60 protein-coding genes and 1 tRNA gene (2 of these 61 running past the window's edge) are annotated in these 55,424 nt (G+C 70.9%); 11 read left to right on the top strand and 50 right to left on the bottom strand.

Annotated features, from left to right (window positions below; all coding sequences use genetic code 11):
- The 18 genes from IF64_RS0104425 to IF64_RS0104510 all read right to left on the bottom strand — a co-directional run.
- On the bottom strand, positions 1–585 hold the 5' portion of the coding sequence (locus tag IF64_RS0104425; RefSeq protein ID WP_051757462.1) for an ABC transporter ATP-binding protein. It extends 228 nt beyond the left edge of the window; 585 of the gene's 813 nt are visible here — the first part of the coding sequence; the start codon lies at positions 583–585; its stop codon lies beyond the left edge, outside the window.
- Positions 585–1,502, bottom strand: coding sequence for a branched-chain amino acid ABC transporter permease (locus tag IF64_RS0104430; RefSeq protein WP_030530704.1), 918 nt, complete (start codon positions 1,500–1,502; stop codon positions 585–587). Before IF64_RS0104430 ends, IF64_RS0104425 begins: the two co-directional genes overlap by 1 nt.
- Positions 1,499–2,389, bottom strand: a complete 891-nt coding sequence (locus IF64_RS0104435) for a branched-chain amino acid ABC transporter permease (protein ID WP_030530705.1) — start codon at positions 2,387–2,389, stop codon at positions 1,499–1,501. The genes IF64_RS0104430 and IF64_RS0104435 overlap by 4 nt, the downstream gene beginning before the upstream one ends.
- 100 nt (positions 2,390–2,489) lie before the next feature.
- Positions 2,490–3,674: an ABC transporter substrate-binding protein gene (locus IF64_RS0104440; protein WP_036875707.1), complete on the bottom strand. Its 1,185-nt coding sequence runs from the start codon at positions 3,672–3,674 to the stop codon at positions 2,490–2,492.
- A gap of 90 nt (positions 3,675–3,764) precedes the next feature.
- A complete protein-coding gene (locus tag IF64_RS0104445) occupies positions 3,765–5,444 on the bottom strand; it encodes an FAD-dependent oxidoreductase (protein WP_030530707.1) in 1,680 nt (559 codons plus the stop codon).
- A gap of 49 nt (positions 5,445–5,493) precedes the next feature.
- Positions 5,494–6,954 carry an aldehyde dehydrogenase gene (locus IF64_RS0104450; protein ID WP_030530708.1) on the bottom strand — a complete coding sequence of 487 codons (1,461 nt, stop codon included), beginning with the start codon at positions 6,952–6,954 and terminating at the stop codon, positions 5,494–5,496.
- A gap of 266 nt (positions 6,955–7,220) precedes the next feature.
- The gene (locus IF64_RS0104455; protein WP_030530709.1) at positions 7,221–7,646 is read right to left on the bottom strand and encodes an acyl-CoA thioesterase; all 426 of its coding nucleotides are present in this window, start codon (positions 7,644–7,646) and stop codon (positions 7,221–7,223) included.
- A complete protein-coding gene (locus tag IF64_RS0104460) occupies positions 7,633–8,100 on the bottom strand; it encodes a MaoC family dehydratase (RefSeq protein WP_246134724.1) in 468 nt (155 codons plus the stop codon). Before IF64_RS0104460 ends, IF64_RS0104455 begins: the two co-directional genes overlap by 14 nt.
- Positions 8,097–8,582 carry a hypothetical protein gene (locus IF64_RS0104465; RefSeq protein ID WP_030530711.1) on the bottom strand — a complete coding sequence of 162 codons (486 nt, stop codon included), beginning with the start codon at positions 8,580–8,582 and terminating at the stop codon, positions 8,097–8,099. The genes IF64_RS0104460 and IF64_RS0104465 overlap by 4 nt, the downstream gene beginning before the upstream one ends.
- Positions 8,575–10,170 carry an AMP-binding protein gene (locus IF64_RS0104470; RefSeq protein WP_030530712.1) on the bottom strand — a complete coding sequence of 532 codons (1,596 nt, stop codon included), beginning with the start codon at positions 10,168–10,170 and terminating at the stop codon, positions 8,575–8,577. Before IF64_RS0104470 ends, IF64_RS0104465 begins: the two co-directional genes overlap by 8 nt.
- A gap of 100 nt (positions 10,171–10,270) precedes the next feature.
- Positions 10,271–10,687, bottom strand: coding sequence for a nuclear transport factor 2 family protein (locus IF64_RS0104475; protein ID WP_030530713.1), 417 nt, complete (start codon positions 10,685–10,687; stop codon positions 10,271–10,273).
- 12 nt (positions 10,688–10,699) lie between these two features.
- A complete protein-coding gene (locus IF64_RS0104480) occupies positions 10,700–11,146 on the bottom strand; it encodes a nuclear transport factor 2 family protein (protein WP_030530714.1) in 447 nt (148 codons plus the stop codon).
- Positions 11,143–11,571, bottom strand: a complete 429-nt coding sequence (locus IF64_RS0104485; RefSeq protein WP_030530715.1) for a nuclear transport factor 2 family protein — start codon at positions 11,569–11,571, stop codon at positions 11,143–11,145. The genes IF64_RS0104480 and IF64_RS0104485 overlap by 4 nt, the downstream gene beginning before the upstream one ends.
- Before the next feature lie 14 nt (positions 11,572–11,585).
- Positions 11,586–12,704 carry an NDMA-dependent alcohol dehydrogenase gene (locus tag IF64_RS0104490; protein WP_030530716.1) on the bottom strand — a complete coding sequence of 373 codons (1,119 nt, stop codon included), beginning with the start codon at positions 12,702–12,704 and terminating at the stop codon, positions 11,586–11,588.
- 113 nt (positions 12,705–12,817) lie between these two features.
- The gene (locus IF64_RS0104495) at positions 12,818–13,273 is read right to left on the bottom strand and encodes a nuclear transport factor 2 family protein (protein WP_051757463.1); all 456 of its coding nucleotides are present in this window, start codon (positions 13,271–13,273) and stop codon (positions 12,818–12,820) included.
- 1 nt (position 13,274) lies between these two features.
- The gene (locus IF64_RS0104500; RefSeq protein ID WP_030530718.1) at positions 13,275–13,598 is read right to left on the bottom strand and encodes an EthD family reductase; all 324 of its coding nucleotides are present in this window, start codon (positions 13,596–13,598) and stop codon (positions 13,275–13,277) included.
- A gap of 16 nt (positions 13,599–13,614) precedes the next feature.
- Entirely contained in the window at positions 13,615–15,231 is a 1,617-nt protein-coding gene (locus tag IF64_RS0104505) for a flavin-containing monooxygenase (protein ID WP_030530719.1), read from the bottom strand.
- A gap of 122 nt (positions 15,232–15,353) precedes the next feature.
- Positions 15,354–16,286, bottom strand: a complete 933-nt coding sequence (locus IF64_RS0104510; RefSeq protein ID WP_030530720.1) for an alpha/beta hydrolase — start codon at positions 16,284–16,286, stop codon at positions 15,354–15,356.
- A gap of 302 nt (positions 16,287–16,588) precedes the next feature.
- On the opposite strand from IF64_RS0104510, the gene IF64_RS0104515 reads away from it, so the two are divergent.
- From IF64_RS0104515 to IF64_RS0104530, 4 genes are all read left to right on the top strand, one after another.
- On the top strand, positions 16,589–17,338 hold the full coding sequence (locus IF64_RS0104515; RefSeq protein WP_048807910.1) for a FadR/GntR family transcriptional regulator: 750 nt from the start codon (positions 16,589–16,591) through the stop codon (positions 17,336–17,338).
- A gap of 50 nt (positions 17,339–17,388) precedes the next feature.
- Positions 17,389–17,922, top strand: coding sequence for a hypothetical protein (locus tag IF64_RS25170; RefSeq protein WP_084705642.1), 534 nt, complete (start codon positions 17,389–17,391; stop codon positions 17,920–17,922).
- 114 nt (positions 17,923–18,036) lie between these two features.
- Positions 18,037–19,488: a PepSY-associated TM helix domain-containing protein gene (locus IF64_RS0104525; RefSeq protein WP_036875708.1), complete on the top strand. Its 1,452-nt coding sequence runs from the start codon at positions 18,037–18,039 to the stop codon at positions 19,486–19,488.
- A 61-nt stretch (positions 19,489–19,549) separates the two neighbouring features.
- Entirely contained in the window at positions 19,550–20,344 is a 795-nt protein-coding gene (locus tag IF64_RS0104530; RefSeq protein ID WP_030530724.1) for an alpha/beta fold hydrolase, read from the top strand.
- Positions 20,345–20,420: 76 nt separating this feature from the next.
- Here IF64_RS0104530 and IF64_RS27605 read toward each other — a convergent pair whose 3' ends face one another.
- Together IF64_RS27605 and IF64_RS25175 are read right to left on the bottom strand one after the other, a co-directional pair.
- Positions 20,421–20,732 carry an NAD-binding protein gene (locus IF64_RS27605; RefSeq protein ID WP_211252523.1) on the bottom strand — a complete coding sequence of 104 codons (312 nt, stop codon included), beginning with the start codon at positions 20,730–20,732 and terminating at the stop codon, positions 20,421–20,423.
- A gap of 9 nt (positions 20,733–20,741) precedes the next feature.
- Positions 20,742–22,031, bottom strand: coding sequence for a cation:proton antiporter domain-containing protein (locus tag IF64_RS25175; RefSeq protein ID WP_211252524.1), 1,290 nt, complete (start codon positions 22,029–22,031; stop codon positions 20,742–20,744).
- A gap of 208 nt (positions 22,032–22,239) precedes the next feature.
- On the opposite strand from IF64_RS25175, the gene IF64_RS0104540 reads away from it, so the two are divergent.
- On the top strand, positions 22,240–23,232 hold the full coding sequence (locus tag IF64_RS0104540; protein ID WP_030530725.1) for an FAD binding domain-containing protein: 993 nt from the start codon (positions 22,240–22,242) through the stop codon (positions 23,230–23,232).
- Positions 23,233–23,369: 137 nt separating this feature from the next.
- Here IF64_RS0104540 and IF64_RS0104545 read toward each other — a convergent pair whose 3' ends face one another.
- Positions 23,370–25,463: a xanthine dehydrogenase family protein molybdopterin-binding subunit gene (locus tag IF64_RS0104545; RefSeq protein ID WP_030530726.1), complete on the bottom strand. Its 2,094-nt coding sequence runs from the start codon at positions 25,461–25,463 to the stop codon at positions 23,370–23,372.
- The gene (locus tag IF64_RS0104550) at positions 25,460–25,996 is read right to left on the bottom strand and encodes a 2Fe-2S iron-sulfur cluster-binding protein (RefSeq protein ID WP_030530727.1); all 537 of its coding nucleotides are present in this window, start codon (positions 25,994–25,996) and stop codon (positions 25,460–25,462) included. Before IF64_RS0104550 ends, IF64_RS0104545 begins: the two co-directional genes overlap by 4 nt.
- A gap of 182 nt (positions 25,997–26,178) precedes the next feature.
- Here IF64_RS0104550 and IF64_RS0104555 point away from each other — a divergent pair, with 182 nt between their 5' ends.
- A complete protein-coding gene (locus IF64_RS0104555) occupies positions 26,179–26,460 on the top strand; it encodes a hypothetical protein (RefSeq protein ID WP_030530728.1) in 282 nt (93 codons plus the stop codon).
- Here IF64_RS0104555 and IF64_RS0104560 read toward each other — a convergent pair.
- Positions 26,447–26,902, bottom strand: a complete 456-nt coding sequence (locus tag IF64_RS0104560) for a hypothetical protein (protein ID WP_051757464.1) — start codon at positions 26,900–26,902, stop codon at positions 26,447–26,449. The two genes, IF64_RS0104555 and IF64_RS0104560, sit on opposite strands and share 14 nt — an antisense overlap.
- Positions 26,903–27,025: 123 nt before the next feature.
- Here IF64_RS0104560 and IF64_RS0104565 point away from each other — a divergent pair, with 123 nt between their 5' ends.
- Complete coding sequence (locus tag IF64_RS0104565) at positions 27,026–27,592, top strand: hypothetical protein (RefSeq protein WP_030530730.1); 567 nt, start codon at positions 27,026–27,028, stop codon at positions 27,590–27,592.
- A 163-nt stretch (positions 27,593–27,755) separates the two neighbouring features.
- Here the strand turns inward: IF64_RS0104565 and IF64_RS0104570 are convergent.
- A tRNA-Asn gene (locus tag IF64_RS0104570) sits at positions 27,756–27,828 on the bottom strand.
- A 199-nt stretch (positions 27,829–28,027) separates the two neighbouring features.
- On the opposite strand from IF64_RS0104570, the gene IF64_RS0104575 reads away from it, so the two are divergent.
- A complete protein-coding gene (locus tag IF64_RS0104575; protein WP_036875709.1) occupies positions 28,028–28,228 on the top strand; it encodes a hypothetical protein in 201 nt (66 codons plus the stop codon).
- Positions 28,229–28,235: 7 nt separating this feature from the next.
- Here the strand turns inward: IF64_RS0104575 and IF64_RS0104580 are convergent, their stop codons facing one another.
- From IF64_RS0104580 to dnaG, 3 genes are all read right to left on the bottom strand, one after another.
- Complete coding sequence (locus tag IF64_RS0104580) at positions 28,236–29,015, bottom strand: trans-aconitate 2-methyltransferase (protein WP_030530732.1); 780 nt, start codon at positions 29,013–29,015, stop codon at positions 28,236–28,238.
- A gap of 92 nt (positions 29,016–29,107) precedes the next feature.
- The gene (locus tag IF64_RS0104585; protein ID WP_145600738.1) at positions 29,108–29,626 is read right to left on the bottom strand and encodes a hypothetical protein; all 519 of its coding nucleotides are present in this window, start codon (positions 29,624–29,626) and stop codon (positions 29,108–29,110) included.
- 5 nt (positions 29,627–29,631) lie between these two features.
- Entirely contained in the window at positions 29,632–31,542 is a 1,911-nt protein-coding gene (dnaG, locus tag IF64_RS0104590; protein WP_030530734.1) for a DNA primase, read from the bottom strand.
- A 52-nt stretch (positions 31,543–31,594) separates the two neighbouring features.
- On the opposite strand from dnaG, the gene IF64_RS0104595 reads away from it, so the two are divergent.
- Entirely contained in the window at positions 31,595–32,584 is a 990-nt protein-coding gene (locus IF64_RS0104595) for a sigma-70 family RNA polymerase sigma factor (protein WP_084705643.1), read from the top strand.
- A gap of 40 nt (positions 32,585–32,624) precedes the next feature.
- Here the strand turns inward: IF64_RS0104595 and IF64_RS0104600 are convergent, their stop codons facing one another.
- Genes IF64_RS0104600 through IF64_RS0104620 form a run of 5 tightly spaced genes read right to left on the bottom strand, consistent with a single transcriptional unit; the run spans position 32,625 to position 38,880 of the window.
- Entirely contained in the window at positions 32,625–34,406 is a 1,782-nt protein-coding gene (locus IF64_RS0104600; protein WP_051757465.1) for a hypothetical protein, read from the bottom strand.
- Entirely contained in the window at positions 34,403–35,521 is a 1,119-nt protein-coding gene (locus IF64_RS0104605) for a serpin family protein (protein WP_030530737.1), read from the bottom strand. Before IF64_RS0104605 ends, IF64_RS0104600 begins: the two co-directional genes overlap by 4 nt.
- A 28-nt stretch (positions 35,522–35,549) precedes the next feature.
- Positions 35,550–36,848, bottom strand: a complete 1,299-nt coding sequence (locus IF64_RS0104610) for a deoxyguanosinetriphosphate triphosphohydrolase (protein ID WP_030530738.1) — start codon at positions 36,846–36,848, stop codon at positions 35,550–35,552.
- A 22-nt stretch (positions 36,849–36,870) separates the two neighbouring features.
- Complete coding sequence (locus tag IF64_RS0104615) at positions 36,871–37,476, bottom strand: YdcF family protein (RefSeq protein ID WP_030530739.1); 606 nt, start codon at positions 37,474–37,476, stop codon at positions 36,871–36,873.
- A gap of 18 nt (positions 37,477–37,494) precedes the next feature.
- On the bottom strand, positions 37,495–38,880 hold the full coding sequence (locus IF64_RS0104620; protein WP_030530740.1) for a glycine--tRNA ligase: 1,386 nt from the start codon (positions 38,878–38,880) through the stop codon (positions 37,495–37,497).
- A gap of 325 nt (positions 38,881–39,205) precedes the next feature.
- Here IF64_RS0104620 and IF64_RS0104625 point away from each other — a divergent pair, with 325 nt between their 5' ends.
- Positions 39,206–39,667 (top strand): ArsR/SmtB family transcription factor, encoded by a 462-nt coding sequence (locus IF64_RS0104625; RefSeq protein ID WP_084705644.1) that lies wholly within the window; start codon positions 39,206–39,208, stop codon positions 39,665–39,667.
- Entirely contained in the window at positions 39,664–40,143 is a 480-nt protein-coding gene (locus IF64_RS0104630; protein WP_048807903.1) for a Fur family transcriptional regulator, read from the top strand. Before IF64_RS0104625 ends, IF64_RS0104630 begins: the two co-directional genes overlap by 4 nt.
- 21 nt (positions 40,144–40,164) lie before the next feature.
- Here the strand turns inward: IF64_RS0104630 and IF64_RS0104635 are convergent, their stop codons facing one another.
- From IF64_RS0104635 to hrcA, 18 genes are all read right to left on the bottom strand, one after another.
- Entirely contained in the window at positions 40,165–40,974 is an 810-nt protein-coding gene (locus IF64_RS0104635; protein ID WP_030530743.1) for a TIGR03943 family putative permease subunit, read from the bottom strand.
- Positions 40,971–41,981: a permease gene (locus tag IF64_RS0104640; RefSeq protein WP_030530744.1), complete on the bottom strand. Its 1,011-nt coding sequence runs from the start codon at positions 41,979–41,981 to the stop codon at positions 40,971–40,973. Before IF64_RS0104640 ends, IF64_RS0104635 begins: the two co-directional genes overlap by 4 nt.
- Positions 41,982–42,045: 64 nt before the next feature.
- A complete protein-coding gene (locus tag IF64_RS0104645; RefSeq protein WP_030530745.1) occupies positions 42,046–42,456 on the bottom strand; it encodes a YbjN domain-containing protein in 411 nt (136 codons plus the stop codon).
- A complete protein-coding gene (locus tag IF64_RS0104650) occupies positions 42,453–43,304 on the bottom strand; it encodes an isoprenyl transferase (RefSeq protein ID WP_036875711.1) in 852 nt (283 codons plus the stop codon). Before IF64_RS0104650 ends, IF64_RS0104645 begins: the two co-directional genes overlap by 4 nt.
- On the bottom strand, positions 43,252–44,208 hold the full coding sequence (gene recO / locus IF64_RS0104655) for a DNA repair protein RecO (protein ID WP_030530747.1): 957 nt from the start codon (positions 44,206–44,208) through the stop codon (positions 43,252–43,254). Before recO ends, IF64_RS0104650 begins: the two co-directional genes overlap by 53 nt.
- Positions 44,209–44,256: 48 nt before the next feature.
- Positions 44,257–45,141 (bottom strand): RDD family protein, encoded by an 885-nt coding sequence (locus IF64_RS0104660; protein WP_145600373.1) that lies wholly within the window; start codon positions 45,139–45,141, stop codon positions 44,257–44,259.
- A 61-nt stretch (positions 45,142–45,202) separates the two neighbouring features.
- Entirely contained in the window at positions 45,203–45,619 is a 417-nt protein-coding gene (locus tag IF64_RS0104665; RefSeq protein ID WP_030530749.1) for a DUF2752 domain-containing protein, read from the bottom strand.
- A 1-nt stretch (position 45,620) separates the two neighbouring features.
- Positions 45,621–46,505: an RDD family protein gene (locus IF64_RS25180; RefSeq protein WP_030530750.1), complete on the bottom strand. Its 885-nt coding sequence runs from the start codon at positions 46,503–46,505 to the stop codon at positions 45,621–45,623.
- Between the two features lie 101 nt (positions 46,506–46,606).
- Positions 46,607–47,146, bottom strand: a complete 540-nt coding sequence (locus IF64_RS0104675; protein WP_030530751.1) for an RDD family protein — start codon at positions 47,144–47,146, stop codon at positions 46,607–46,609.
- 15 nt (positions 47,147–47,161) lie between these two features.
- Positions 47,162–48,085, bottom strand: coding sequence for a GTPase Era (gene era, locus IF64_RS0104680; protein ID WP_030530752.1), 924 nt, complete (start codon positions 48,083–48,085; stop codon positions 47,162–47,164).
- A gap of 128 nt (positions 48,086–48,213) precedes the next feature.
- A complete protein-coding gene (locus tag IF64_RS0104685; RefSeq protein ID WP_030530753.1) occupies positions 48,214–48,549 on the bottom strand; it encodes a hypothetical protein in 336 nt (111 codons plus the stop codon).
- A complete protein-coding gene (locus IF64_RS0104690) occupies positions 48,542–49,975 on the bottom strand; it encodes a hemolysin family protein (RefSeq protein ID WP_084705646.1) in 1,434 nt (477 codons plus the stop codon). The genes IF64_RS0104685 and IF64_RS0104690 overlap by 8 nt, the downstream gene beginning before the upstream one ends.
- Positions 49,972–50,523 (bottom strand): rRNA maturation RNase YbeY, encoded by a 552-nt coding sequence (ybeY, locus tag IF64_RS0104695; RefSeq protein WP_030530755.1) that lies wholly within the window; start codon positions 50,521–50,523, stop codon positions 49,972–49,974. The genes IF64_RS0104690 and ybeY overlap by 4 nt, the downstream gene beginning before the upstream one ends.
- Positions 50,520–51,611 (bottom strand): PhoH family protein, encoded by a 1,092-nt coding sequence (locus tag IF64_RS0104700; RefSeq protein ID WP_051757466.1) that lies wholly within the window; start codon positions 51,609–51,611, stop codon positions 50,520–50,522. The genes ybeY and IF64_RS0104700 overlap by 4 nt, the downstream gene beginning before the upstream one ends.
- Before the next feature lie 179 nt (positions 51,612–51,790).
- Positions 51,791–52,159 carry a histidine triad nucleotide-binding protein gene (locus IF64_RS0104705; RefSeq protein ID WP_030530757.1) on the bottom strand — a complete coding sequence of 123 codons (369 nt, stop codon included), beginning with the start codon at positions 52,157–52,159 and terminating at the stop codon, positions 51,791–51,793.
- A 394-nt stretch (positions 52,160–52,553) separates the two neighbouring features.
- On the bottom strand, positions 52,554–53,339 hold the full coding sequence (locus tag IF64_RS0104710) for a 16S rRNA (uracil(1498)-N(3))-methyltransferase (protein WP_051757467.1): 786 nt from the start codon (positions 53,337–53,339) through the stop codon (positions 52,554–52,556).
- Between the two features lie 2 nt (positions 53,340–53,341).
- Entirely contained in the window at positions 53,342–54,508 is a 1,167-nt protein-coding gene (dnaJ, locus tag IF64_RS0104715; protein ID WP_030530759.1) for a molecular chaperone DnaJ, read from the bottom strand.
- Between the two features lie 39 nt (positions 54,509–54,547).
- Positions 54,548–55,424: the 3' portion of a heat-inducible transcriptional repressor HrcA gene (gene hrcA, locus IF64_RS0104720; RefSeq protein WP_030530760.1), read on the bottom strand. 149 nt of this gene lie beyond the right edge of the window; the window shows 877 of its 1,026 coding nt (coding positions 150–1,026); the start codon falls outside the window, past its right edge; its stop codon occupies positions 54,548–54,550.

Consider the following 55,424-nt stretch of genomic DNA (forward strand, 5'->3'; position numbering starts at 1 on the left):
CATCCCCGCGGTGGGTTCGTCGAGCAGCAGCAGTGTCGGCTCGCTCGCGATCGCCCGCGCGATCTCCACCCGCCGCTGGTAGCCGTACGACAGCTCGTCCGGGCGGTGCCGCTCCTTGCCGCTCAACCCGGTGCGCTCGATCGCCGTCCGCACCCGCTGCCGCACCCGGCCTCGCTCTGCCTTGCCCGCCCTGCCGATCGAGCCCGGCCTGCCCGCCGATTCGGCGCCGAGCGCGACGTTGTCGAACACCGTCCGCCCCGGCAGGATCCGCACGGTCTGGAACGTCCGTGCCACGCCGCGCGCGGCGATCGTGTGCGGCCGCACCGTGTCATAGGGCTTGCCCTGGAACTCCAGCCGTCCTCTGGTGAGGGGCACGAGGCGGGTCAGGGCCGCCAGCAACGTGCTCTTGCCCGAACCGTTGGGGCCGAGCACGCCGAAGATGCGCCCCGCCGTCAGGGTGATCGACACCCCGTCGACCGCCTTCACTCCTCCGAAGTGGACCGCGACGTCGTCGGCCCGCAGCACGGTCGCCTCGGGTTCGGCCCGCCGCTCGTCCCCGGTCGTCGCCGCTGTGCTCGCAGCCATCACCGATCACCTCCCGCGGCGGCCGCCGCCGGTTGCGGCGGCGGTGCGTCCGGTGAGGACTGCGCCTCCCGCCGTTTCCTGCGGTACCTCCGGTAACCGTCCATCGCCGCACCCGTCACCCCACCGGGCAGGTACACGGCCGCCGCGGCGACGAGCACGCCGTACACGACGTCCTCCCATTCGCCCACGAACGCCAGAACCTCCGGCATCCACACGAAGATCACGGTGCCCACGAACGCGCCGATCCACGATCGGGACCCGCCGACGATGATGATCGTCAACGCCAGCACGACCAGGTGGAAGTTGATGTCGTCCGGGGTGACCGTCGACCGCAGCAGAACCGTCATCGACCCGGACAGACCGCCCAGCACGCCGCTGACGGCGAACGTGGCCCGCCGGTAGCGAGCGACGTCGATGCCCATGGCCGAGGCCAGTTCGGGATCCTCGCGGACGGCCTCCACGCGGCGGCCCAACGGACCGATCTCGGTGAACGTCAGTGCCACCACCACGACCGCGACGACGGCCAGCAGGTGCCCCGTGTCGAGGGTGCCGAGCGCGCCGAACAGACCGGCCGCGCTGCCGGTCAGGTCGCCGCCGTTGACCACCACCACCGCGATGATCAGCGTGAACGCGACCGTGGCCATCGCCAGGTACAGGCCGGTGAGCCGTTGGATCAGCAGGCCGAGCGCGTAGGCCGCGATGCCGCCCGCCGCGGCGGCCAGCAGGATCGCCGACGCCGTCGACAGTCCGTAGTGGACCATGCCGATCGCGGCGAGGTAGCCGCCGATGCCGTAGCAGCCGACCCCGGCGAACGAGAACACCCCGGCGCGCAACGGAACCTGCACGCTCAACGCCAGCAACAGGGTCGTCAGGGTGCTCTGGACGAGCACGATGTGGGAGAAGTACCAGTCGGTCATGTCCGGCGCACCTCCTGCCTGCCGAACAGGCCCTGCGGCCGCAGCAGCAGCACCAGGAAGATCAGTCCGAACGAGACGGCGTCGACCCACGTGCCCTGGTTCATGGCCAGCACCAGCGTCTCGGCGCCGGCGAGGACGAAGGCACCGACGATGACGCCGCCCATGCTGCCGAGCCCGCCGAGCACGACGATCGCGAACGCCTTGATGAGCAGTTGGTCACCGCTCTCCGGGGCGATCGCGCCCAGCTGGAACGTCAACAGCGCCCCGGCCAGACCCGCGAGCGCACCGGAGGTCGCCATCGTGCCGAGCGCCAGGGTCGAACGGTCGACGCCCATCAGCGACGCCGTCTCCGCGTCGACGCCGATCGCCCGCAGCGCGAGGCCCTGCCGCGACCGCGCCAGCCAGCGCCACACGCCGACCCCGATGCCGATGCCGGCGAGCACGATCACCAGCACGGTCGTCGTCATGCGCAGACCGAACACCTCGAACACCTGCGCCTGATAGGTGCTGCCGCGGAACCCGAAGGGCGCACTCGCCGTCTCCCGTTCCGCGATGGCCAACGGGATGGCCGCGACGCCGATACCGCCGATGAGAATGCGCAGCTCCGCCGCACGGTGATCGGCCACCCTGCGCATGATCGGGCCGAAGGCGAGCACCTGCGTCAGCGTCGCGATCAACGCGCCGGCCGCGACGGCGACCAGCACCACCGCCGGCATCGGAAGCGCCACCTGCTGGGTCACCACGTGCGCGGTGAAGGCCGAGAACATGAACGTGGCGCCGTGGGCGAAGTTGAGGATGCCGATCGTGCTCCACGCCAGGGCCATGCCGAGCGCGAACACGAGGTACACCGAGCCGAGGGCGACGGCGTTCAGGATGTGCTGTGCCACGCCGATCGCCTCCTTCCGGCACGCGAATCGGCGCCCGAGGGCACCAGGACCGTCCGGGGCAGCGGGTCCGTCCGGGGCGGCGGGGGTTTCGGGTGTCCGGTCACGACGCACCCCCGGAGACGAGCTCCTCGCGCGTGCCGTTCCAGCGGACGAGGACACCGGGCACCCGCATGTCGCCCCCGGCGAACGTGAGCTCGCCCATCGCGCCCTCGAAGCCGTCCTTCGCGACCTCCTGCAGGCCCCGTTTGATGCCGTCCCGGCTCGCCGACCCCGACGCCTTGATCGCCCGCGCCAGCCACCACATGCCGTCGTAGCCCTCGGCCGCGTAGACGTCCGGCAGCTGCCCGAACCGCTTCTCGAAGGCCGCCACGAAGTCGCGGGCCTTCCGGCTCGTCAGCGCGGGCGAGAAGTCGGTCGGGTAGATCACGCCCTTCCCGTGCCTGCCCGCCTCCTTCAGGTTTCCGCCGCCCTGCACCGATGTCGCGATCACCTGGCCGTCGTAGCCCGCCTGCCGCAGTTGGGTCAGCGCCGTCACCGACTGCGGTTCGGTCAGCAGCATCACGACCGCGTCCGGGTCCTTGCCCGCGATCGAGCGGACCGGCGTCGTGAAGTCCTGGGTCGTCATCTGCACCGGGGTGCTGGAGACGATGTTCAGTCCCCGAGCAGCGGCCTGCTTCGGCAGCGGTCCGTCGCCGATCTCCGCGAACGTCGGGAACGTCGCGTTGTACAGCACGCTGACGTCCCGGAGCCGTTTCTCGGCGAGGTAGTCGGTGGCCAGGTGGTAGTACGACTCCATCGGCGCGGTCGCCCGGTAGGTGTAGTCGTTGATCACGACCCCGTCGGACCCCGCCTGGGTGAAGATGGTCGGCACCTGGGCGCGTTCGACCATGGGTGCGACGGTGGCGGCCTGCTGCCCCTGGGTGGGGCCCATGATCGCGTGCACGGTGCGGTCGGCGGTCGCCTGCGCCATCTCGGCCGAGGCCGTCTCGATCGACCCCGCGGTGTCGACCTCCTCGATGGTGAGCTTCACACCCTTACCGAGGTAACCGGAGCGGTTGATCTCGGAGATCGCCAGCTCCCCGCCACGGGCGCCGCCGATCCCCGCGTAGGCCACGGGCCCGGTGTGATCGCGCACCCCGAGCAGTCTGATCTCCTTCGGAATGCCCTCCTGGGTCGCGATCCCGCCCTGCGCCGCGCCGCAGCCGGTCACGACCGCCGCGACCACGACGGCGAGGGCGCATGCGGTGGCGCGCCGCGCTCGGCGCCACCGGTGGGGACTCCGCATGCTCGTCCTCCTGCCTGTGTCAGTAGTTCTCCGGGTGCGTGTTCTCCGGGTGCGATCGGGCCGGTTCGTCCGGACGCGCACGGAATGCGCTCACGGGACCGGCGCGCCGCCGAGTTCGGCGGACACGAGGTAGGCCAGCGTGATGCCGCGGCCGAGGGCGAAACCGCTGTTGTACCCGGTGCCGGTCGTGGTCAGCGCGGCGCAGGACCCGACGGCGTAGAGCCCGTCGATGGTCGCGCCGTCCCCGTCGAGCACGTGTCCGTCGCCGTCGATGTGCACGCCGCTGGAACCGATACCCGTGCCCACGAACTTCAGCCGCAATCCGTGGAACGGCGCCCTGGTCAACTCCCCCAGCACGGGGCACGGGGTGTGCGCCGGGTCGCCGGCGAACCTGTTGACGTACGTGACCGTGCCGCGCCCGAAGTCCGGGTCCTGTCCGCGGGCGGCGTGGTGGTTGAACCGCTCGGCCGTCCTGGTCAGCTGCTCGCCGTCGATGCCGAGTTTCGCGCCGAGTTCGGCCAGCGTCGGGGCGGAGGTCACCCAGCCCTCCGGGTACTCGCCGCCGGGCGGGGTCGCGGCGAGACCGTACTTCTGCCGGTGCTGGTCGTCCCACACGAGGAAGAACGGCAGGTGTTTGTCGCCGGGCGCCAGGGTCTTGGCCACGATGTCGACCCAGTAGGAGTCGTTGCAGAACCGCCGGCCCGCCGCGTCGACGATCATCGTGTGCGGCATCGCGTACTCCGGGCCGTAGCCGTACCCGGTGCCGACCTGCGAACGCCAGCCGGGAAGCATCGGCACGCTCGTGGCGGGGATCTTGGCGATGGCAGCGCCGACCTCGCGGGCCAGCTTGATGCCGTCCCCGCGCAACGATTCCGGTGCCACACTGCCGAAATCCTCCGGCTCGAGCTCGACCATCTCGCGCACCAGGTCCGGATCCCAGTCGTAGGTGCTCGTCGCCAGCACCACGGGCCCCCGGACCTCCACCGGACCCTCCGGCCCGTCGGCGCGCACACCCACGACGCGGCCGTGCTCGCTGAGCAGCGCCGTCACCGGGTGCGAGGGCCGGATGTCGATCCGCTCCTCCTGCAACACCCGCCGCAGGAAGCTCGCCACCACACCCGTGCCGAACGTCAGCGGGTCGGCGCCCGCGGCCTGCTCGTACTCGCGACCGTCGGCGATACCGAACGCGGGCACGCCCGCGTGGTCGGCCTTCTCGGCCTTCTCCTCCTCCGAGTCCACATAGGAGGCTCGGCGACCCTTCTCCATGAGTTCGTCGTACGTCGTTCCGACCGGGAAGTACGGGCTGACCCGGAGCTTGTCCCGCCACGGACCGAGCACCGCGCCGTCGAGGACCTCGTTCGTCAGGTACCTGCCCACGGGCAGCGCACCGTCGGCCTCGTTGTGGTAGTCCGCCAGACCGGGGATGACCTTCCACCGGATCGCACCGAGGTCCTCCCAGTACCGCACCGCGTCCGGTCCCGTGTGGATCCAGCGCAGCATCGCCTTCTCGTCGAGCACCTCGGGGTCGTCGTGGGCGATCGCGCGGACGTAGGTCTCGGTGCGACCGAGCGAGTCCTCGATCCCCTCCCGCTCCGCCACGGGATTGGCGCCGATCCACACCTGCCCGCCCGAGTAGGCCGCCGCGCCTCCGACGAGGTCCGCCGCCTCGAACACGATCACGTCCCTGCCCCGGACCGCCGCGCCCAACGCGGTCGCCAGTCCCGACAGTCCCGCTCCCACGACGATCACCGGCTCACGCGCTTCCACCATGGACGTTTCCTTTCCTCTCCGGACGGGCGGTGGTCCACTTCGGACGGCGTCAGGGGCGCTGGATGAGCTTGGTCTCCAGGTAGGCGCCGAGGCCCTCCACGTTGCCCTCGCGGCCCAGTCCGGACTGCTTGTAGCCGCCGAAGGGCTGCACCACACACATGTCCCAGCCGTTGACCGACACCTGTCCGGTCCGGATGCGCCGGGCGATCCGCTCGGCCTCGGCGGCGTCCCGGGCGTACACCGCGCCCGACAGCCCGTAGTCCGAGTCGTTGGCCAGCGCCACGGCCTCCTCGACGTCGTCGAACGGGATGACGCAGATGACCGGACCGAAGATCTCCTCCTGGGCGATGCGCATGTCGTTGCGCACGTCGGCGAACACGGTCGGCTCGACGAACCATCCGCGATCGAGACCCGCGGGCCTGCCTCCGCCGGTCACGAGCCGTGCACCCTCGTCCAGGCCGAGCCGGATGTAGCTCTCCACCCGGTCCCGCTGGCGTGCGGCGGCCAGCGGGCCGAGCACCGTGTCGTCCGCGGCCGGATCACCGACCGTGAGCCCCTCGAACATCGGCACCAGCGCCGACAACAACTCCTCCTGACGCGCCCGCGGCACGAGGATGCGGGTCAGGGCGGCACACACCTGCCCGGAGTGCCCGATCCCGGCGAACGCGAGCGTCGGCAGGACGTCCTCGAACGGGATGTCGTCGGCGATGACGGCCGCGGACTTGCCGCCCAGTTCGAGCGTGACCCGGGTGATCCGCTCGCCGCACAGGCTCATGATCCGCCTGCCCGCGGCCGTGCTGCCGGTGAAGGCGACCTTGTCCACGCCGGGGTGCGTCACGAGGTGTTCGCCGACCTCCCTGCCGCCGGGCAGCACGCTGACGACACCTTCGGGCAGGCCTGCCGCCTCGAGTGCCTCGGCGAGCAGGTACGTGCTCACCGGGCCTTCGGGAGCGGGCTTGAGCACGACCGTGCAGCCCGCGGCGAGCGCGGGCCCGATCTTCAACGACGCGGTGGCCACGGGCCCGTTCCAGGGAATGATCGTCGCGACCACGCCGACCGGCTCCCGCACCAGCACGCCGTGCCCGCCCTCCCACGAGCGCTCCTCCTCGAACGCGAACCGCTCGTGCAGACTCGCCGCGTCGGCCCACATCTTCAGCGCGTTCCGGTGGAACGCCTCGCTCACCGCCGACGGGGCGCCGATCTCGGCGGTGAACGAGGCAGCCATGTCGCCGAAGCGCTTCTCGACCTCGGCGCCGACCCTGCGCAGCACCGCGGCGCGCTCCGCGGGCGTCATGCGGGGCCAGGGCCCGTGGTCGAACGCCCGTCGAGCCGCGGCCACGGCGGCGTCGATGTCGGCGGTCGTGGGGTCCGGCACGGTCGCGAGGCGCTCCTCGGTCACCGGCGACACGACGTCGATGACCCCGTCGCCCGCGGGCTCGACCCAGCGGCCGCCGATGAACAACGTCGAGAAGCTCCGCACGGTCCGGGGTGCTTGCACGGTCGAGGTCATGGACGCGCTCCTTTGCGTGTACCGAACCTGGCCGTCACCGGCAACGGTGCGCGGTGACGTCGCTATCAACCTTGGCTGGCGACCACGGGCAAGTCAATGGTTTTCATAGGATTTATTGTCATGAATTAGGCGCGTGTTCGGACCACGGGACATATGGCCGCCGCACCGTGGGATGCCCACGAAAACGCCGCCGTGGAAGGAGGAAACTCCCTCCACGGCGGCGCTTACGGTGTCCGTACGCCTCGGCCGTGTTCGCGGGGATGGTGTCAGCCGGTGGCGAAGCGCGGTGCGGGCAACGTCCGCAGGACCTCCGCCAGCCGCTCCGGCACGGGCGCCTTCGCGAACGCCCCGTCCCGGCACGCGTAGGTCATCTGCCCTCGGGTGACCAGCTCGCCGTCGGAGGTGAACTCGTAGCCGACCGTGTAGGAGGTCGTGCCGATGCGGTCGAGCACCGCCTGGCACACGAGTTCGTCGAACACCTTCGCCGTCCGGTGGTAGGTCGCCCCCGAACTCACCCCGACCGTCACGATGCCGAGGTCGGGTTCCAGATCCCCGCTGCGCAGGCCGTGCGAGTGCAGCCACGCCGTGTAGGTGCGTTCCATCCAGGGGTAGTAGATGGCGAAGTACGCGATGCCCATCGCATCGCAGTCGCCGTAGCTGAGCTGGAACGCCAGCCGGTCACGGTCGCTCATCGGTCGTTCCCTCCCCGGGCAGCGCCACGGTGGCGGTGCCCGTCAGTACCGTCTCGCCCGCGGCGTCACCGTCGAGAACGGACAGTGTGACGTCGCAGTCGCAGAGTCTGTCGGCGCCGCTGCCGTCCGCCTGCCCGGTGCGCACCGCGGTGACGACACCACCCGCGCGCAGGTGATCGCCCGCACGCACGGTGCCGCGGAACCGGACGCGCAGCCTGCGTACCCGGCCGTGTCCGCCCGCGAACGCCGCGAGCATGTTCATCACGTAGGCCATGTTGAGCGGCCCCTGGTTGATCGGCCGCTCCCCCATGCCGAGTCCGCGCAGCACCGCCGGGTCCCAGTGGATCGGCGTGGGATCCCGCAGCAGCGCCGCGGTCGTCTTCATTCGCCCGGCATCCACCGCGGGCACGTCCCAGTCGGGCAGCCGCGTCCCCGGCTCGATCCCGCCGCTCACGAGGACCTCCTCGGCAGGATCAACGAGTTCCAGCAGTCCGCCACCGCGGCGCCACCCGTCTTCTCGTGCAGCCGGAGCGAATACCCGACGACGTCGAAGACCCCGCTGCGGCCGGACTTGCGTTCGGCGGAGGTGATGCTCCCGGACACAAGGTAGGTACGGCCGATCCGCATCGGCGCGTGCCACACCGTTTCGTGCTCGCCGAACATCGGCCCGTCGTCGGCACTCGATCCGAACCAGGCGAACAGCTCGTCCCACGTCACGCCCATCGCCTGGGTGGCAACCGTCCAGGCCAGCACCGGGTGGGCGATCTCGCCGCCGGCCTCCTGCGGGGCTGCCTCGGGCTGGGCGAGCGTGGCATCGGCCAGCAGCCACGCGAACCACCGCTCGACCGTGAACTCTCCTCCCGGAAACGTCCGGCCCACCTGTGCGGCGACGTCCTCGGCGGAGATTCCCGCCGTCGCCCCGGTCACCTCAGACATCCCGCTCCCGGTCGGCCCAGTACGGCTCACGCAGGGCACGCTTGAGGATCTTGCCGGTGGGAGCCTTCGGCAGTTCGGCGACGAAGTCGACCGACTTGGGTTTCTGGTATCCGGCCAGATGCTTGCGGGCCTGCGCGATGATGTCCTCCTCGGTGACCGTCTGCCCCGACTTCAGCACCACCACGGCCTTCACCGACTCGCCCCACTCGTCGTCCGGCACACCGATGACCGCACATTCCAGCACCGCCGGATGCCGCGCGATCGCCTCCTCGACCTGGACGCTGAAGATGTTCTCGCCGCCCGAGATGATCATGTCCTTCGCGCGGTCGACGATGTAGACGTAGCGCTCGTCGTCCCACGTGGCGATGTCGCCGGTCCACATCCACCCGCCGCCGGCCGTGACGCCCCGGCTGTCGGGAGTTCCCGCACCCCGCAGTGTGTCCGAGGTCAGGTCCGGCCGGTTCCAGTAGCCGAGCATGTTCGCCTCGGACCGCACGATGATCTGGCCCGGCGTGCGGTTGTCCTGCGGTACGTCGCGGCCGGACTCGTCGACGACACGGACCTGGGTGCCGAATCCCTCGCGCCCGCAGGACTGCAACCGCTCCGGGCGCACGCCCGCGAGCGCCGACGTGTGGTCCTCCTGCGACAGGAAGCACATCGTCGAGCCCTCGGTCTGCCCGTAGCCCTGGATGAGCGTGCACGGGAAGGCGTCCAGCGCCTGACGCACGATCGCCGACGGCATGGGGCCTCCGCCGTACTGGATGTTGCGCAGACTCGACAGGTCGTACCGCTCGAACCCCTCGACGGCCATCATCCAGTTCAGCATCGTCGTGATGCCGAGGAACGCCGACACCCGCTCGGCCTCGATCACCTCGAGCGCCTGTGTGGCCTCGAAGTTCATCATCACGAGCGGGCATCCGTGCTTCAAGTAGTTCATGGCCAGCACGACGGGGATGTGGAACAGCTGGCCCGTCAGCAGGTAGACGTCCGAGGGCACGATGCGTTCGGCCACCGTCTGGTTGAGCATGCCCGCCGCCGCACTCCGGTGGGAGTGCAGTGCCCCCTTGGCCTGCCCGGTCGTGCCTCCGGTGTAGAGGATGAAGAACGGGTCGTCGTCCCCGATCATCGCCGACGGTGCGGGCTCCTCCGCCGAGGCGGCCTCGACGAGCGCTTCCAGCCCGCCGTCGCCGTCCGGGCCGAACTGCAGCACGGCCGGAACGTCGACGGCCCGGCACACCTCGTCGACGGTCCCCGACCACTCGGCCTCGGCGATGAGGACCTTCGGGGAGGCGTCCCGGATGATCGCCGCCAGTTCGGGAGCCGCCAGTCGCCAGTTGAGCGGCTGGAGCACCAGACCCGCACGGCCCGCCGCGAAGTACAGTGCCTGGTACTCGGCGCAGTTGCGGGACAACACCGCCACCCGGTCGCCGGGCACGCAGCCCCGGTCGAGCAGGCCGTTGGCCAGCCTGCGCACCAGCTCGTCGAACCGGCGCCAGGTGAGCCTGCGTTCGGCGGGCACGTCGTAGATCGCATGCCCGTTCGGGGTCAACGCCGCCCACTTGGCGGGGATGAGTCCCTGATTCGCCATGTCTCCTCCGCCACCTCGTCCCGGTGACCCGCTGCCGGTAGGGCTTGTTCAGTAGGGCTGCTCAGTAGGGCTGCTCAGTAGGCCGGTCAGGAGGGCCCGGTCAGTAGGGCAGGTCGAGCTGCACGTGCCTGCGGGAGAACCGCCACGCCCCGTTCTCGCGGGTGAGCTCGTCCTCGTAGCGCGCCGTCGACAGCACCGTCAACCGCTCGTCGGCGATCGAGATGAGCGTCAGGTAGGACGACACCGTGGCCGTGCCGTCGGCCACGTCCCGCACGACCACATTGGACACCAGGTGCCTGCGCTGGTCGTTCTGCGAGGCCAGCGACTTCTCCATCAGGCCGACGATCGCGTCCCGTCCCTCGAACGGACCGATCAGGTCGCCGTCGGTGATCCGCATCGTCATCACGGCGTCGGCGGTGAAGCACTCGGCCATGGCATCCATGTCGTTCTCGTCGTAGGCGAACGTGTAGGAACCGAGCACGTTCTCGATCTCGGCACGTTCGTCAGCGAGTCCCATCACGTAACCTCCTCATGCGCCCGGGGGTGTGACCGTGCCGCCGAGCGCGACGACCAGGGGGATCGGGTCGAAGAACTCGGCGAAGCGGGCGATCCGGTCGCCGCGCACCGTGACGCGGGCGATGTAGTCGTTGCGGTACGGCAGTGCGGTGGCCCGCACCGACGAGTCCGACGTGTACTCCGCCACGTACTCACCGTCGGTGTCCAGCGCGTTGATCCGGTAGTCGGCGAAGTTCATCGGTGTCACCATCTCCGGTAGACCCGCGTAGAACTCGGCGATCGCGTCCCGGCCGCGGAGGGTGCGCGGAATGCCCTCGGGTGCGTACGGGATGTCGAGCACACCGTCCGGGTGGAACAGCTCCGGGATCGCCGCGACGTCCAGCGATCCCACGGCGTCCAGATAGGACACGATGAGCGCGCGTCCGACGTCGGTCTCGTGCACGGTGGTGCTTCCGGTCATGCGTCGAATCCCTCCAGCTCGGGCGGGGTCAGCGGCGAGATCACCCTGGAGGCGATCCGCCATCCCGACGGCGTGCGCACGTAGGTGTCGGCATTCAGCGCCGCCGCGCGGAACTTCGCCCCGGTCGTGGCGTGGCCTTCGGAGAACACGTAGTTCGTGCCGTGGGCCGTGTCCGGGCCGTCGAACTCGACGATGTGGTTGGTGATGATGTGGAACTGGTCGGCCACCGATGCCGCGTCGCGTTCGAAGAACTCGCGGATCTTCGCCCTGCCCTCGAACCGCTCCAGCCCCACGGCGGTCGCGTCCCACACCGCGTCGTCGCTGAACGCCGACAACGCCTCCTCCGGGTCGAACCGGTCGAGGCCGCGGGCGTACAGATGCGACAGTTGCATGATGTCTTGCCGCTCGGCGGCCCGGTCCTGCATGAGGGTTCCTCGCTTCAGTCGTAGACGATGACGCCGCGGATGTTCTTGCCCTCCCGCAGGTCCTGGAACGCGGTGTTGATGTCCTCCAGCGCGTAGGTGCGGGTGACGAGCTCGTCGAGCTTCATCTCTCCGCGCCGGTACAGATCCGCGATCAACGGGATGTCGTTGCGGGCGTTGGTCGATCCGTAGAGCGTGCCCTGCAGCCTCTTGCCCGACATGGCGAACGTGAACATGTCGAATTGGACGTCCCGTTGCAGAACGGGCGCGGCCGCGGTCAGCACCAGCACGCCGCCACGGCGGGTCATCGCCTGGGCCGGTTCGAGGATCGAACCGTGTGCCACGCCGACGGTGATGACGACCCGGTCGGCGCCCTGGCCGTTGGTCATGTGCTCGACGAGCTGCGCCGCCTCGGCCGCCGTCGCGGCGGTGTGCGTGGCGCCGAACTCGGGCGCCCGCTCACGCTTGTAGTCGACCGGGTCGACGGCGATGATCGCCTTCGCCCCGCGGTGCCGCGCGCCCTGGACGGCGTTCATCCCCACGCCGCCGACGCCGAACACAACCACGACGTCACCGAGCTGCAGGTCCGCGGCGTACATCGTGGACCCCCACCCGGTCGGCACGCCGCAGCCGATGAGCGCGGCCTTGTCGAGCGGGATGTCCTTGTCGATCTTCACCAGGGCGTCGGTGGGCACCGTGACGTAGGGCGCGAACGTGCCGAGGTAGGACATCGCGCCCACCCCCTGCCCGCGGGCACGGATGCGGTGGGTGCCGTCGGGCGAGGTGCCCGCCAGTACGCCCGCACCGAGCGTGCACATGTTGGCCTTACCGGCCACGCACATCGAGCACTTGCCGCACGAGGGCAGGAACGAACACACGACGTGGTCGCCCACCTCGAGGTCGGCCACGTGCGTGCCCACCTCCGTGACGACGCCCGCACCCTCGTGCCCGCCGAGGATCGGCGCCCAGTCCAACGGGATGTCCCCGGTGTCGAGGTGATCGTCACTGTGGCAGATGCCCGACGCCGCGAGCTTCACGGTCGCCTCGGTGGCCTTGGGTGGGTCGAGTTCGATCTCCTCGACCGACCAGCCCGACTGCGTACCCGGCTCCCACAGGAGCGCGCCCTTGGTTTTCATCGACAGTGCCTTTCGTCTGGAACGAACGGGTGGAAGGAAGGTCTCAGGGTGTCCGGGATGTTCGGGTGTCCGGGATGTTCGGGATGTTCGGGATGTTCGGGTGACCCGGGGATTCAGCCCGCCGGGTCGGCGACCGGGATCGTGCGATGGATGTCGGTCTCGCGTTTGGCCAGCCGCCAGCGCCCGTCGACCCTGCGCAGCGTGTCGCGATAGGTCGCGGCCGTGTGCGCCCACCCCTCGGCCGACCCGGCCATGGCGTGCACGTCGGTGACGGCCGTGGCTGCTCCGCCGACGACGTCGACGTCGATCACCGAGTTCACCGACCAGTGGTGCGAGGCCGTGACCGTGTCCCACAGCCCCGCGGTCAGCTGCCGGATGGCGTCGCGGCCCCGCACGAGGGTGTCCGGCCCCGGCGACCACTCGGCGTCATCGGTCCACAGGGACAGGAACCAGGGCAGATCGCGCTTGTCGAAGGCATGGCCGTACCCGTGCAGCACGCGCCGGATCTCCTCGATCGCCTCCACCCGGTCGAGGCGGACGGCGAGGTCGTCGTCGATGGCGGCCGCCATCTCAGGCACCGCCCGCCGGGGTCACCTGCACGACCTCATGCATGTTCACGGAGGCGCCGCCGTCGGCGAAGTTGGCCATGTCGGCCTGAGCCGCCTGCCCCTCCGGCGAGGCCAGCGCCGCGGCGGCCTCCTCGCGGGTGTCCCATTCCAGGATCGCCACCAGGAAGTGCGGAGGCTCGGTATCGTCCAACGAGGTCGTCGCACCCCAGCCGAAGTGGCGCAGGCCGGGCAGTTTCGACGCCAGCGGCGCGTGGGTTCCGCGGTAGTGCGCCAGGAACCGCTCGGGATCGGCAGGGTGGTTGTAGTTCACGGTGACGCGGAACATGGTGTCCTCCTCGTGTTCACGCCTGCAGCGCGAAGCCCTCGTAGCCGTCGGCGGCGACCTGCTGGCACTTCTCCCAGTACGGCCCCACCCCGCCGAGGTAGGCCATCAGCAGCCGCGGTTTGCCGGGCACGTTCGCGCCCATGTACCAGGAGTCGGTCTTCGGGTAGAGGGTCATGTCACCGACCTCGCGCACGTGGTCGGTCCATTCCTTCTCCGCAGTCTCGGTGGCCTCGACGACGCGCAGTTCGTTGCGGCGCATGTACTCCAGCAGGTCGCTGAGCCACTCCACGTGCTGTTCGATCGACACGATCATGTTGGACAGCACCGACGGACTTCCCGGCCCCGTGATGGTGAACATGTTGGGGAACCCCGCGGCGTTCAGCCCGAGGTACAGCGCGGGACCGTCGGACCACTTGTCCTTCAGCGTGCGCCCCTGCCTGCCCCGGATGTCGATGTTGAGCAGCGCGCCGGTCATCGCGTCGAACCCCGTGGCCAGCACGAGACTGTCGACCTCGTACTCCCCCGCGCTGGTGCGCACGCCGCGTTCGGTGATCTCGACCAACGGTGTCTCGCGAAGGTCGACCAGCTGGACGTGGTCGTTGTTGAACGTCTCGTAGTAGCCGGTGTCCAGGCACGGCCGCTTCGTGCCGAAGGCGTACCCCTTCGGACACAGCTTCTCGGCCGTCTCCGGGTCGTCGACGATCTCGCGGATCTTGCCGCGGACGAACTCCGCGGCCGTGTCGTTGGCGCGCTCGTCGGCCAGCAGATCGGTGTAGGCCTGGAGCACACCGGTGAGATTGCCGCGCTGCCACCGTTCCTCGTAGCTGCGCAGGCGTTCCTCCGGATCGACCTCGAGGGCCGAGCGCGTCGGCGGTTCGATCGCGACGCCGAAACCCGACCGCCTGCTCTCCTCGCGGATCTCGCGGTAGCGGGACTTGATGTCGGCGACGAGGTCCTGATCGATGGGCCCGTTGAACGTCGGCAGGCTGAAGTTGGGCGTGCGCTGGAACACCGTCAGCTCGGCGGCCTGTTTCGCGATGATCGGAATGGCCTGGATCCCCGACGATCCGGTGCCGATGACCGCGACACGCTGACCGGTGAAGTCCACACCGGACTCCGGCCAGTCACAGGTGTGGTACCAGTCGCCGCGGAACCGTTCCAGTCCGGGGACCTCGGGCTTCTTCGGCACCGACAGACAGCCGACGGCCATGATGCAGTACCGGGCCCTGACCTGTTCGCCGTCGTCGGTGGTCACCGTCCACGTCGCACTGTCGTCGTCGTAGTGGGCAGAGGTGACCGTGGTGTCGAGCACGACATCCCTGCGCAGGTCGTGCCGGTCGGCGACGTGGTGGATGTAGGAGAGGATCTCGGGCTGGCTCGGATACTTCTCCGTCCACTCCCACTCCTGTTCGAGTTCCGGGTCGAACGAGTAGGAGTAGTGCATGCTCTCGACGTCGCACCGGGCACCGGGATAGCGGTTCCAGAACCAGGTGCCGCCGATGTCGGAGCCGGCCTCCACGACCTTCACGGTCATATTGAGCCGGCGCAGCTTGTAGAGCATGTAGAGGCCGGAGAATCCGGCGCCCACGACGACGACGTCCAATTCGGTCGGGAGTTTCCTGGCAGCAGACATGCGAGACGTCCTCACAATCGGATGGAGGGGACGGCGGTGCGGTCCCGCGCCGCGGGGCGCGGACGGGTCTCGGACGGGAGCACCGGCGACGGACGCCGGGCACGTTCGCAGGGCGGCCGGGCTCAGCCGGTGCGTGCGGTCAGCTGTCTGTCGATCTCGGCGGCGACGTGGTCGACCGCCTCGGCACTGCCGGGCAGCAGGTTCACCATGGTGAAGAAGCCGTGCATCTGGCCCGGGAAACGGCGCAGCGACACGGGCACGCCCGCGGCCTGCAGGGCCTTGGCGTACGACTCGCCCTCCTCGCGCAACACGTCGTGCTCGGCGGTGAGGACGACGGCGGGCGGCAACCCCGTCAGGTCGTCGGCCCTGGCCGGGCAGACACCGGCATCCTCGCGCTGGTCGGCATCGGCGTAGTGGTTCCAGAACCAGATCATCGTGTCGCGGCTGAGCATCAACTGGTTCTCGGGATCCACATAGGACGAGTTGTCGAAGTCGCAGTCGGTGACCGGATAGACGAGCACCTGCTGGGCGAGTGCGGGCCCCGCGGAGCGGGCCTTCTGGGCGACGACCGCCGCGAGGTTGGCACCCGCACTGTCGCCGGCCACGATCAGCGGCACCCTGGATCCGGCGATCTCGGTCAACTGCCGATCGACCCACACCAGCGAGTCCCACGCGTCCTCGTGGGCGGCCGGGTAGCGGTGTTCGGGCGCCAGCCGGTAGTCGACGAGGACGACGGCACATCCGGTCTTCGCGGCGAGCTGCCTCCCGAGGGTCTCGAACTCGTCGATCCGGCCGATGACCCAGCCACCACCGTGGTAGTAGACGACGACACCGCGCGGCGCCTCGTCGGGCACGAGGATCTGCACCGGCACGGATCGGCCGGGCAGGTCGAGCGAACGCGTCTCGACCCGTGCCATCTCGGGCCCGGGCCCGTACATCTCCTTGAGCGACGCCGTCAGCTCGCGCGCCTCGTCGGGCTCCATCTCGTGCATCGGAGGCCGACCGGACTCGGCGAGCTGGGCCAGCAGCGCGGTGGTTGCTTCGTCCAAAGCCATTGGGCACCTCTTTGTGCGACCGGCGGATCCGTGACCGCAGTCCTGTCGGAGACCTGCGTCACATACCGGGAAGTATGGTGCTCCGGCTAATTCATGTCAAGGATTAGCATAGACTCGAGGTCCCGATCCGACCTTCACCACGAGGACCGTCCACGGAGGAGCGCGCACGCGGAACCCGCCCGGCCGACCCCCACCCACGGAGCGTGAAACATGCTCATAGAAACAGTCAGACGGCCGTCGCGACACGTCCGGGAAACCGGTCCGACGCGGGGATTCAGGATCATCATCGGTATCGTCACGCCATGGACCGAGACTCGCTGGAACCCCGCCAGCGGCCGTACAAGCGCGGCGACAAGGTCGCACAGGCCGTGGCGCGCAGCATCATGCGGAAGATCCGCACGGAAGGCCTCGAACCGGGCGCCCACCTGCCGTCCGAGGCGCACATGCTGAAGGAGTACGGCATCGGCCGCGGATCGCTGCGGGAGGCGCTGCGCATCCTCGAGGTCAACGGGCTGATCTGGCTCAAACCCGGCCCCGGCGGCGGGCCCATCGTCAGCGGCGCCCAGCCGGACCACTTCGGCCAGATGGCGACGCTGTACCTGCAGGCCCAGGGCACGACGTTCCGGGAACTCATCGAAGCCCGCCTCGCCCTCGAACCGCTCATGGCACGGCTGGCGGCCGAACGCCAGGACCCGGAGTACATGGACGCCCTGCGTCAGGTCAGCGGCTCGCTCAAGGTCGACGACGACTCCGCCTACCTCGAGTACACCGGCGACTTCCACCGGCTGATCGCCGAGATGTCGGGCAACGGCATCCTGAGCCTGATGGGCCAGGCCCTGTCGGACATCTTCCGCGACCGGGTCAGCGGCATCGTGTTCCCCAAGTCGCGCCGCAAGGAGGTCTCCGACGCGCACACGGCGATCGCCACGGCCATCGAGAACGGCGAGCCCGACCAGGCCCACGACCTGATGTACGAGCACATGGCCAAGTACGTCAACTACGTCAAGCGCGGCCACCCCACGCTGATCAACGAGGTCGTCGACTGGCGATGACCGTCCACGGTGGACGACGGCACCGACTCGGCAGGCGATAGGCTGCCGCCGTGCGCACGCAAGGCAGCGATCTGACGGCGGGTGCGCCGCGCCTGGCGCGGGGCGCCACCGCGGGCCTGTCCACGGGTCTGCTCGCGGTGATCGCGCACGGCACCGCGGGCGGCGCGCTGCCGGACTGGCCGGTGACGGCCGGACCCGTCGTCGCGATCGCTCTGCTCGCGACCGGCCTGGCCCGCGTGCGGCTGCGGCCGTCGGTGCTGTTGGCGCTGCTCGCCCTCGGGCAGCTGGCCGTGCACGTCGTGCTCTCGCTCGCCGCCGGGCACGCGCTCCACACCGGCGACGCCGGCGGCCTGCCGATGACGGCCGCACACGCCCTGGCCACCCTCGTCGTGTTCGCCGGCCTGAGCGGTGCCGAACAGACGCTGTTCGCACTGTTCTACGCACTGGCGGCACGCCTTCCCCTGCGCATCGCTCCGCTCACCGTGACCGGCCCCTGGGCGGCACCCTGCCCGGCGGACCCGCCGCAGCGCGCACCGCTCGACGTGCTGCGGCGACGGGTGCACGGCCGGCGCGGCCCGCCCTGACGCGACGGCCCCGCCACACCCTTTTCCCTCACCCTGTGACGCCCGCGGCCACCGGCCGGCGGGCCGCGTTCGCGCGCGTCCACGGGGTCCACGCCGTCCCAGGAGCGACCTGTCATGTCCGACACCGCCGCGCATCCCCGCGCGGAATCCGATCCCACCGCGGCGCCGCGCGCCCGGCACCCGTGGCGCGGTCTCGTGCTGCGCCTGCACTTCTACGCCGGCGTCCTCGTCGGCCCGTTTCTGCTCGTTGCCGCACTGACGGGCACCGCGTACGCACTGACCCCACAACTCGAGTCGTGGCTGTACCACGACGAGCTCACCGCCACCTCGACCGCGCCTCCACTCCCCCTCGCCGACCAGGTTCGCGCCGCCGAACAGGCGGCACCGGAGGGCACGTTCCACGCCGTCCGTCCCGCACCCGAGGCAGGCGAGACGACCCGCGTGCTGTTCACCGACCCCGGCCTCGGCGACTCGGAATGGCACACCGTGTTCGTCGACCCTGGCGATGCGTCCGTCACCGGCGAGCTGACGACCTACGGCACGAGCGGCGTACTGCCCCTGCGGATGACGCTCGACCAGTTGCATCGCAACCTGCTGCTGGGCGAGCCCGGCCGGATGTACAGCGAGCTGGCCGCCTCGTGGCTGGCCGTGATCGCCCTCGGCGGACTCGCACTGTGGGCCGTCCGCAGGCGCTCCCGCGCGCGCACCGGCCGGGCGCGCACCGCCGGAAGGCACGGCAGGCTCGGCGTGTGGGTGCTCGCCGGAGCGCTGGTGCTCTCGGCGACGGGCCTGACGTGGTCGGCCCACGCCGGGGCCAACGTCACCGAGCTGCGCGCCGCACTCGGGTGGAGCACCCCGGAGCTCGACGCGTCCGGGGGCGGCCATGCGGGCCACGGTCCCCACGGCGAGCACGCCGGCGGACCGGGCGGCCATGCCGAACACGGCCGGGCGAGCGGGCACGGCGTGGGCGGCGACGCCGGTCCGGCCGATCCGTCCGCAGTGGACGACGTCCTGCGCATCGCCCGTACCGCGGGCATCGACGCCACGAAGATCGAGATCACGCCGCCGGCCGAGGTCGGCGGGGCGTGGTCGGTCACCGAGATCGACCGTGGATGGCCCACGCAGGTCGACGCCGTCGCCGTCGACCCGGTCCTCGACCGCGTGACCGACGAGGTGCGTTTCAGCGACTATCCGCTGGCCGCCAAGCTCGCCCGATGGGGCATCGACGCCCACATGGGCAGCCTGTTCGGCTGGCCCAACCAGGTCGCCCTCGCCGCACTCGGCATCGGTCTGGCGGTGCTGACCGTGCTCGGCTATCGCCTGTGGTGGCTGCGCGGCGCGCGCGGCGCGTTCGGCACGCCCGTACCGCGTGGACAGTGGCGGCGGCTGCCGCGGTGGACCGTGGTGGCCGCAGCGGCCGTCGTGGTCGGCATCGGATGGTTCGTCCCGTTGCTGGGCGTCAGCCTGGTGGCGTTCCTGGCGGTGGACGCGGTGGTCGGACGGTTCCGGCGACGACGCGCCGCCGCACCGGACGAGCCCGGGACGACCGCCGACCGGCGCGGATGATGCGCGAGCGGTGCGGCCTGCGGGGCCACGGCAGGCAGGCCGCACCGCTTAGGATCGCCGGGTGCCTTACGCGTCCGCGGCCGACGGCGCCGCGCTGTACTACACCGTCCAGGGCCGCGACGACGGCGAGCCCCTCGTGCTGATCGCGGGCCAGTCGAACGGACACCGGTGGTGGGATGCGGCGCTCGAGGACTTCACCTCGACGTTCCGGGTGATCACGATGGACCACCGCGGGATCGGCGGGAGCGACAAGCCCGACGACGACTCCTACAGCACGCGGAACTTCGCCGCCGACGTCGTGGCGGTGCTCGACGCGGCCGGTGCCGGGCGCGCGCACGTGTACGGCACCTCCATGGGCGGGCGCGTCGCGCAATGGGTCGCGGCCGATCATCCCCACCGCGTCGACCGGCTGGTGCTGGGCTGCACCTCGCCCGGCGGTCCGCACGCCGTTCGACGGGCCGAGTCGGTGAGCCGCAGTCTCACGCAGTACTCCGCGCGTGCCGTTCGCCAGGCGTTGCTGGACCTGATGTACACGCCCGCCTGGTTGGCCGAGCATCCCGGCCCGTATCGCACGATCGGCGAACGCGGCACGCCGCCGCACGTCCTGCGCAAGCACCGCATCGCCAGTGCCCGGCACGACGCCTGGGACGTCCTGCCCACCATCACCGCGCCCACGCTCGTCGTCCACGGCACCGACGACGCCTTCAACCCGACTGCGAACGCCCCGCTGCTCGCCGAGCGCATCCCCGGAGCCCGCCTGCACCTCATCCCGGGTGCCCGGCACGCCTACTTCGAGGAACGCCGGGATCTCGCGGGACCGCTCGTACGGGACTTCCTGTCGTCCGTGGATCGCTGAGGACTACACCAGACAGGACGGGACCGCACCGGACCGGACCACGGAGCGTGCGCCGCGGCCTTCCGGAACGGGCCGCTCAGTCCGCCTGCCCCGCCCCGAACCCTGGCCCTGCCGCGAACCCCGGCTCGACCGCATGGTCGGCGAGACTCGATCCGGCGCTGCCGTAGAGGTTGAACGCCGCATCGGCGCCGCGCGCCCGCAGTTCGTCCAGTTCCTCACCACGCTGGGCGATCGCCGCGACCTTGCCGGTGAAACCGTTTCTGCGCAGCAGCTCGAGCACGAGCAGGTTCTCGCCGTGGAACGGCATCGCGAGCACGACCAGTTCGACCCTGCCGGAACGCCGGACGCGCTGCCAGAAGTCGAGATCGGTCGCGTCGGCCTCCACCACCCGGAAGCCCTAGGCGCGCAGCTGCTCGACGCGTCCGCTGTCGTGCTCGACGCCGACGGCGCGGCGGCCGTGCGCCTCGTGCAGTCGTTCGACCGTGGCCTGGCCCACGCGGCCCATGCCGAGCACGAGCGTGTCGGCGTCGCCGAGGTCGATCGGGCGGTCGTCCGGGGTGATGCGGTCCGGATCCTGTGCGGGCAGGGCGCGGTTCACCCACTCCTCGATGCGGGGCGTCAGCCGGTTGAGCACCGCCGACAGCAGGAAGCTCATCGCCACCGCCAGGGCGAGCACCACGACCCAGTCCGGCGAGACCACGCCCGAGGCGGCCACCACCGCGGCGACGATGAGCGCGAACTCCGAGTAGTTACCCAACGCCAGTCCGGCGAGCGCCGACGTGCGGTACCGCAGCCGCATCATCCACAACAGACCGAAGAAGGCCGCGCTCTTCACCGGGATCAGGAGGGCGAGCAGAGCGGCGACGCCGAGTGCCTCCCACGTGGGGGTGCCGGTGAGGCCGATGCTGAGGAAGAAGGCGACCAGCAGCACCTCCTTGCCGGTCACCAGCATGCGCGAGAGCTCACCCGCCCTGCGATGTCCGGCGAGCAGGGCACCGAGCACGAGGGCCCCCAGATCGCCCTTGAGGCCCACCGCCTCGAACAGCACGTATCCGGGCACCAACGCCATCGTCAGGCCGAACAGCGCGGCCAGTTCCACCGAGTCGATCCGGTCCCACACCCGCCGCGCGAGCCACGCACCGGGCACGACGAGCACGAGGGCCACCGCCCACGGCGAGGGCACCTTGCCCTTCGACACGGTCAGGACGACGACCGCGACGATGTCCTGCATGATCAGCACACCGATGGCGATCCGCCCGTAGAGCGTCTGGTTGTCGCGGCGTTCGTCGAGCACCTTCACCACGAACACCGTCGACGAGAACGACAACGCGAGCGCGACCACCGCCAGCTCACCGACGTCGGCGCCGGAGACCACGGCGAAGCCGAGCGGCGCGATCGCCACCAGCATGGCGAGGGCGACGAGCACGCTGAAGCCCATGTGGGCCACCGCGGTGGCCCACACCCGCGCCTTCACCAACGACCGCAGATCGAGTTTGAGGCCGATGCCGAACAGCAACAGGGTCACGCCCAGGTCGGCCAACGTCTGCAGACCGGGCATCTGCTCGACACCTGCCGCGTTCAGGCCGAACCCGGCCACGAGGAAACCGGCCAACGGCGGCAGCTTGACCGCCAGTGCGAGCCCGCCCGCCGCGAGGGCCGCCACCAGATAGATCGCTCCGATGTCCATGAAGCTGCGATGTCCATGAATACGCCTCACTCCCCAGCCGGCGCAGGAGCTTACCCAGTCCGATCCGCACCCGATCACCGATATGCACGATGTGCCCCGAGCCCGGCGCCGGTGGGCGCACCGTTTAGGGCCGTCGGCGGCAGGGAACGCCAGGCGGTGACGCCCGCGCGCGGCACACCGGAGGGCCGCCACCGAAAGGAAGCCGCCTGTGATCCCGTTCGAGTACCGACGTGCCGACGACGTCGCGACCGCGGTGGACACCGTGGCACGGAACCCGGCCGCCTCGTTCCTGGGCGGCGGTACGAACCTCGTGGACCACCTCAAACTCGGTGTCACCACGCCGGAACACCTCGTCGACGTGACCCGGCTGCCGCTGGACGACATCACCGCGACCGCCGACGGCGGTCTGCACATCGGCGCCACGGCACGCAACAGTGACACCGCGGCCCACCCCGACGTCCGCGCCCGTTATCCGGTGCTCGCCGAGGCGTTGCTGTCCGGTGCGTCCGGCCAGCTGCGCAACCTGGCCACGGTCGGCGGCAACCTGCTCCAGCGCACCCGCTGCCCGTACTTCCAGGACGTCACCACTCCCTGCAACAAACGGGAACCCGGGTCCGGATGCTCGGCGCTCGAGGGGTATCAGCGCTACCACGCGATCCTCGGCGCGTCCCGGCACTGCATCGCCACACATCCGTCCGACATGGCGGTGGCGATGGTGGCGCTCGATGCGACCGTCCACGTACACGGCCCGGACGGCGCGCGACGCGTGCCCGCCGCCGAACTGCACCGCCTGCCCGGCGACGAACCGGACCGCGACACGGTGCTCGAGCACGGCGAGCTCATCACCGCCGTCGAACTGCCTCCGCTGCCGTTCGCGGCCAATTCGGCCTACCGCAAGGTGCGCGACCGCGCGTCGTACGCCTTCGCTCTCGTGTCGGTGGCCGCTGCCGTCGACCTCGACGGCGACGGCACCGTCCGCGACGCCCGGATCGCCTTCGGCGGTCTCGCCCACAAGCCGTGGCGTGCGCGCCGCGCGGAGGACGCGTTGCGCGGCGGCCCCGCCACCGACGAACGCGTCGCCCGCGCCGCCGACGTCGAACTGGCCGACGCGGAACCGTTGGAGGGCAACGGGTTCAAGGTGCCCATGGCCCGCGGCGCCCTCACCGCCACCGTCCGGCGCCTCGCCGAGGGCCGCGGATAGGACGGGCCGGATAAGGCGGGCCGCGGATAAGGCCTCCTGCCGCGAGGTCCTTGTCCGCGGGAGCCGGCCGCACCGCCCGGCGTTCAGCCGGTGCGGAAGCGTCCGGCGGGTCCAGCGTTCAGCCGGTGCGGTGGCGGTCAGCCGGTCAGGAAGCGGTCGGCGGTCACGGGAAGTTCCCGCACCCGAACGCCGGTCGCGTGATAGGCGGCGTTCGCGATCGCCGCCGCCGTGCCGACGATGCCGATCTCGCCGATCCCCTTGGTGCCCATGGCGTTCACGTGCGGGTCGTGCTCGTCGAGCCACTCCGCCGCCACCGACGGCACGTCGGCGTTCGTGGCGACGTGGTACTCGGCGAGGTCGTGGTTGACCACCATGCCGAGCCGCTCGTCCATCACACCGTCCTCGTGCAGGGCCATCGACAACCCCATGGTCATGCCGCCGAGGAACTGCGAACGGCCCAGGCGCGGATTGACGATCCGGCCCGCGGCGAACACGCCGAGCAGGCGGGGCACGCGGATCTCACCGGTGTCGGCACTGACGTGCACCTCCGCGAACTGCGCACCGAACGCGTGCATGGCGAACCGCTCGGTGTCCGGGTTCTCCGGCGCGGCCTCGGTGTGCTCGGACCCGGCGGGCGGATCGTCGTCGCCGAACCGCGCGCGGAATCCCTGTGCCGCGGCCACGACCGCCGACCCCCAGTTCGCCGTGCCCGACGAGCCGCCTGCCACCGAGGCGAACGGCAGGTTCGTGTCGCCGACCGTGACGACGACGTCCTCGGCCGGTACGCCGAGCGCATCGGCCGCGATCTGCCCGAGCACCGTCCAGGCACCCGTGCCGATGTCCACGGCGCCGATGCTCACGTGGTAGCGCCCGTCCGTACCGCGTTCGATGCGCGCCGCGGAACCGGGCGAGTGGTGCACCGGATAGGTCGACGACGCCACCCCCGTGCCGATCCACCACTCCCCCTTCCGCGTCTGCCGGGGCGCGGCGGGCCGGTTCTCCCACCCGAAACGGCGTGCGCCAACCCGCAGGCATTCGGCGAGGTTGCGACTCGAGTACGGCTTGCCGGTCTCGGGATCGCGTTCCGGTTCGTTGCGCAGACGCAGTTCGATGGGATCGAGGCCGCAACGCTCCGCGAGCTCGTCCATCGCGACCTCGGGGCCGAACATGCCGGGGCACACCCCGGGCGCGCGCATCCACGACGGCACCGGGACGTCGAGTGCCGCCAGCCGGTGGCTGGTGCGGCGGTTCGGTGCGGCATACATCGTGCGGGAGGGCACGCCGGTCTGCTCGGCGAACTCCTTGATCCGGGAGGTCTGTTCCTCCACGTCCACGACGAGGGCGTCGATCCGGCCGTCACGATCCGCGCCCAGTGCGATCCGCTGCACGGTCGGGGTTCGGTATCCGGTGAGGGTGAACATCTGCTGACGGGTGAGGGCGAGTTTGACCGGCCTGCCCGCCATGCGCTTCGCCGCCAGCGCGGCGAGCACGACGTGGGCGTGGGCCGTGCCCTTCGATCCGAACCCGCCGCCGACATAGGGGGCGAGCACCCGGATCTGCGACTCCTCCAGGTCGAACAACCCGGCCACGACACTCCGCATGGAGTGCACGCCCTGCGTCGAGTCGTGCAGCGTCAGACCGTCGGCGTCCCACACGGCCACGGTCGTGTGCGGCTCGAGCGGGTTGTTGTGGTTGCGGGCCGTCCGGTACTCGGCGTCGAGCCGCACCTCGGCGCTCGCCAGTGCGGTGCCGACGTCGCCGTCGTCGGTGTCGGTCTCGTAACTGGGGTTGACCACGTCGGGGCGGTACAGGCCGGAACGCTCCCTGGGGAAGGCCACGTCGTGCTCCGCGCGCTCGTAGTCGACCTCCACCAGGTCGGCGGCGTGCCGCGCGATCTCCGGGGTGTCGGCCACGACGCAGCCGATGAGCTGGCCGCGGAACGCGACCCCGCTGTCCTGAAGGATCTCCAACTCCGCGTCCTGGCCGGTGCGCAGGCGCGGAGCGTTGTCCGGCGTCAGCACCGCCTGGACACCCTCGAGCGCGAGCGCACGCTCGGTCACCATGTCGCGGACCCGGCCAGCGGCGATCGTGGCCTGGATCGGGTGAGCGTACAGCGGACGCTCGACCGCATGCTCGTAGGCGTACGGCGCGCGCCCGGCGACCTTGGCGCGTCCGTCGACCCGTTCGGTGTCCTCGCCGACGGCGACGGTGCGTTCGATCGAGCGGGTCATCGGCGGGCCGCCTCACCGTGGCCGTCACCGGTGCCCGCGACCTCGCGGATCGCCGTGACGATGCCCGCGTAGGCCCCGCACCGGCACAGGTTGCCACTCATCCGTTCGGAGATCTCCGCGTCGTCGAGGGTGGGCTCGCTGCGCACGTCCTCGGTGGCGGCGCTGGCCCAGCCGGCCTCGGCCTCGTCCAGCATGCCCGCGGCCGAGCAGATCTGACCGGGCGTGCAGTAACCGCACTGGAACCCGTCGTGGTCGAGGAACGCCTGGTGAAGCGCCTGCCCACGGTCGTCGGACGCCAGGCCGGCACTGGTGGTGACGTGGGCGCCGTCGTGGGCGACGGCCAGCGCCAGGCAGGTCGTGACTCTCCGCCCGTCCAGCAGCACCGTGCACGTGCCGCACTGGCCGTGGTCACAGCCCTTCTTCGGGGAGAACACGCCCAGCCGGTCGCGCAGGGCGTCGAGCAGTGTCGTTCGGGTGTCCGTGACGAGCCGATGCGGCTCACCGTCGACGGTGATCGTGATGTCGGCCTCCATGGTCCGGGCACGTACCCGTGAACCGGGCAGCGGAAACGTGCCGGCCGCCGCCGCGCGTCCCATTCGTCCAGTTCGGACACCGGGTTTGTCGGCGGCGACGTTCCGGGTACGGCGGGCGGCGAGCCGGCGCGCGACGTCACGCCGGCCTGCCGTGACCGGATGCGAGCAGAGGAGACCATGCGATGACACCGGAGACGCACACGACGAGGGATCACGACGAGATCCGGCGGTGGGTGGAGTCCAACGGCGGGGTTCCCGCCTCGGTGCGCGGCACCGAAGGGTCGGAGGCCGCCGGGGTTCTGCGGTTCGACTTTCCCGGCGGCGCCGGGGAGGACGAGCTGGAGTACATCTCGTGGGACGACTGGTTCGACAAGTTCGACAAGGAAGGGCTTGCGCTGGTCTATCAGAACACCCGCGCCGACGGCGGCGGGAGCACGTTCTTCAAGGTCGTCAGCGACGACTGACACCGCGGAGGCCGCCCTGCAGGACCGCGCCGTAGAGCAGGTGGTCGGCGGCGAAGGCGAGCCGCTGGCCCACGGCTGCGGCCTGCCGGAACCGCAGACCGCCCACCGGGACGACGACGAACTCGAACCCGAGCCACAACAGCACCCCGTACGCGGGACCAGCCCAGAGGCGGTCACGGATGCGGGCCGGGAGGCGGTCGAACACGACTCCGCCGGTGGCGCCGTAGGCCCAGTGCGCCAGCACGACCAGCACGTCCCGGCCGCGGCGCGGCAGGCGGCGGACGGCCTCGGGGGCGTGCTCGTCGCTGATCATCTCCGGCGGGGTCGCCTCCACCAGGCCCGCCCGGACGGTGAGTTCGCGCATGCCGCTCATGCTCATCGCGGCGACCGCGCCGCGCACGGCCGCGGCCGCGGGGGTGTGCTGCCGATGTCGGTTTCGCATGTCCCGTCGGCTTGCCCTGGTCGGCATCGGCGAAATCGCGTCGGACCGGGTTGGCCGCGCCGACGCCGGAGGTACCCGGGGCGCACCAACCCACATTCCAGCCCCGCGAAGGGAGTTTCGCTCATGAACGCGACCGACGGCGCCGCGGTGCTCGAGAACTGGCCCGACGAGTCGAAGGAGGCCGCCGAACTCGTCATCGACACCTACGGACGGCCCCACGAGACCACGCCGACGCTGCTGCGCTGGTTCGACGTCGGGCCGTGGAAGCGCATCGAGGCCTCGAGGGAGTTCCACGAACACCGGTTTCCCGTGCCGCACATCGATTCCGTGGAGTCCTTCCTGGACTACGACGTGCCGGTGGACAAGGTGGACACCCTTGCGCGGTTCGACGGCAGTGTCGTGGTCGACCGCACGATCGGCGAGGTCTCCGCGCGGTGCCACGACGAGCAGGCGAACTTCCTGGCCCTGAACCTGGCGCACGATCTCGTCACGGGCAGGCGCACGGTCGACGACGCGCGGGAGCACTACGCCCGCGAGTTCCTCGACGTGCGGCGGGGCAACCCGACGCCGTACATGGACGGTCTGGCCTTCGGGCCGAGCAGTTCCCACGGCGATCCGGACACGCGTGTACTGTCCGATGAGGACCTCGAACGCGCTCAGCGGGAGGGCGAGACCGGCGGTGGCTCGTGACGGCCGAGTTCGGCGAGTGACGGCCGAGCTCGGCCGGGCGCCACGACCACACCTCAGCCGCGGCCCCCGCGACCACACCCCGCCGCGGCCGGCACGACACCGTGGCAACACGATGCCTGAGGGCGGACACAACAAAAGCCCAGGTCTGCGACCTGGGCTTGCGCTCCCCCAGTTGGATTCGAACCAACAACCCTCCGGTTAACAGCCGAATGCTCTGCCAGTTGAGCTATGGGGGAATGTTCTGTTGTCCGCCGGATCTCCGCTGTCCGACGGGTATTAACTGTAGACCATGCCGATCCGGGCGTGACACGGGGGTACCCACCCGCCTCCGGCCGCACGTGCGCGGCGGGCACAGCCCGGGTACCGGCCCGGCGCGGACCTGCGCAGTGGAGAATGGCCTCTTCAGTGAAACAGCCACGAGGAGGCTCACCCATCATGAGCAAGTTCCTGCTGGGCGCGGCCGTCGGCTACGTTCTGGGTGCTCGCGCCGGCCATGCCAGGTACGAGCAGATCGTGCGGACCTACCGCAAGGTCGCCGACCACCCGGCCGTGCAGGGCGCGGCGGGGATCGCCCGTGCCAAGCTCGGCGAGAAGGTGGGCGAACGCGTGCCGTTCGGGCGGTCACCCCAGGGCTGAGGCCGGGTCACAGCGTGGGTCGCGGCGTTCGGGCGACGACGAACACGCGGCGGAACGGGAACCACGTCGTCCCGTCCGCGCGCGCCGGGTAGGCCTCCGCGAGCCGCTCGCCGAGCTCGCCGCGGAACTCCTCCCAGTCGGCGTCGCCGAGCGCCGCCCTGACCGGCCGCAGTGCCGTACCGGTGATCCACTCCAGCACAGCGCCGGGACCGTCCATCGGCTGGACGTACGTGGTCTCCCACGCCTCCACCGAACACCCCTCGTCGGCCAGCAGATCGGCGTACTCGGCGGCGCCGGACACCGTGTCCGGCCCACCCAGCGGCGCGGCGCCGCCCAACCGTGTCCGCCACCGGTCACTCGCCGCGAGCTCGCGCGCCAGCACGTGCGACGGGGCGTCGAAGTTGCCGGGTACCTGCATCGCCAGCCACGCTCCCGCGGGCAGCTGACCGGCCCAGCGCCGGAGCAGCTCGCGGTGCTCGGGGATCCACTGCAGCGTGGCGTTGCTGATCACCACGTCCGTGTCGGCCCACGGCGTCCACTCCCGCGCGTCGAGGACCTCGGCCTCCAGCCCGGCGGCGCGCGCCTTCTCGACCATCTCGGGCGAGGAGTCGAAGGCCTCCACCGTGGCCTGCGGCCACCGCTGCGCCACCGTCCGGGTGAGGTTCCCCGGCCCGCATCCCACGTCGACGACGCGGCGCGGCGCCTCGGCCCGCACCCGCGCGACCAACTCGTGGAACGGGCGTGCGCGCAGGTCGCCGTAGGTCAGATAGGTCGTCGGATCCCACATACCGTACGACCGTACGGCAAGGATCCGTCACCGTACAACCGTACGGTTAACCGTTCGAGGTCAGGTGTCCTCGTGCAGGCAGGCCGCCCGAGTCAGCCGTCCCCCGACAGCGTCCGGGCGGCCTCCCGCGCCATGGCACGCACCGTCTCGACGTCGGTGCCTGCGTCGGGCCGCGCCTGCAGCACCAGACCGTCCGTGCCGGGGACCTTCCGCAGCACGAACCACGCTCCCCCGCCGCCGGGCAGGTCCTTGCGGTGCCGGGCCCTGATGGCTCCTTCGACCCGCCTGCGCACCAGTTCGGGCAACCGGCCCGCACGGGGCACCGACAGGCGTACGGCAGGCAGATCGCGCAGTAGGACGGCACCGTCGAGGTCCTCGGCCTCCACCGCCTCGACCACCGTGAGGACACCGTCGGACCACGCCGCCTTGCTGACCAGATGCCAGCCGATGCGGCGCGGTCCGTCCTGCCCCGGCAGCCACAGGCCGAGCCGGGTGACCGCGACGTGGCCGTCGGCGGCCGGCGCCGCCGCGACGACCTCCTCCCCGTCCTCCAACACCGGGCGGAGGTCCTCCGGCACCGCCGGGCCGACGAGCCTGCGCCACCACCGCACCACCATCACTCGACCCCGCCCGAGGCCTGCTCCTTGAGCGCCTTGCGGTACTCCTCGAGGGCGACCAGGTCGCCGAACAGCTCGCGGTACTCGTCGGCGGCGTCCACAGGGGACAGTCGCTGCAGCCGGGACTTGAGTTCGCCGATCTGCCGCGCCACCAGGTTCTCCTGAACGGCCGAGAGCATCGACTGGACGTAGCGGGTGTCGGGTTCGCTCACCGACTGGAACGACTCCACCGCCAGTTCCGACAGCAGCGAGGCGACGCCGGGTTGGGTGGCGTGCTGCGAGGCGGCCTCCAGCAGCGCCGGACCCGACAGTCCCGACGCCGTACCGCCCGCCGCGAGCAGTGCCTTGTGGACCGCGACGTAGGCGGGATGGGTGAAGGCGTCCTCGGGCAACGCGTCGTACTGCGGGCCAGCCAGCGCCGGCTCCTGCAGCGCGGCCTTGAGCACCTCACGCTGTGCCACGCGCTCGGGGTCACGCGGATGCGGCCGCGGCACGGCCTGTTCCCCGGAGGGGCCCTCGGACGATCCACCCGCCTCGGCCCGCGGCGCGGGACGCCGGCCGCCTGCCTTCACCGGGGCGCCGGCGCTCTCGCGCACCCGCCGCACGACCATCGCCTCGTCCTGCCAGCCGGTCCACCACGCGAGCTTCGTCGCGTAGCCGTCCCGCTTCGCGCGGTCCTTGATCTGTGCGACGAGCGGCACCGTGCGCTGCAACGCCGCCACCTGGCCGTCGACCGAGTCGAGGTCGTAGTCGGCGAGCAGGCTGCGGATGGCGAACTCGAACAGCGGAATCCGCCTGGCCACCAGGTCGCGCACCGCGGCGTCGCCCTTGGCCAGGCGCAGCTCGCACGGGTCCATCCCCTCGGGGGCGATGGCGATGTAGGTCTGGCCCGCGAACGTCTGGTCGCCCTCGAACGCCTTCAACGCCGCCTTCTGCCCGGCCGAGTCGCCGTCGAAGGTGAAGATGACCTCGCCGCGGAACGCGTCGTCGTCCATCATCAGCTGGCGCAGCACCCGCATGTGGTCCTCGCCGAACGCCGTGCCGGACGAGGCCACCGCGGTCGGCACACCCGCCTCGTGCATCGCCATGACGTCGGTGTAGCCCTCGACGACCACCACCTGGTGCCGCTTCGCGATCTCCCGCTTGGCCAGGTCGAGCCCGAACAGCACCTGCGACTTCTTGTAGATCGGGCTCTCGCTGGTGTTCAGGTACTTGGCCTGGATCGGGTCGTCGTCGAAGAGCCTGCGGGCCCCGAAGCCGACGACGTCTCCCCCGCGGTCCTTGATCGGCCACACCAGCCGCCGGTGGAACCGGTCGATCGGCCCGTTGCGCCCTTCCTTGGAGATCTGCGCCTTGTACAGCTCGCCGAGTTCGAAACCGTTGTTCAGCAGATGCTTGGTGAGCTTGTCCCAGCCGCCGGGGGCGAACCCGCAGCCGAACTTCGCGGCCGCCGCCTGGTCGAAGCCGCGCTCCTTGAGGAACGTGCGGGCCGCCTCGGCCTCGGGACCGGCCAGCTGCTCGGCGTAGAACGCCTGCGCGGCCTTGTGCACCTCCACCAGCCGCAGCCGGGTGCCGCGATTCTCCCTGCGGACGTCCCGCCCGCCGCCCTCGTAGGTCAGCTGCAGGCCGATCCGGTCGGCGAGCCGCTCGACCGCCTCCACGAACGGGAGGTGCTCGATCTGCATGATGAACTTGATGACGTCGCCGCCCTCGCCGCAGCCGAAGCAGTGGAAGGTGCCGTGCGTGGCCCGCACGTTCAGCGACGGGGTCTTCTCCTCGTGGAACGGGCACAGGCCCTTGAGCGCGCCGCCACCGGCGCGGCGCAGCGCCACGTACTCCCCGACGACGTCGTCGATCCGATTGCGCTCGCGTACCTGTGCGATGTCGCTGTCCCGGATCCGTCCCGCCACGTCTCCACTTTAGGCCAGGCGTCGAGCGCCCCCGAGCGGGCATACTCGCCTCATGGCCGACACGCCCGCGCAGGCCCGGGACCACGCCGAACCGTCCGACCGCGGCGGCGCCGGCGACGATCCGCTCGGGCAACGCTTCGAGCACGAACGCTCCCACCTGATCGGTGTCGGATACCGGCTGACCGGCTCGCTCGCCGACGCCGAGGACGCCGTGCAGGAGGCGTGGCTGCGGCTCGCCGCACTCGATGCCGAGCAGCGTGCGGCCGTGCGCGACCTGCGTGCGTGGCTGACCACCGTCGTCGGGCGGCTGTGCCTCGACCGCCTGCGCTCGGCGCGGGCGCGCCGGGAACGGTACGTCGGGCCGTGGCTACCCGAACCGATCGTCACGCCCCTCGGTGATCACGGCCCTCCCGATCCACTGGCGTCGGTGGTCGCCGACGACGGGGCCCGGATGGCGGCGATGGTGGTGCTGGACGTGCTGCCGCCGGAACAACGTGTGGCGTTCGTGCTGCACGACGCCTTCGACGTGCCGTTCTCCGACGTCGCCGCCCTGCTCGGGTGCAGCACCGCCGCGGCCCGGCAGTACGCCTCGCGTGGGAGGCGCGCCGTGCGCGAGGCCGACCCGCCGCCGCGCACCGCTCCGGAGGAACGCCGCCGGGTGCTGGAGGCCCTGCTGACCGCCATGGCGGCGGGGGACGTCTCCGCCGTCGCACGGATCCTCCATCCGGACGTCGTGCTCGTCGGCGACTCGGACGGCAGGGCCAGGACCGCGCGCCGGGTGATGTCCGGCGCCGACACGATCGCGCGGCTGTTCGCCGGCCTGCTCACGACCTACCGGCCGGGCGCCTTCGCGACGGCCCGGCCGGTGCTGGTCAACGGCGAACTCGGCGTCTACGTGCCGCCGATGCCCGGCGGGGACGGCTACCGCGACCTGGACACCCACGTCCAGACGGTCGCGGTTCGCGACGGCCGGGTCGTCGCCATCTACGACCAGGTGAATCCGGACAAGCTCACCCGGCTGCCCGAGCTGCCCTCGCCCTGACCCCGCCGGCCGGCTCCGGCCTGCGGGTAGCCGGAGCCCGTCAGCCCGCGGTGAGTGCGCGGGCGTCCCAGATCCACATGTCGCCGAACCGCTGGCCGCGTTCACCCAGCAGTCGCTCGACGGTGACCCGCAACGGCTCGGCGTTGGGGTGGTCCTCGCTCAACGCCACGACGTCGGTACGCCAGAAGCGCAGGTCCTCGATCGCCTGCTGCTGTTCGGCCCTGCCGACGCCTGCCGGCATCCCGCTCTCGTCGACCTCCTCGAGCAGCGCCGAGGTCGGGGTCCGCTGCGCACCGTAGATGCCCTTGCCGTCGTCGCCGGGACCGACGAAGTAGCCCTCGGACAGCGGGAACTCCAGGTCCTGATCGACCTGCCAGTGCAGCGGATCGGCGTAGCCCGTGTCGGGCAACGGCACGATCGTGACGGCGCGGCCCTCGCGCACGTGGTGTTTCCACTGGCCCGAGGCGAAGAAGTCCGGAACGTCGGCGCGCTCCCCCACCGGCAGGCTCGTCGGCATGATCGGCACGAGCGCCACGATCAGCGCGCCCGCCCAGCTCACCTGCGCGAGGTACCGCCACTCCCGCTGCCACGGCAGTCGCAGCACGCGGTCGGTCGCCATCGCCAGCAGGATGCCGGCCAGGGGCGCGCACGCCAGCGCGAAGCGCGACTCCAGGACCGCGTCGAGCAGCGGCACGTCGTGCAGCAGCATCCACGGCCCGGGAATCGCGGTGCCCTCGCCGTGCACGACGAGCACCACGCCCATCGACACCCAGGCGAGCACGAACATCGCCACCGCGACGGCCCGCGCGGCGGCCACGCGCCACAGCGCCACGGTCGCGGCGGTGAGCACCACGACCAGCGGCCAGCCGAAGAAGGCGTTCTCCTCGGTGCGGTTGAGCGAGAGCTCCACCGCGGACTCCTCCGACCCCGCGAGGGAGTTCGACGCGTACGCCCCGAACGCGCCGACGTCGTTGCCGTTGAAGCCGTGCTCGATGCCCCGGTAGCTCTGCGGGCCGGCGAACTGCCACCACAACGGCACGGCCACCACCGCCGCCGCCACCGCGGCGCCCACCGCCATCCCCGTGCCGAGCGGCCGCACCATCGCGCCGACCTCGCACGGCCGGGACAACGCGTAGACGAACGCGAACACCACCATCGTCACGGCGGTGATCAGCAGCGGCTCCTCGCCGACGAAGACCTGGTACGCCGCCAGCAGGCCGAGGATCACCCCGTGGAACACGGGCCGCTCACCACGGGCCAGCAACAGCAGCCGGTGCACCAACAGCGGCACCACGAACAGGACGACGAAGTTCGGGTGCGCGTTGGCGTGCGAGACGATCGGCGGAGCGAAACCCGCGGTCGCCGCGCCGATCACCGCCGCGCCCCGGCTCGCGACGACGTACCGGGACAGCACCCAGTACCAGGTGCTCGCCGTCGCCGCGATGCCGCCGGTCAACGTGAGCGCCCACGTGACGGTCGGTCCGAACAGGACGGTCACGGGCGTCAGCGGGACGCCGAATCCCAGCATGGCCGTGTTGGCCATGAGGTTGACGCCGAGCGGAAAGTTCTGCAGATCCGTGTGCAACGGGTTGGACAGGGTGAGCACGTTCTCCGCCGTGACGGCGAAGAACCACTCCCACATGTTCTGGTCCTGACCGGCGTAGGCCAGGTAACCCGAGTCGAGGTTCTGCCACAGGTCGCGGTACAGCAGGAATCCCGCGGCGACGAAACCGACCACGACCACGGCATCGACGATCCGTGCGCGCACGCGAGCATCCGGCCGCGCCCCGGAACCCGGCGCGGCCTGCAGAGCGGAACTCACGGCGTGACCACTCGCGCCAGGAAGTAGACCGCCCCGCTGGCCGCGTGGCGCACCAGGAGCAGGAACGGACGGTTGACGTCGACCACGACGGGCTCCTGCGTCGGCATCGACACCAGGCGCATCGTCGCCGCGGTGGCCGCCGCACCCTCGAGACCGCTCTCGTCGAGCCGCAGCACCGCCTGGTGCAGCACCTCCGACACGCACAGCCGCGGATCGTCGGTGAGGGCACCGAAATCGGCCTGCGGGGTGAACATCCGCCGTACCCCGAGACCGCGCAGCGCGCCGCCCAACGCGCCGGGGACGTCGAGCGAGACACGGGGCATGGTCAGCCGCACCTGCTGGGGACCCATCCGGTCCAGCAGTGAGCCCAGCACGTGTTCGTCCATCGTGGACTCGGCGTCGGCGAGTCTGCGGTCCGGCAGCAGGACGAGGGCCTCGACGCCGCCCTCCGCGGGCACGGACACCGCGGTCCACCCTTCGGCCTCGGCGTAGCCGAAGCGCGCCGTCTGGCGCATCATCGGCACCGGCATCGGGCCGTCGGGGGTGTGGAAGTCGCCGTCGGCGGTGTCGTCCTCGGGGAACGGATGCCGCCACGGCACGCGCAGGTACAGCGCGTTCACCAGCGTGGCGACGGTGTCGGCCGTGATCGACCGCGGGGGCAGCAGTTCCGGGATGAGCTCACGTGTCGTCGCCGCGACGTCGGCGTTGATGGCCGACCGGGCACCGTCCGGGTCGTCGACGAACGGAGCCTGCGCGACGGTGCCCGAGGGCCACCGGGCGAGCGTGCCGGAGTAGCCGTCGACGAGCGGTAGCCCGTCCCACGCCCACAGGGTGTTCGACACCGCCAGCACCGGTTCCTCGCGACCCTGCCTGGCCTCGAGCGTCGCGGCCGCCGCCAGCAGCTCGGCCTGCTCGGCGGGGGTCGACTCCGGCCCGGCCAGCAACGCGGCCACCTCGTCGGCGGTCTCGCCTCTCGCCGCATCCGTCACCAGTCCGAGCGCGCTCGCCGCCGAGTAGGGCGACACGCACGCGTCGGACTCCCCTGCCGTCGCACGGTGCACGGCGAGCGCGAACCGCAGGTGTGCCGACTCCGCCGAATCCGTCCTGGCAGACATTCTGTGACCGTATCGTCATCGGTGTGAGCTACGCGTGGCGCCCCGTGTGCCAGGCGTGCCACGCATGGGCCTGCGCATCGGTGAGGGTCGCGACCTGGTCGATCACCACCCGCAGGCGTGCCGCGTCGTCCTGCGCCCTGCGCCACACGTGCGCGTACACCGGTTCGAGCGCCTCCGGGGCGCGGGCGGCCAGCAGGTCGACCAGCTCGACGAGCAGCTGGCGCTGGCCCTCCTGCATCGCGAGCCTGCGCCGGTCGCTCATCACGTACCGCACGGCCAGCGCCTTCAGCAGCGCCACCTCCGCCCGCACCCGCGCCGGGACGTGCAGATCGGCCTCGTACCGCACGAGCGGCCGATCGCCGTGCACGGCACGGGTCTCGGTCGCCGCGGCCGAGGCGTAGCGGCCGACCAGCACGCTCGTCAGCCGTTTGAGCGCGACCTGCGCCTCGAGGGTCGAGTCGTAGTCCCGCCGGGCCAGGTCCGCCACACCCGGCAACGTGAGCAGTCCGGCGGCCGCCTCCTCCACCACCGACACCGGTTCGGCGGTGAAGTGCTTCGCCGCGAGCTGCGCCACGGCCGTGCGCTCGGTCTCGTCGGCCAGCACGGCCAGCGAGATCCGGCCCGCCCGCACGCCGTCCTCGACGTCGTGCACCGAGTAGGCCACGTCGTCGGCCCAGTCCATGATCTGCGCCTCGAGGCAGCAGCGCTCACCGTCGGCGCCCTCGCGCATCCACGTGAAGACTTCGAGGTCGTCGGCGTAGACGCCGAACTTCGGGGTTCCGGGCCTGCGCGGCCACGGGTACTTGGTGGCCGCGTCGAGACTGGCCCGCGTGAGGTTCAGGCCGAGGGTGCTCGCGGCCTCACCGGTGTCCTCCCCGGACGCGGTCGTGGCGAGGACCTTCGGTTCGAGCCGGGTGAGGATCCGCAGAGTCTGCGCGTTGCCCTCGAAGCCGCCGCAGGCCTGCGCCACCTCGTTCAGTGCCTGCTCGCCGTTGTGCCCGAACGGCGGATGGCCGATGTCGTGGGCCAGCCCCGCGGTGTCGACGATGTCGGGATCGGCGCCGAGATCCTCGGCGATGCCCCTGCCGATCTGCGCCACCTCGAGCGAATGCGTCAGCCGGGTGCGCGGCACACCGCTGACCTCGGCGCCCTCACCGGGGCCGACGACCTGCGTCTTGCCGGCGAGTCTGCGCAGCGCCGCGGAGTGCAGCACCCGCGCGCGGTCGCGGGCGAACGGTGTCCGGGTGTCCACGCGGGCGCCGTGCAGCGCACCGTCCTTGGCCGGTTCGGGACTCGGCCGGGCGCGATCATGCTCGGTGTACGACACCCGCGTCAGTCTACGAACCCGATCACGACCGCACGCTGTCCGCGCCGAGCAGGTGGTAGTAGAGCAACGCCGCGGTCTCCCGCGTGATGTACCACGCCTGCGTACCCCTGGTCTGCACGATCGGCCCGGAGTGCGTGGGCGAGGTCCACGACTCGACCCCCGCGTCCTCGAGCATCGTCCTGGCCCGCAGCGAGTGCCACGGGTCGCTGACGATCACCGCGCTCTCCCAGCCCTGCCGATCCGCCTCCCGCGCGACGGCCTCGAGCGACAGCAACGTGTCGTTGCCCTCCGGCACCGTGACCGTGTCCGAGTCCGGAACGCCGTTCTCGGTCAGCCAGCCCGTGCCCGCCTCGGCCTCGCTGTAGGCGTCGCCCTGCGCCCGGCCACCCGTGGTGACGATGCGCGGGGCGACCCCTTCGTCGTAGAGCTCCTTGGCCTGGGCGAGCCGATAGGCGAACACCTTCGACGGCGTGCCGTTGTACTGAGCGGCGCCCAGCACCACGATCGCGTCCGCCGGCTGCCGTTCGTCGGCCCGCGCCACGTGCCACACCCGCAGCGCGGTGCCGGCGACCAGCACGACCGCGATGAGCACGACCCCGGCGACGGCGCGGCGGATCCACCGCGTCACACCCACGGCAGTCGGCCCTCAGCAGCCGATGAGGCGGGCGGCCAGATACGACTCCAGCTTGTCGATGGCGATGCGCTCCTGGTCCATCGTGTCGCGCTCGCGCACCGTCACGGCCTGGTCGTCGAGGGTGTCGAAGTCGACGGTCACGCAGAACGGCGTGCCGATCTCCTCCTGCCGCCGGTAACGCTTGCCGATGGACTGGGCGTCGTCGAAGTCGACGTTCCAGTGCTTGCGCAGCATCGCCGCGATGTCCTTGGCCTTGGGCGTGAGGTCGGAGTTACGCGACAGCGGCAACACCGCGACCTTGTACGGCGCCAACCGCGGGTCGAGCTTGAGCACCGTGCGCTTGTCGACACCGCCCTTGGCGTTCGGCACCTCGTCCTCGGTGAACGCGTCGAGCAGGAACGCCATCATCGGCCTGCCGACACCCGCCGCGGGCTCGATCACGAACGGCCGGTACCGCTGCCCCCCGGCCTGGTCGAAGTACGACAGGTCGACGCCCGAGTGGTTGGAGTGCGTGGTGAGGTCGAAGTCCGTCCGGTTGGCGATGCCTTCGAGCTCACCCCACTCCTGGGACGCCGAGAACCGGAAGCGGTACTCGATGTCGACCGTGCGCTTCGAGTAGTGCGACAGCTTGTCCTTGGGGTGCTCGTACAGCCGCAGGTTGTCCTCCCGGATGCCGAGGTCGACGTACCAGGCCTTGCGCTGTTCGATCCAGTACTCGTGCCACGGCTCGTCCTCGCCGGGCTCGACGAAGAACTCCATCTCCATCTGCTCGAACTCGCGCGTGCGGAAGATGAAGTTGCCCGGCGTGATCTCGTTGCGGAACGACTTGCCGATCTGGCCGATGCCGAACGGTGGCTTCTTCCGCGCCGTCGTCTGCACGTTCAGGAAGTTCACGAAGATGCCCTGCGCGGTCTCCGGGCGCAGGTAGTGCAGCCCCTCCTCGGACTCGACCGGGCCGAGGTAGGTCTTCAGCATCATGTTGAACTCGCGCGGCTCGGTCCACTGCCCGACGACACCGGTCTCGGGGTCGGGCACGTCGGCGAGACCGTTCTCCGGCGGGTGGCCGTGCTTGGCCTCGTACGCCTCGATCAGGTGGTCGGCGCGGTAGCGCTTGTGGCTCGACAGCGACTCGACGAGCGGGTCGTGGAACGCACTCACGTGACCGGAGGCCTCCCACACCTGCCGCGGCAGGATCACCGAGGAGTCGATCCCGACCACGTCGTCCCTGCTCTGCACCATGGTCTTCCACCACTGGCGCTTGATGTTGTCCTTCAGCTCGACGCCGAGCGGTCCGTAGTCCCACGCCGACCGGGTACCGCCGTAGATCTCTCCCGAGGGGAAGACGAAGCCACGACGCTTGCAGAGGTTGACGACGGTCTCGATGGTGTTGGCGGGCACTCCACGCTCCGTGGGAACTATCGCAGTGGTGGTTCGATGGAAAAGGGTCGTTCGATGGAAGATGTGAGACACCAGACTAGCGCCGCCCGCCCGAGCCGCGACCGAGGGGCGGGACGCTGATCAGCGTTTCGGCCTGACCACGGCAAGCGCGGGCGGCGACGGCCCGGGGACGGCCTAGAATGGTAGGACGGCGGGGATCCGACCCGGCCCCGCCGGGACTCGTGGGCCGAGGCCGTTGCAGGCAGGGGCCGGACGAGGACACACCCGGTATGAGCACAGTGGTCCGTGTGCCGGCACACGGCGAGCGCAGGCTGGAGCAGTCGACATGGCGATCGCGAGACCGGCGGCCACACCCGCGAACGCCACACCCGCGGAGCCGGCAGGCTTCCCAGTCACCGAGGAGGGCGACATCACCGCCGACATCACCGGAGCGGGCGACGCCCCGCAGCCGCACGACCACTCGGCGGGCACCGACGCGCCCCTGACACCGCCACCGTCGCAGGCCGCGCTCGCCGACGCGGGGGAACTGCTCAGGGCGCTGGCGGCGCCCGTGCGCATCGCGATCGTGCTGCAGTTGCGCGACGGGGACCGCTGCGTGCACGAACTCGTCGACGCGCTCGACGTCGCCCAGCCGCTCATCAGCCAGCACCTGCGGGTGCTCAAGTCCGCGGGCGTCGTACACGGTCAGCGCCGCGGCCGGGAGGTGGCCTACCGGCTGGTCGACGACCACCTGGCACATATCGTGGTCGACGCGGTCGCACACGTGCAGGAGGAGGCGAAGCGATGAGCACGTCCACGGGCACCTCGGCGGAGACCTCGGCCGGAACGGCGGCCGGGACCTCGGCGGCGAACACGAAGGCGCCGCTGCCGGGGCGCAGGGCCACGCGGCAGCGTGCCGCGGTCGTCGAGCTGCTGGCGGAGGTCGACGACTTCCGGTCCGCCCAGGAACTGCACGACGAGCTGCGCAGGCGCGGCGAGGGCATCGGGCTGACGACGGTGTATCGCACGCTGCAGTCGCTCAGCGAGGCCGACGAGATCGACGTGCTGCGCACCGACTCCGGTGAGGCGCTGTACCGGCGTTGCTCCGAGCACCATCACCACCACCTGGTGTGCCGCAGCTGCGGCTACACCGTGGAGGTCGAGGGGCCCGCGGTCGAACGGTGGGCGCAGAAGATCGCCGACGGCAACGGCTTCTCCGACATCAGCCACATGATCGAGATCATGGGCACCTGCGCGACCTGCACCGCCGCGCGGAACGGCTGACCCTCCTCGTCCCGGACGGGGTCAGGTCTCGTACGGATCGTCCGGCTGCGGGATCTCCCGTAGCGTGCGCACGTCCAGTTCGGGCACGTAGTCGCGGTCGTGGCGGTCGCCGCTGTCGACCAGTCGTCCGGTGACCACGACCCACGTGTCCGCGGGCAGCAGATCGGCCTGTCCCCCGGACAGCTCGGTGCGCAGCGCGAACGCGTCGGCGGCGCAGCATCCGATGACCATCCGGGCGAGCTGCGGCCCGTCGTCGGTGGGCACGACGAATCCGGTGAGCCGCACCGTCCTGCCCTCGAGTGCGCCGGTCTCGTCCCAGCCCGCGCGCGTGACGAAGTCGGTCATCGTCATGGGAACGACCTCGCCCGCAGGCAGCGGCCCGAAATCGGTATCCGCGGGCTGGAAGTTCTGCCGGGCCCGCAGCACCGAGTCCGCGCCGAGCGCAGGCGGTGCGACCAGCAGTACGGCCAGTACCGGGGCGAGGATCAACCAGGCCGACCGGGCCGAGTGCGCGTGCTCGTGCTCGCGTTCGGCCTCGGTGTCACTGCCGGTGTCGGCCCCCGGTTCGCCCGCCGTCCCGGCAGGATCGTTCGTGGCAGGGTCGTTGGTGGCAGGGTCGTTGGTGGCAGGGTCGTTCGCGCCGGAGCGGGCGGCGGAGCGGACGTCGGTGGCGATGGCCACGGCCGCGAGCACCACGGTGACGAGGCCCGCGGCGACGATCCACGGCAGCTGGGTGCCCTTGACGTAGCGCAGGTAGTCGCCGGTGAAGGCGATCTTCAGCAGCGCGCCGCCGAGCAGCAACAGCAGGATGTTCTGGGTCTCGCGCCTCACCGCACGCCTCCCAGGAACAACAGACCCGCCGCGAGTCCGCAGACGATCGCCACGACGAACGTGACGGGCGCGAACCGCAGCGCGAACCGGCGGCCGAAGGTGCCCGCCTGCAGGGCGAACAGCTTGGCGTCGATGGCGGGCCCTACGACGAGGAACACGAGCCTCGGCAACAGCGGCAGCGCCGACAGTGAGGACGCCACGAACGCGTCCGCCTCGCTGCACAGCGACAGCACCACCGCCAGCACGGCCATGACGAGCACCGCGAGCACGATCTGTTCGCCCAGCGTGGAGAACCACTCCGACGGGATCAGCACGCCGAAGGCCGCGGCGACGAGGGCGCCGAGGACGAGGAACCCGGCGGCGTCGACGAGGTCGGCGCGGGCGGTCTCGGCGAACACCCGCCACCGGCGACGGCCCTGCACGTCGGGCAGGCGCCGCAGGGCACGCTCGGCGATCCATTCGAGCTTGCCCCACCGCATCCACAGCCAGCCCATGACCAGCGCGGTGGCGAGGGAACCGACGAACCGCGCGAGCACCATCGCGGGCTCGCCGGGGAAGGCGACGGCCGTGGACACCAGCACGATCGGGTTGACCGCGGGCGCGGCCAGCAGGAAGGCCAGCGCCGCCGACGGTGCCACCCCCTGGCCGATCAGCCGCCGGGCCACGGGAACGGAGGCGCACTCGCAGCCGGCGAGCACGATCCCGGAGGCACCCGCCACGCCGACCGCGGCCGACTCCCTGCGCGGCAGCACGGCCCGCAGCACCTTGGCAGGCACGAACGCCGCGATCGCCCCGCTCAGCAACACCCCGAGCACCAGGAACGGCACGGCCTGCACGCAGATCGCCACGAAGACCGTCGACGCGGTGCGCAGTGCCGGCACGTCGAACGCCTCGCGCAGCCAGTTCTGGCCTACGATCGCGAGGACGAGCAGTGCGCACAGCACCTGCATCGAGGTGACGCGCCACCGGCCCCCTGCGCGACGGGGGTTGTCGACAACGGTTTCCATGACGGTCTTCATCGTGCCAGGCCCGCACCCTCGCCCGGCCACGGCCGGGCACCGTGCTGGGTGCTCAGGCCTCGACGATCTCGGAGCGCACCTGGGAGGCGGTGGACACGACGAGCATCAGCAGGGTGCCCAGCGGTGCGGGGTCGAGTCCCTGCGCCGGGAAGGCGTACCGCAGCGTCACGTCCATGCCCGACTCGTTGTGCACGATGCCGAGCGTGCCGAACAGGCCCTGCCCCGCACGCTCGGCCACGACGGCGGCCAACGTCGGGTCGTCGGGCAGGTCCCAGGCCACGACGCAGGTCAGGCTCAGCACCAACAGCCCGTCGGCCAGACGCATCGCCTGCACGACGCACGGCACGTCGGAGTGTTTGAACGTGAGCGTGCCGTCGTCGTCGACCTGCACGTCGAGGTAGGTCTCGAGCGCGTGTTTCGCGGAGGCCAGCAGCTCGGCCGTGTCGGCGGCCTCGGTGGTCATGCGGTGTCCTTCCCGGTGTCGTCGGTGGCGGCCGTGCCGTCGTCACCGCTCTGGTCGACCGCGCCGCCGAACCGGCGATCGCGTTTGGCGTACTCGAGACACGCGTCCCACAGCTGGGTGCGGTCGAAGTCGGGGAACAGGGTGTCCTGGAAGACGAACTCGGCGTACGCCGACTCCCACAGCAGGAAGTTCGACGTGCGCAGTTCGCCGGAGGGACGGAGGAACAGGTCCACGTCCGGCATCTCCGGCTGGTACAGGTACTTCGCGATGGTGCGTTCGTCGACCTTGTCGGGGTTGATCTCGCCCGCGGCGGCGGCCTGCGCGATGCGCCGCGCGGCGTCGCCGATCTCGGCCCGGCCGCCGTAATTGACGCACATGGTCATGTTCATGCGCGTGTTGTGCTTGGTCTTCTCCTCGGCCGCCTCGAGTTCGGAGATGACACTGCGCCACAGTTTCGGCCTGCGTCCGGCCCACCGGATGCGCACGCCGATCGAGCCGAGGTAGTCGACCTGGCGGCGGATCGTGTCCCGGTTGAAGCCCATCAGGAAGCGCACCTCGTCGGGACTGCGTTTCCAGTTCTCGGTGGAGAAGGCGTACACCGACAGCCATTTCACGCCCAGTTCGACCGCGCCGCTGGCCACGTCGATCATCACGTGTTCGCCGCGTTTGTGCCCTTCGATCCGGGGCATGCCGCGCTGGTTGGCCCACCTGCCGTTGCCGTCCATGACGAGGGCGACGTGGTTGGGCACCAGTTCGGGCGGAATCGCGGGCGGCCGCGCCCCCGAGGGATGCGGGTCAGGCGCCCGCGTCTCCCTGATCGCCGCCGTGTCGCGCGCCTTCCGCCGCACCTGCCACCTCCGCCTCGCCGGGTCCCGTCTCCCGCGCCACCGTCTCCGCCACCGTGTCGGCGGGCGTGTCACGGGATCCCGGTCCTGTGTCGTTCGTGTGTTCCGCGTCGTCGCCCGGAGCCTGCCGGGCGCGTGTGTCCGACCCTAACGCGGCGGTCAGCGGCGCCTCGCGGGCACGGCGTTCGACGAACGGCAGTGACCGCAGCTGGCGTTCCAGGTGCCACTGCAGGTGTGCGGCGACGAGGCCGCTCGCGTCGCGGCGCACGGCGTGGGTGGTGTCCTCGGCGGTGTCCCAGTCGCCGTGCAGCAGCGCGGCCATGAGCAGGAGCACCTCCGGTGCGGGGTGGACCGAGCCGGGGATGCGGCAGCGGGTGCACAGCAGCCCGCCCGCCTGGACGTTGAAGGCGGCATGGGGTCCGTGTTCGCCGCAGCGGGCACATTCGGTGAGCGCGGGCTCCCAGCCGGCGAACGCCATCGCGCGCAGCAGGAAGGCGTCGAGCACGAGGGAGGCGTCGCGACCGCCGTCGGCCAGTGCCCGCAGTGCCCCGCACACCAGCAGGTACAGCTTGAGCGCGGGTTGTTCCTCCTCGGCGGCCAGGCGGTCGGCGGTCTCGACGATCGCGGCCGCGGCCGTGTAGGCCTGGTAGTCGCCGACGATCGGCAGTGCGAACGCGTCGACGGTCTGCACCTGGGTGACCACGTCGAGGGTGCGGCCGGTGTAGAACTGCACGTCGACGTGGCCGAACGGTTCGAGCCGTGCGCCGAATCGGGACGTCGTGCGGCGGACACCCTTGGCCACGGCGCGCACCTTGCCGTGGCGCCGGGTGAGCAGGGTGATGATGCGGTCGGCCTCACCGAGCTTGTGCACACGAAGCACGACGCCGGTGTCCCGATACAGACTCACCGGGACATGATCCCACGCTTCCCCGACACGACCGGGCCGCCGGCGCGGTCAGAACGCCGGTTTGGTGGAGATCACGTACGTCTTGGCCACCAGGTCGTGCCACCCGCGCCGGCCGCGGGGGTCGAACACCGGCGAGAGGAAGTACAGCAGCAGCGCCGCCGAACCGAGGTACAGAAGGATGTTCAGTACGCCCAGCCCCGGCACCAACAGTGCCCGGCTCATGGCGGGTCCGGCACCGAGGCCGCTGCCGTGGGCGCTCGACGACCGGGTGACCACCCGCAACCCCATGATCTTCTTGCCGAACGTGCGCCCACGTTTCCCGAGGCCGATGGCCTCGTAGATCATCATGATCAGCGGGTACAGCACGGCGTAGCCGCTCGTGATCGTCGCGGAGGTCCCGAAGACCCCGGAGTCGCGGCCGAAGATGATCGCCAACGGCAACAGGACGGCACTCACGACGGCGCCGACCATCACGATGTCCAGCAGCCGGGCGAGGAACCGGTACATCAGGGATGCCAGTTCCAGTGGCGCGCCGCCGTCGAACTGGATCCGCGCGCCGGGCACCAGCACGGTCGCCTCGCCGGGTTTGCGGGGCGGCATCGGCATGCCGTACCCGGGTCCACCGCCGTAGCCGGCCTGCTGCGGCATGCCGTGAGGTACCGGTTGGTGGGGCGGCACCCCGTAGGGCTGCTGGGCCTGGGGTTGCTGTCCGTACGGCTGCTGTCCGTACGGTTGCTGCCCGTGCGGAGGTTGGCCGTAGGACTGCTGTCCGTACGGCTGACCATGAGGCGACTGTCCCTGGGGAGGCTGCCCCTGGGGAGGCTGTCCCTGGGGTGGTTGGCCGTACGGGTGCTGTGGCGGCTGTGGTTGGGGCTGGGGCGCAGGCCCGGCCTGCGGGTGCCAGCCGTGTTCATGCGAACCGGGATGCGTCACCGGATCTCCCCCTCATCACGCGTCATCGGCAACCGCCGGTCGGGCTCATCGGCACCGCCGGTCAGGCGGATCGGAACCATGCGCCGGCAGGAAGGCCGCGAAACACCCACCACGCCGCCGTCAGCACGACCAGTCCGATGGTCAGGGTCGTACCCGCCTTGCCTGCCGGCCACCATCGCGCGGCACGTCCGGTCTCCCATCGCGCCAGGGCCGTCAGCACAGCCACGACCAGCGGCAGCACGATCACGACGGCGTACGCGTTGTGCCCGACCGACGCGACGATGTCACCGTGCAACAGGTCCCCGAGAGCGCGGCTGCCGCCGCAGAACGGGCAGTCCACTCCGGTGAGGGCGCGGAACCAGCAGGGCAGTGCGAGCGCCCCGGTGCCCAACGCGAACCCGCAGAGCAGACCACCGCCCGCGAGTGCCGGCGTGACACGCATGGCGTGCCACGGCCGGGCCGCGCGCGGGGTCGTCATGTCAGTAGTTGATCGGCTTGGTCGAGATCACGTACGTCTTGGCGGCCTTGTCGTGCCAGCCCTGGCGTCCCTGCTCGTCGAAGAACGGCGACAGCACCATCAGGGCGGACACGATACTGCCGAGGCACGGGATCAGCCCGGGAGCGATCATCACCGCGATGCGGGTGAACGACGTCCCGCTGCCCACCGCGGCCGTTCCGTGCGTGGCGCTGAGTTCGGTCACCACACGAAGGCCGGCCACGCTCTTACCCACGGTCGCGCCGCGAGTGCTGATCATGAGCCCTTCGTAGAGGATCATGGCGATCGACGACAGCGGCGCCACAATGAGCGAGATCCACCACATGTCCGGGTCCGACGCGACCACCGCAAATTGCAGAATCATCATCAGAATCCCGAACGGGAGGCCGATGATCAGGCCGTCGACAACCCGCGCCAGGAAGCGGCTGCCCATGGTGCCCAGCACCAGCGGGCCGGTGTTCGGGAACTGGATCTGCGCGCCGGGCACGATGATCCGCGCCTGACCGGCCACCATCTGGCCGCTCCCGAAGCCGCCCGGCTGCTGTCCGGGGAACCCACCGGGCTGCCCGTACGGTTGCTGTCCGTACGGTTGCTGTCCGTACGGTTGCTGTCCGTACTGCTGTTGCCCGTAGGGCTGTTGGCCGTATTGCTGCTGTTGGCCGTAGGGCTGCCCGTACGGCTGCTGGCCGGGCACACCCTGCTGCTGGAAACCACCGGACTGGGGGTTCTGCTGGCCGGGGTTCTGCTGCGGGAATCCGCCCGACTGCGGCCCGGGGTACTGACCCTGGCCGGGCTGCGGCTGGCCGTAGGGCTGCTGCCCCTGACCGGGCTGCTGGCCGTAGGGGTTCTGGTTGTACGGGTTGGTCATGCGGGGCTCCCCCTTGTGGCGACGATCGCGCGAGAGAGTACCTCACACGACAAGCGCCGGTGAGCGCCCCGGACGACGCCACGCCATGATCGCCCGAAAGATCAGTAATGCACCGGTTCGGTCGAGATCACGTAGGCGCCGACAGCCTTGTCCTGCCATCCCTGCCGGGCCATCTCGTCGAAGAACGGCGAGACCGAGACGAGCACTGTGACGAACCAGCCGACACACGGCAGCAGGCCCGGCAGTGTCACGACCGCCGCCCTGGCCAGCCCCACACCGAGACCGGGACCTGCCTTGCCCAGAGCAGCCGCACGGCGCGTCACCACACGTACGCCCACCGCCCGCTTCCCGACCGTCGCACCGCGTAGCCCGATCAGCAGTCCTTCGTAGACCCACGCGACGAGGATCGCCCCGGGCACCACGAACAGCAGGACCCACCACCGCCGTGGTTCCGGGACCACCACGCCCACCAGGAGACCGATGAAGACGACCGTCGCGGGCACACCGATGACGAGCCCGTCGATCAACCGCGCGAGGAAACGCCGCCCCATGGTCGCCAGCACGAGCGGCGCCGATTCCGGGAAGCGGATCCACGCGCCGGGCGTGACGATCTGTGCGGCGTCCGGGTCGCCTGGGTACATCGCTGCGAGTCGTCCCTAGAAGCCGAGCTTGCCGAGTTGTTTCGGGTCGCGCTGCCAGTCCTTCGCGATCTTCACGTGGAGGTCGAGGTAGACCTTCGACCCGAGCAGCGCCTCGATGTGCCTGCGGGCGTTGGCTCCGACCTGCTTGAGGCGGCTTCCCTTGTGGCCCAGGACGATCGCCTTCTGGCTCGAGCGCTCGACGTACACGTGCGCGTAGATGTCGACCAGGTCGTCGCGTCCCTCCCGCGGGAGCACCTCCTCGACCGTGACGGCGATCGAGTGCGGCAGTTCGTCCCGCACCCCTTCGAGCGCCGCCTCGCGGATGAGCTCGGCGATGAGCGTCTGCTCCGGCTCGTCGGTGAGGTCACCGTCCGGGTAGAGCTGCGGCCCCTCGGGCAGTTGCCCGACGAGCACGTCGGCCACCGTCTGTACCTGGTAGCCGTCCACAGCGGACACCGGAACGAGCTCGGCGAAGTCCATCACCTGCTGCAGCGCCAGCAGTTGCTCGGCGACCGCCTCCGGCTTGACGAGGTCGGTCTTCGTCACCAGCCCGACGACGGGGGTGTGCCGCACGATCTTCGCCAGCTCCGAGGCGATGTAGCGGTCTCCGGGACCGATCTTCTCGTCCGCGGGCACGCAGAAGCCCACGACGTCCACTTCGGACCACGTGGACTTGACGACGTCGTTGAGCCGCTCCCCCAGCAGCGTCCGCGGACGGTGCAGACCCGGCGTGTCGACGATGATCAGCTGGGCGTCGTCGCGGTGGACGACGCCCCGGATGGCGTGCCGGGTGGTCTGCGGCTTGTTCGAGGTGATCGCGATCTTCGTGCCGACGAGCGCGTTGGTCAGCGTCGACTTGCCCGCGTTGGGCCGCCCGACGAAGCAGGCGAACCCCGACCGGTGCTCGGGGCCCGTCTCCCGCCATCCCGTGTCCTGGATGCCGGCGGCCCGCAGTTTCGCCTCGAGGTCGCCGCCGCCCTGTTCGCCGCCCTGTTGGCCGCCGTTCTGTTCGCCGCCGCTGTGTTCGCTGCCGTTCTGTTGGCTGCTGCCACCGGTTCCGGCGTCGGTCACCGGACGGTCTCCTGTACCTCGCCCGCAGGGTCGGCCCGCAGCACGGGCGCGTCGTCGGCCATGTCCCGCACGGCCTGCATCGACGCCTCCGGCACGAACGGTTCCGCGGTCACGATCGCCGCGGCCTCGAGCCCCTCGGCCCCGCTGGACACCGCCGCCGCGACCGCGGCCTGCACCGCGGTCAGCTTGAGCGACGGCAGGTCGATCGTCGCCGCGGCGTAGGTGCGGCCATCGGTGTCGCGCACGGCCGCGCCCTCCGCGGCCTGGATCCGCGCCCTGGTCGAGCGGGCCAGGATGACGAGCTTCTCGTCCTCGGGGTCGAGGTCAGGCATGTTCGACGCTCCTATCGGTGTCGCGCTGGTCGCCCACGGCGCCGCCGGTCTCGGCGGCGCGGGCGGTGTTCTCCGTCTTGTCGCTGTGGTCGCGATTGCCGGCGGTGCCACCGGTGCTGGTGCCGCCGGGGCTGTCGTCACCGTCGTCCCCGGTGGGCTCCTGCTCGGCCACGGGACGGACGACCACGGTGGTGATCCGCATGCGGCCGCGGCGGTCCTTGCCGCCTTCGGCCCGCAGGCGCAGTCCTCCGATCTCCGCCTCCGCCCCCGGCAACGGCACCCTGCCGAGACGCTGTGCCATGAGACCGCCGACGGTCTCGACGTCGTGATCGGACAGGTCGACGTCGAACAGCTCGCTCAGATCGTCGACCCCCAGCCGCGCGGAGACGCGCAGGGTGTGCTCGCCGAGCTCCTCCACCTCGGGCCGTTCCTCGGTGTCGGACTCGTCGGTGATCTCGCCGACGATCTCCTCGAGGATGTCCTCGATGGTCAGCAGTCCGGCCGTGCCACCGTACTCGTCGACGGCGATGGCCATGTGATGGCGGGACACCTGCATCTCCTTGAGCAGACTGTCCAGCCGTTTGGAATCGGGGACGAAGTCGACCGGCCCCTTCAGCTCGTCGACGGGCCTGGCGTTGCCGCCCTCGGCCAGCGAGGCCTGTACGAGGTCCTTGAGGTTCACCACGCCGACCACGTCGTCGGCGGTCTCGCCGATGACGGGCAGCCGGGTGAACCCGGTGCGCATCGACAGGGCCAGCGCCTGCCGCACCGTCTTGTCCTGTTCGATCCAGACGATCTCGGTGCGCGGCACCATCACCTCGCGCGCGACGGTGTCGCCGAGCTCGAAGACGGAGTGGATCATCTCACGCTCGTCGGTGCCGACGACGCCGCGTTCGCCCGCGAGGTCGACGATCTCGCGCAGTTCCGCCTCTGTGGTGAACGGGCCTTCGCGGAACCCTTTGCCGGGCGTGATCGCGTTGCCGACGACGATGAGCAGCCGGCTCAACGGCCCCAGCACGGTCCCGAGCACGCGCACGGGGCCCGCGACGATGAGTCCCACCCGGTACGGGTGCTGCCTGCCGATGGTGCGCGGCCCGACGCCGACGAGGACGTAGCTGACCAGGACCATGATCGCGCCGGCGCCGGCCACCGACGACCAGTCCTCCTGGAACCAGCGCAGGCCGACGACGGTCACCAACACGGTGGCCGTCAGCTCACAGGCGAGCCGCAACAGCAGCAGCAGGTTGATGTGCCTGCTGCGCTCGTCGATGATCGCCACGAGGTGCCGGGCGCCGACGCGGCCGGCCCGGATCATGCCTTCGGCACGCGCCCTGGACACCGAGCTCACCGCGGCGTCCGCGGCGGCGAACAGGCCGCCCAGCAACACGAGTGCGACGGCCAGTACCAAGGCCGCGGTACTGCTCACGGCTGCTCCCGGTCCGCCCCTCCGTCGAGCCCGGCGGCACCGAGCAGACGGTCGTCGGCACTGCGCTGGGCTTCCCTGCGGGACGCCTCGAGGCGCGCGGCCTGGTAGTCGGCCAGGATGCGGTTCTGCAGGCCGAACATCTCGCGTTCCTCGGCGGGCTCGGCGTGGTCGTAGCCGAGCAGGTGCAGCGTGCCGTGGACGGTGAGCAGGTGCAGCTCGTCCATCAGCGAGTGGCCCGCCTTCTTGGCCTGGTCGCGCGCGAACGCCGGGCACAGCACGATGTCACCCAGCAGCGCCGCGGTGTCCTCCGGCGCGTCCGGGCGCCGGGTGCCGTCCATCTCGTCCATGGGGAAGGCCATGACGTCGGTCGGACCGGGCAGGTCCATCCACCGCTCGTGGAGGTCCTCCATGACGTCGAGGGTCACCAGCAGCACCGACAGTTCGGCGAGCGGGCTCACCTCCATCTGGTCCAGCGCGAACCGGGCGGCCGAGACGATCGACTCCTCGTCGACGCCGACCCCGGACTCGTTGGCGATCTCGATGCTCACGCGCGATCCTCGCTGTGCTTGCCGTTCCCCGTCGAGCGGGGCCTGCGGCGTTCCTCGGTGCCGTTCCGCGACGGCGTGTTCCCGTCGGCCGCGTCCTGCGTGGCCTGCCACTTCTCGTACGCGTCCACGATGTCCCCGACGAGCTTGTGCCGCACGACGTCGTTGCTGGTCAGCGACGAGAAGTGCAGGTCCTCCACGCCTTCGAGGATCTCGCGCACGATGCGCAGGCCGCTGCGCTGCCCGCCGGGCAGGTCGACCTGGGTGATGTCGCCGGTCACCACGACCTTGGAGCCGAACCCGAGCCGGGTCAGGAACATCTTCATCTGCTCGGGCGTGGTGTTCTGCGCCTCGTCAAGGATGACGAAGGCGTCGTTGAGGGTCCGTCCGCGCATGTAGGCCAGCGGGGCGATCTCGATGGTGCCGGCCTGCATCAGCCGCGGGATGGACTCGGGGTCGACCATGTCGTGCAGCGCGTCGTACAGCGGCCGCAGGTACGGGTCGATCTTCTCGTGCAGGGTGCCCGGCAGGTAGCCGAGCCGCTCCCCTGCCTCCACGGCGGGCCGGGTCAGGATGATGCGGTTGACCTGCTTGGCCTGCAGCGCCTGCACCGCCTTCGCCATGGCCAGGTACGTCTTGCCGGTACCGGCGGGTCCGATGCCGAAGACGATCGTGTGCTTGTCGATCGCCTCCACATAACGCTTCTGGTTGAGCGTCTTCGGCCGGATCGTGCGGCCGCGCCGGGAGACGATGTCCAGGCTCAGGACCTCGGCGGGCGACTCGGCGTTGTCCGCGGCGAGCATGCCGACGGTGCGCCGCACGGTGTCGGGCCCGACCTGCTGGCCCTTCGAGGCCAGCGTGGACAGTTCGGCGAAGACCCGCTCGGCGAACGCGACCTCGGCAGGCTGTCCGGTCAGCGTGACCTCGTTACCTCGGACGTGCACGTCGGCGTGGAGAAGCTCCTCGGCGACACGCAGGTTCTCGTCACCCGACCCGAACAACGCCAGGGTGGCCGTGTCGGGAATGGGGAACTTGGAGCGTGCCTGGTCGCCGCCGGTGTCGGGAGTCTGCTGCGGAACGGTTCCGGCCACGTGGCCTCGGGCCTGCCTTCTGCACGTGTCGTGCCGATTGGGGGTCGATGTCTGCCTGTCATGCTAACGGCCGGACCCGCACCCGGTCGCCCGGATTCACCCGCGGCCCGGTCTGCGCCGGCGTGCTCGCCGGTGGCCGTGCGGAGCGCCGATCGGACGGCGATCGGCCACAGGTCGTGCTACCCCGCGTAACGCCCGAAGTGCCCCAACTGTTCCCCGCCGAGCACGTGGGCGTGCACGTGGAAGACGGTCTGCCCCGCGTCGGAGCCGGTGTTGAACACGACGCGGTAGCCGCCGTCGACGAGGCCTTCGAGTTCGGCGACGCGATGGGCCGTCGTGATCACCTCGGCGAGCAGCGCCGGATCGGCTGCGGCCAGTTCGCCGACGTTGCGGTAGCGCGTCTTGGGCACGACCAGGACGTGGGTCGCCGCCTGCGGGCTGATGTCGCGGAAGGCCAGCGTCGTGTCGGTCTCGTGGACGATCTCGGCGGGAATCTCCCTGGCGATGATCCGCTCGAACAGGGTCTCGGACGGGTCGGGCTCGGTCATGCCGGGAACTGTAGCGCGCGGGTCCGACACGGTCCGACGACCGTGCAGCGGGAAGTGTGCGCGGTGGGAAAGGTCGTGTGGAAAGGCCGTGTGGGAAGGATGCACGGAAAGAACGGACGGGGCACGCGGGGAGCGCGGGACCGACGGGACGCCGAGCGTTCCGCTTGCCGAAACACCGCGGCGCGGGTGGAGCGTGGGGGACGCGCTCCACCCGCGGCCGCGGCTCCGCCGGGCCGAGGGGGAGGTGCCCGGCGTGATCTCGGTGAGGTCTCGGCGTTGTCGCTCGGTCCTGGGCACGCGTCGTGCCGCGCCCCGGTCGTTAACCAGCGTAACGGTTCGCCAGGGGATCAGCGAGTACGTCGACCGCTCGTCGTCGGCGTGATTCGGTGAGCGGTCACCAACGTGCGGTCAGCGCGCCCAGAGTGCCGAGGGCCACAGCGCCCGCGGTCGACGTGCGCAGCACCGTCGGCCCGAGCCGGACGCCCACGGCGCCGGCATCGGTCAGTGCGGCCAGCTCCTCGCCGGTGACGCCGCCCTCGGGGCCGACGACGAGGTACACGTCGCCGTGGTCGGGCAGCGCGACGTCCTTGAGGCCGACCTCGGCGGTCGCCTCGAGCAGGTACGCCCCCGCGGCGGTCGACAGGCGCGCAGCCAGTTCCACCGTGGTGACCGGCTCGGGCACGTCGGGCACGCGGCCACGGCGGGCCTGCTTCGCGGCCGCACGCGCGGTGGTGCGCCATTTGGCCAGTGCCTTGGCGCCGCGCGGACCGTCGTCCCAGCGGGCGACGCTGCGTGCCGCCTTCCAGGGCAGCACCGCGTCGGCGCCCGCCTCGGTGGCCAGTTCGACCGCGAGCTCACCCCGGTCGCCCTTGGCCAGTGCCTGCACGATCGTCACCCGCAGCGCGGGTTCCGGATCCTGACGCCTGGCGAGGACGGTGACCTCGAGTGTGGGGTGTCTGCCCGGTTCGACAGCGTCCACGACGCAGTCGGCGAGCCCGCCGCGGCCATCGGCGAGCGTCAGCCGTTCGCCCGCGCGGGTGCGGCGCACCGTCACCGCGTGGCGGGCCTCGTCGCCGTCGAGCACGGCGCTGTCTGCCGCAGGCAGGTCGTCGACGAGGAACACCGGCGGCGTCGACACCGGCGCCTCCGGCACGTCGTGGGTGTCCGGCCCCTCGGCCATCGTCACCGCTTGGAACGCAGCTTCGAGAACAACCCGCTGTGCTTGGCGCCGCTGCCCGCGAGCTCGGGGGCCTCCTCACCGCGCAGCTTGGCCAGCTGGCGCAGGAGTTCGGCCTGCTCCTCGTCGAGCTTCGACGGGACCACGACGTCGACGTGGACGTGCAGGTCACCGCGTCCGTCGACGCGGCCCGACGAGCGCAGCCGCGGCATGCCCTTGCCGGTCAGCACGAGCTCGGTCTCGGGTTGCGTGCCCGGCTCGATCTCGACGTCGACCTCGCCGTCGATGAGCGTCTCCAGGGGAACCGAGGCGCCCAGCGCGGCGCTCGTCATCGGGATCCGCAACCGGCAGTGCAGCTCGTTGCCCTGGCGCTCGAAGACCTCGTTGGGTTCCTCGTCGACCTCGACGTAGAGGTCACCGGCGGGACCACCGCCGGGGCCGACCTCGCCCTGTCCGGACAGCCGGATGCGCATGCCGTCGCCGACGCCCGCCGGGATCTTGGCCGTGACCGTGCGCCGCGCACGCACCCTGCCGTCCCCACTGCACTTGCGGCACGGGTCGGTGATGATCTCGCCAAGGCCCTGGCACGCCGGGCACGGCCGGGCCGTGACGACCTGGCCGAGGAACGAGCGCTGCACCGACTGGACCTCGCCCTGGCCGCCGCACGTGTCGCACGTGGTGACCGAGCCGCCCTCCGCCATTCCGGCGCCGCGGCACAGGTCGCACAGCACCGCGGTGTCGACGGCGATGTCCTTGTCGATGCCCGTCGCGCATTCCTCGAGCGTCAGCCGCAGCCGGATGAGCGCGTCGGAACCGGGCTGCACCCGGCTGCGCGGGCCGCGGCCCCTGCCACCGCCCGCGGCGGCGCCGAAGAAGGCGTCCATGATGTCGCCGAGCCCGCCGAAGCCGCCGAACGGATCGCCGCCGCCGCGGCCACCCGCCGCACCGGCACCGCCGTCCATGGGGTCACCGCCCAGGTCGACGATCTTGCGCTTCTGGGGGTCGGACAGCACCTCGTAGGCCGTGGTGACCTCGCCGAACTTCTGCTGCGCGTCCTCGGACGGGTTGACGTCGGGGTGCAACTCACGCGCGAGCTTGCGGTAGGCCCGCTTGATCTCCTGGTCGCTCGCGTCTTTCGACACGCCCAGAATTCCGTAGTAGTCCCTCGCCACCGTTTCGACGTCCTCCTAGTACCGCACCCGGGTCCGGTGTCAGCTTCCGGCCAGGATCTGGCCCACGTAATTGGCCACCGCGCGCACCGCGGCGATCGTCCCGGGGTAGTCCATCCGCGTGGGACCGACCACTCCCATGCCACCCAGCAGCAGATCGTCGGAGCCGTAACCGATCGACACGACCGAGGTCCTCCGCATCTGCGCGTCCTCATTCTCCTCACCGATCCGCACCGTGACGGCACCGGGGTTGCGGGCTGCGGCGAGCAGCTTCAGCACGACGACCTGTTCCTCGAGCGCCTCGAGCACCTCACGCAGCGAGTTCGGGAAGTCGGCGACGTTGTTGGTGAGGTTGGCGGTGCCGCCGAGCACGAGCCGGTCCTCGGGGTGTTCGACGAGCGATTCGACCAGCACCGTGGAGACCCGCGTCATCACGTCGCGCAGTTCCGCGGGGCCCTGCTCGGGCAGCTCCGAGACCTTCGCGGCCGCGTCGGCGAGCTTGCGCCCGGCGAGTGCGCTGTTGAGCTGGTCGCGCAGCATCGCCACGCCGTCCTCGCTGATCACGTCGCCGAGGTCCACCGTGCGCTGGTCCACGCGTCCGGTGTCGGTGATCAGCACGAGCATCAGCCGGGCCGAGGTCAGCGGCACGACCTCGACGTGCCGCACCGTCGAGTTGGTCAGCGTCGGATACTGGATCACCGCGACCTGGCGGGTGAGCTGCGCCAGCAGCCGCACCGACCGGCGCAGCACGTCGTCGAGGTCACTGGCGCCCTCGAGGAACCGTTCGATGGCCCTGCGCTCGGCGCTGGAGAGCGGTTTGATCTCCGACAGCCGGTCGACGAACAGCCGGTAGCCCTTGTCCGTCGGGATACGGCCCGCGCTCGTGTGCGGCTGCGTGATGTAGCCGTCCTCCTCCAGC

Origin of the sequence: Prauserella rugosa (assembly GCF_000719975.1) — a bacterium.
In the GTDB taxonomy this organism is placed as follows: domain Bacteria; phylum Actinomycetota; class Actinomycetes; order Mycobacteriales; family Pseudonocardiaceae; genus Prauserella; species Prauserella rugosa.

What these genes read in the sequence shown, in the direction of transcription:
- IF64_RS0104630 (WP_048807903.1), top strand. Translation starts at nt 39,664, where the DNA reads ATGAGCACGTCCACGGGCACCTCGGCGGAGACCTCGGCCGGAACGGCG.
- IF64_RS0104705 (WP_030530757.1), bottom strand. Translation starts at nt 52,159, where the DNA reads ATGACCGAGCCCGACCCGTCCGAGACCCTGTTCGAGCGGATCATCGCC.
- IF64_RS0104480 (WP_030530714.1), bottom strand. Translation starts at nt 11,146, where the DNA reads ATGACCGGAAGCACCACCGTGCACGAGACCGACGTCGGACGCGCGCTC.
- IF64_RS0104555 (WP_030530728.1), top strand. Translation starts at nt 26,179, where the DNA reads ATGACACCGGAGACGCACACGACGAGGGATCACGACGAGATCCGGCGG.
- IF64_RS0104495 (WP_051757463.1), bottom strand. Translation starts at nt 13,273, where the DNA reads ATGGCGGCCGCCATCGACGACGACCTCGCCGTCCGCCTCGACCGGGTG.
- IF64_RS0104490 (WP_030530716.1), bottom strand. Translation starts at nt 12,704, where the DNA reads ATGAAAACCAAGGGCGCGCTCCTGTGGGAGCCGGGTACGCAGTCGGGC.
- IF64_RS0104565 (WP_030530730.1), top strand. Translation starts at nt 27,026, where the DNA reads ATGAACGCGACCGACGGCGCCGCGGTGCTCGAGAACTGGCCCGACGAG.
- IF64_RS0104470 (WP_030530712.1), bottom strand. Translation starts at nt 10,170, where the DNA reads ATGGCGAATCAGGGACTCATCCCCGCCAAGTGGGCGGCGTTGACCCCG.
- IF64_RS0104445 (WP_030530707.1), bottom strand. Translation starts at nt 5,444, where the DNA reads ATGGTGGAAGCGCGTGAGCCGGTGATCGTCGTGGGAGCGGGACTGTCG.
- IF64_RS0104550 (WP_030530727.1), bottom strand. Translation starts at nt 25,996, where the DNA reads ATGGAGGCCGACATCACGATCACCGTCGACGGTGAGCCGCATCGGCTC.
- IF64_RS0104515 (WP_048807910.1), top strand. Translation starts at nt 16,589, where the DNA reads ATGGACCGAGACTCGCTGGAACCCCGCCAGCGGCCGTACAAGCGCGGC.
- IF64_RS0104675 (WP_030530751.1), bottom strand. Translation starts at nt 47,146, where the DNA reads ATGTACCCAGGCGACCCGGACGCCGCACAGATCGTCACGCCCGGCGCG.
- IF64_RS25175 (WP_211252524.1), bottom strand. Translation starts at nt 22,031, where the DNA reads ATGGACATCGGAGCGATCTATCTGGTGGCGGCCCTCGCGGCGGGCGGG.
- IF64_RS0104455 (WP_030530709.1), bottom strand. Translation starts at nt 7,646, where the DNA reads ATGAGCGACCGTGACCGGCTGGCGTTCCAGCTCAGCTACGGCGACTGC.
- IF64_RS0104465 (WP_030530711.1), bottom strand. Translation starts at nt 8,582, where the DNA reads ATGTCTGAGGTGACCGGGGCGACGGCGGGAATCTCCGCCGAGGACGTC.
- IF64_RS0104580 (WP_030530732.1), bottom strand. Translation starts at nt 29,015, where the DNA reads ATGTGGGATCCGACGACCTATCTGACCTACGGCGACCTGCGCGCACGC.
- IF64_RS0104545 (WP_030530726.1), bottom strand. Translation starts at nt 25,463, where the DNA reads ATGACCCGCTCGATCGAACGCACCGTCGCCGTCGGCGAGGACACCGAA.
- IF64_RS0104685 (WP_030530753.1), bottom strand. Translation starts at nt 48,549, where the DNA reads ATGCCTGACCTCGACCCCGAGGACGAGAAGCTCGTCATCCTGGCCCGC.
- IF64_RS0104440 (WP_036875707.1), bottom strand. Translation starts at nt 3,674, where the DNA reads ATGCGGAGTCCCCACCGGTGGCGCCGAGCGCGGCGCGCCACCGCATGC.
- IF64_RS0104645 (WP_030530745.1), bottom strand. Translation starts at nt 42,456, where the DNA reads ATGACCACCGAGGCCGCCGACACGGCCGAGCTGCTGGCCTCCGCGAAA.
- IF64_RS0104625 (WP_084705644.1), top strand. Translation starts at nt 39,206, where the DNA reads ATGGCGATCGCGAGACCGGCGGCCACACCCGCGAACGCCACACCCGCG.
- IF64_RS0104605 (WP_030530737.1), bottom strand. Translation starts at nt 35,521, where the DNA reads ATGTCTGCCAGGACGGATTCGGCGGAGTCGGCACACCTGCGGTTCGCG.
- IF64_RS0104560 (WP_051757464.1), bottom strand. Translation starts at nt 26,902, where the DNA reads ATGCGAAACCGACATCGGCAGCACACCCCCGCGGCCGCGGCCGTGCGC.
- IF64_RS0104710 (WP_051757467.1), bottom strand. Translation starts at nt 53,339, where the DNA reads ATGGCCGAGGGGCCGGACACCCACGACGTGCCGGAGGCGCCGGTGTCG.
- IF64_RS0104510 (WP_030530720.1), bottom strand. Translation starts at nt 16,286, where the DNA reads ATGGCTTTGGACGAAGCAACCACCGCGCTGCTGGCCCAGCTCGCCGAG.
- IF64_RS0104575 (WP_036875709.1), top strand. Translation starts at nt 28,028, where the DNA reads ATGAGCAAGTTCCTGCTGGGCGCGGCCGTCGGCTACGTTCTGGGTGCT.
- IF64_RS0104430 (WP_030530704.1), bottom strand. Translation starts at nt 1,502, where the DNA reads ATGACCGACTGGTACTTCTCCCACATCGTGCTCGTCCAGAGCACCCTG.
- IF64_RS0104505 (WP_030530719.1), bottom strand. Translation starts at nt 15,231, where the DNA reads ATGTCTGCTGCCAGGAAACTCCCGACCGAATTGGACGTCGTCGTCGTG.
- IF64_RS0104475 (WP_030530713.1), bottom strand. Translation starts at nt 10,687, where the DNA reads ATGGGACTCGCTGACGAACGTGCCGAGATCGAGAACGTGCTCGGTTCC.
- IF64_RS0104450 (WP_030530708.1), bottom strand. Translation starts at nt 6,954, where the DNA reads ATGACCTCGACCGTGCAAGCACCCCGGACCGTGCGGAGCTTCTCGACG.
- IF64_RS0104500 (WP_030530718.1), bottom strand. Translation starts at nt 13,598, where the DNA reads ATGTTCCGCGTCACCGTGAACTACAACCACCCTGCCGATCCCGAGCGG.
- IF64_RS25180 (WP_030530750.1), bottom strand. Translation starts at nt 46,505, where the DNA reads ATGACCAACCCGTACAACCAGAACCCCTACGGCCAGCAGCCCGGTCAG.
- IF64_RS0104525 (WP_036875708.1), top strand. Translation starts at nt 18,037, where the DNA reads ATGTCCGACACCGCCGCGCATCCCCGCGCGGAATCCGATCCCACCGCG.
- IF64_RS0104595 (WP_084705643.1), top strand. Translation starts at nt 31,595, where the DNA reads ATGGCCGACACGCCCGCGCAGGCCCGGGACCACGCCGAACCGTCCGAC.
- IF64_RS0104485 (WP_030530715.1), bottom strand. Translation starts at nt 11,571, where the DNA reads ATGCAGGACCGGGCCGCCGAGCGGCAAGACATCATGCAACTGTCGCAT.
- IF64_RS0104640 (WP_030530744.1), bottom strand. Translation starts at nt 41,981, where the DNA reads ATGGAAACCGTTGTCGACAACCCCCGTCGCGCAGGGGGCCGGTGGCGC.
- IF64_RS0104665 (WP_030530749.1), bottom strand. Translation starts at nt 45,619, where the DNA reads ATGACGACCCCGCGCGCGGCCCGGCCGTGGCACGCCATGCGTGTCACG.